Genomic DNA, 56,704 nt, shown 5'->3' on the forward strand with positions numbered 1-56,704 from the left:
GACCTGGCCTTGATCAACACCAACTACGCCCTGGAAGCCAAGCTGAACCCGGCCAAGGACGCACTGATCCTGGAAAGTTCCGACTCGCCTTACGTGAACTACCTTGTGGCTCGCCCGGACAACAAGGACAGCGATGCGATCCAGAAACTGTCCAAGGCCCTGACCAGCCCGGAAGTCAAAGCTTTCATCGAGAAGAAGTACAGCGGCGCGGTCGTGCCGGCGTTCTGATGTAAGTAAAAACCCCCTTCAAGGTTTCAACGCCGATGGCTTGTAGAGCGTCGGCGTTTTTTTATGCCTGAAACCTGGAGTGCAATTCAAATGTGGGAGGGGGCTTGCCCCCGATTGCAGTGTGTCAGCCAGCATATTTATCCCTGACCCACCGCCATCGGGGGCAAGCCCCCTCCCACAGTTGATCCAACTGCCCAACCCGCGAATCCGGCGGTTAGGTTTTTGCGTGATATCAATATGCTATTTTGGTATTTAAACTTTGCTTTTTATGCCTTTAAAGTTCGCGCTAGCCGACGTTACCCACGTCGGAATGGACGGCGCTCGCGGCATTACCCATGCGGCGATATGGACTCACGATGACCTTCGATTTCGCATTTATCCTCAGCACCTTGCCGGCGTTTTTGAAAGCCGTGTGGGTGACGCTGCAAGTCGGCCTGATCGCCATTGCCACCTCGCTGCTGGTGGCACTGATCAACGCCGCGCTGCTGGTGTTTCGCACGCCCTACCTGTCGCGCCTGGTGGCGCTGTACGTGGAGCTGGCGCGTAACACGCCGCTGCTGATCCAACTGTTTTTTGTTTACTTCGCGCTGCCGGCCCTGGGCTTCAATATCTCCGGGTTCTGGGCGGCGATCATCACCATGACGTTCCTGGGCGGCGCCTACCTCACCGAGGTGCTGCGTGCCGGTGTGGAAGCGGTGCCACGGGCGCAGATCGAGTCGGGCAAGTCCATCGGCCTGTCCGACTGGCAGTTGCTGCGCCATGTGATCCTGCCCCAGGCCGGCATCCTCAGCCTGCCGGCGCTGTTCGCCAATTTCATCTTCCTGCTCAAGGAGACCACCGTGGTCTCCGCCGTGGCGGTGCCGGAGATTCTCTACACCACCAAGAGCTACATCGCCCTTTACTACAAGACCTACGAAATGCTCGCCGTGCTGACGCTGATTTGCGTGCTGTTGTTTTTGCCGCTGTCGCTGTTGCTCAGCCGCCTGGAAAGGAGGCTCCAGCATGGCCAGTTCGGGTCTTGAGTTGTTGTGGGTGTCGTTGCCGCAATTGGGCAAGGGCGCTGCACAAACCCTGTCGATCTCGTTTTTGAGCATTGCCTTCAGCACCATCGGCGGCGTGTTGTATGGCGTGCTGCGCACGTTGAATAACAAGCTGATCAACGCAGTGCTGCGGGTGTACCTGGAGTTGTTCCGGGCGATCCCGGTGCTGGTATGGCTGTACTTGCTGTTTTTTGGCCTGCCGATTTTCTTCGGCTTGAGCATCCCGAGCTTCTGGTGCGCGGTGCTGGTGCTGTCGCTGTGGGGCGCCAGCGAGGTGGGCGAGGTGGTGCGCGGCGCCTTGCATTCGCTGCCCCGTGGCCAGCGAGAAGCGGGCTTGTCGATTGGCCTGTCGGACCCGCAGCTGTACGGCTACGTGCTGCTGCCCCAGGCCCTCAAGCGCATGACCCCGCCGACCATCAACGTCTACACGCGCATCATCAAGACCAGCTCCCTGGCGGTACTGATCGGTGTGGTGGACGTGATCAAAGTCGGCCAGCAAATCATCGAACGCACCTACGAGTCGGTCCTGATCTACGGCGTGCTGTTCCTGTTTTTCTTCTTTATCTGCTACCCGTTGTCGGCCGCCTCCAAGGTGCTGGAACGGCGCTGGGCCCAAGCATGAGCGCATTGATCGAGTTTCAGGGTTTCAACAAATTTTTCGGCGAGACGCAGGTGCTCAAGGGCATCGACCTGAGTGTGCAAAGCGGCGAAGTGGTGGTGATCCTCGGCCCCAGCGGCTGCGGCAAAAGCACCTTGCTGCGTTGCCTCAATGGGCTGGAAGTGGCCCACAGCGGCAGTCTGCGGTTTGCAGGTCGCGAGCTGCTGGGCAAAAACACCGACTGGCGCCAGGTGCGCCAGGACATCGGCATGGTGTTCCAGAGCTACCACTTGTTCCCGCACATGAGCGTGCTCGACAACATCCTGCTCGGCCCGCTCAAAGTGCAAAAACGCGACCCCCGCGAAGCCCGCGAGCAGGCCGAAAAGCTGTTGGAACGTGTCGGTCTGGCCGACAAACGCGATGCTTTCCCGCGCCAGCTCTCCGGTGGCCAGCAGCAACGTATCGCCATCGTCCGTTCGCTGTGCATGAACCCGCAGGTCATGCTGTTTGACGAAGTCACCGCCGCCCTTGACCCGGAAATGGTCAAGGAAGTGCTGGAAGTGATCCAGGGGCTGGCCCGCGATGGCATGACCCTGCTGATCGTCACCCATGAAATGGCCTTCGCCCGCGCCGTCGCCGACCGCGTGGTGTTTATGGAGGCCGGTCGCATCCTCGAACACAACACCCCCGAGGCATTCTTTACGAACCCGCAAACCGCACGCGCGCAGCAGTTCCTGGAGAAGTTCTCCTTTGTTTCAACACTGCCCAAGAAAACCAAGGAACTGGAACTGATATGAAAAAACTACTGTTGCCACTGTTGGCCGTCGCCTTGCTGGCCGGCTGCGATAAAAAGGCCGAAGAGCCGGTAAAACCTGCGGCCGTCAGCTACATCGACAAAATCAAGGCGCGGGACAAGCTGATCGTTGGGGTCTTTACCGACAAACCACCGTTTGGCTTTGTGAACGAAGCGGGCCGTTACGTTGGCTTCGATACCGACATCGGCCGTCAATTCGCCAAGGACCTGCTGGGCGATGAGAACAAAGTCGAATTCGTTGCCGTGGAACCGGCCAGCCGCATTCCGTTCCTGCAAAGTGACAAGGTTGATTTGATCCTCGCCAACATGACCGTGACGCCGGAACGCAAGGAAGCAGTGGACTTCACCAACCCCAACCTGAAAGTCGCGGTACAGGCCCTGGTGCCTAACGACAGCGCGGTCAAAAGCCTGGATGACCTGGCCACCCGCACCACCATCGTCACCACTGGCACCACCGCCGATATCTGGCTGACCAAAAACCACCCGGACTGGAAACTGCTCAAGTTCGAGAAAAACTCCGAGTCGCTGCAAGCACTGTCGGCTGGCCGTGGCGATGCCTACGCCCAAGACAACCTGGTGCTGTTCAGCTGGGCCAAGCAGAACCCTGGCTATCGTGTGCTGGAAGAGAAGTTAGGTGATGAAGCGCCGATTGCGCCGGCGGTGAAGAAGGGCAATGTCGAACTGCGCGACTGGGTGAACGCCGAGTTGGCCAAGCTGGGTGAAGAGAAGTTTTTGCTCAAGCTGTATGACCAATATGTGCGTAAAGAACTGAGCGATGAGACCAAGCCGGAGAGCGTGATTGTTGAAGGCGGGAAGTGGCAGGGCTGATTCTTCATTGATGCTACTGGCCGCATCGGGGGCAAGCCCCCTCCCACATTTGACTGTATTCACACATCAGAATCTGTGAAACCAACCCATTTTGGGAGGGGCGATGCGACGATTCGACTTGCCCCCGATGAGGCCAGTGAAATCACCTCAAAACGTGCTGGCCCATGCAGATAAGGAACCCTGAACTAAGCTCACAGTCGCATACACACTGGCACATCGCATCGCGCACAAGGAGTCTGCATGGGCGGTCGTATTTCCACTTGTATTGTCGGCCTGGGTTTAGTGGTGTTGCTGAGCGCTTGCGGCCAGGAAAAGGCCGAACCCAAGCAGCATTCCCGGGTCTTTGTGCAAACCGTGCAGTCGGCGGATTTTGCCGCGGCGGTCACACTGACCGGAGATATCCAGGCCCGTGTGCAGACCGACCTGTCCTTTCGCGTCGGCGGCAAGATCATCCAGCGCATGGTGGATGTGGGTGACCGCGTGACCGCCCGGCAAGTGCTGGCCAAGCTCGATCCCAAGGATTTGCAGACCAACGTCGATTCCGCCCAGGCCCAGGTCGTGGCGGAGCAGGCGCGGGTCAAGCAGACGGCGGCGGCCTTTGTGCGCCAGGAAAAACTGCTGCCAAAGGGCTACACCAGCCGCAGCGAATACGATGCCGCCCAGGCCGCGCTGCGCAGCAGCCAAAGCGCCCTGGCCGCTGCCCAGGCTCAACTGGCCAATGCCCGCGAGCAACTGGGCTACACCTCGCTGATCGCTGAAACGCCCGGTGTGATCACCGCTCGCCAAGCGGAAGTCGGCCAGGTGGTGCAGGCCACTGTGCCAATTTTCAGCCTGGCCAGCGACGGCGAGCGTGATGCGGTGTTCAACGTTTACGAATCCCTGCTGGTGGAGCCGCCGCCTGATGCGCCGATCACCGTCAGCCTGTTGGATAACCCGAGTATCAAGGCCCAGGGCAAAGTCCGTGAAGTCACGCCTGCCGTGGCGGCCAACACCGGCACGGTGCAGGTGAAGATTGCGCTGCAATCGCTGCCCAAAGGCATGCAGCTCGGTTCGGTGGTCAGCGCCACCGCCAATGGGCAGGCCAAGCGGAGCGTAGAGCTGCCGTGGTCGGCATTGACCAAAGACTTGAGCGAACCCGCGGTGTGGCTGATCGATGGCGACGGCAAGGCGCAATTGCACAAGGTCACGGTGGCCCGTTACCTCACCGGCAAGGTCATCATCGGCGATGGCCTGACAGGCGGTGAAAAAGTCGTGGTAGCCGGTGGGCAATTGCTGCACCCCGGCATGCTGGTCGAGATTGCCCAGCAGGGAGCCCAGCCATGAAGCGCCTGACGCTAGCCCTCGCCGCCAGCCTGCTGCTGGCGGCCTGCTCCAAGGAAGAGGCGCCGCCCGAGCCCGTGCGCCCGGTGCTGTCCATGGAAGTGAAGGCCGAAGACCAGGAAACCCTCGGTCGCTTCGCAGGCACCATCCAGGCGCGCTATGAAAGCAATCTGGGCTTTCGCGTGCCGGGACGTATTGCCCGCCGCGCCGTGGATGTGGGGGCTGAAGTGGAGAAGGGCGCCTTGCTCGCTGTGCTCGACCCCACGGATCAGCAAAACCAATTGCGCGCCGCCCAAGGCGACCTCGCTCGCGTCCAGGCGCAATTCATCAACGCCCAGGCCAACGCTCGTCGCCAGCAGGAATTGTTCAACCGTGGCGTCGGCGCCCAGGCGCAACTGGATATCGCCCAGACCGACCTGAAAACCACCCAGGCCTCACTCGACCAAGCCAAGGCTTCGGTCAACCAGGCCAAGGATCAGCTCAACTACGCCGAGTTGCGCACCGACCACGCGGGCATCGTCACCGCCTGGAACGCCGAGGCTGGCCAGGTGGTCAGCGCCGGCCAGCAAGTGGTGACCCTGGCGCGCCCGGACATCAAGGAAGCGGTCATCGACCTGCCCGCCGGCCTCGCCGAGCGCCTGCCACCTGACGTGGTGTTCCTGGTCGCCAGCCAGTTGGATCCCAGCGTCAACACCACCGCCATCGTGCGTGAGATCGAACCCCAGGCCCAAAGCGCCACCCGTACCCGTCGCGCCCGGCTGACCCTGAGCGATACGCCTGCCGCATTCCGCCTGGGCACCGCCATCAGCGTGACCTTGAGCACGGCCATCGCGCCGCGCCTGGAATTGCCCCTCAGCGCCCTGCAAGACGTCGACGGCAAGACCCGCCTCTGGATCCTCGACACCCACAGCCAGACCGTGCAACCGCGTGATGTCAGTGTCGTAAGCCGTGACAGCCACAGCGCGGTGCTCAACGGCGGCGTCAAACCCGGCGAACGTGTCGTCACCGCTGGCGTGAACAGCCTGAAGCCCGGGCAAAAAGTCAAAATCGACGAGGACAGCCCGCGATGAAAGGGAGCTTCAACTTATCCGACTGGGCCCTCAAGCATCAGTCCTTCGTGTGGTACCTGATGTTCGTCGCGCTGTTGATGGGCGTGTTCTCCTACATGAACCTGGGGCGTGAGGAAGACCCGTCTTTCACCATCAAGACCATGGTGATCCAGACCCGCTGGCCAGGCGCGACCCAGGAAGAAACCCTCAAGCAGGTCACCGACCGCATCGAGAAAAAACTCGAAGAACTCGACTCCCTCGACTACGTGAAAAGCTACACGCGGCCGGGCGAGTCCACAGTGTTTGTATTTCTCAAGGACACCACCAGCGCCAAGGCCATTCCGGAAATCTGGTACCAGGTGCGCAAGAAGATCGACGACATTCGCGGCACCTTCCCCCAGGGTTTGCAGGGGCCGTCATTCAACGACGAGTTTGGCGATGTATTCGGCTCGGTCTACGCCTTTACCGGCGACGGCCTGTCCATGCGTCAGTTACGCGACTATGTGGAGCAGGTGCGCGCCGAGATCCGTTCGGTGCCGGGGCTGGGCAAGGTCGAGATGATCGGCCAGCAGGACGAAGTGATTTACCTGAATTTCTCCACGCGCAAACTGGCCGCCCTGGGCGTTGACCAGCGCCAGGTGGTGCAGAGCCTGCAATCGCAGAACGCCGTGACCCCGGCGGGCGTGATCGAGGCCGGGCCGGAGCGGATTTCGGTGCGCACGTCGGGGCAGTTCGCCTCGGAAAAGGACCTGGCCAACGTCAACCTGCGGCTCAATGACCGTTTCTATCGCCTGGCGGACATCGCCGAGATCAGCCGCGGCTACGTCGACCCGGCGCGGCCGATGTTCCGGTTCAACGGCAAACCGGCGATTGGCCTGGCCATCGCCATGCAGAAGGGCGGCAATATCCAGTCGTTCGGCAAGGCCCTGCACACCCGCATGGACGAACTGACCGCCGACCTGCCGGTGGGCGTCGGGGTGCACAAAGTCTCCGACCAGGCCGAAGTGGTGGAAGAGGCCGTCGGCGGCTTTACCAGCGCGTTGTTTGAAGCCGTGATTATTGTGCTGGTGGTGAGCTTTATCAGCCTCGGCATGCGCGCCGGGTTGGTGGTGGCGTGTTCGATTCCGCTGGTCTTGGCGCTGGTGTTCGTGTTCATGGAATACAGCGGCATCACCATGCAGCGGGTGTCGCTGGGCGCGTTGATCATCGCCCTCGGCCTGTTGGTGGACGATGCGATGATCACCGTGGAGATGATGATCACGCGCCTGGAAAAGGGCGAAACCAAGGAACAGGCCGCGACCTACGCCTATACCTCGACGGCGTTCCCGATGCTCACCGGTACCTTGGTGACCGTCGCCGGTTTCGTGCCGATTGGCCTCAACGCCAGTTCGGCTGGCGAGTACACCTTCACCCTGTTTGCGGTGATTGCCGTGGCGATGCTGGTGTCGTGGGTGGTGGCGGTGCTGTTTGCGCCGGTGATCGGCGTGCATATCCTCAGCGCCAAGGTCAAACCCCACGACGCCGAGCCTGGGCGCATCGGGCGCGCCTTCAACGGCGGCATGCTCTGGGCCATGCGCAACCGCTGGTGGGCCATCGGCATTACCGTGGGCTTGTTCGTCGCTTCGGTGTTCTCGATGCAGTTCGTACAGAACCAGTTTTTCCCGTCGTCGGACCGTCCGGAAATCCTCGTCGACCTCAACCTGCCGCAAAACGCCTCGATCAACGAGACGCGCAAGGCCGTTGACCGCCTGGAAGCGATCATCAAGGACGACCCCGACATCGCACGCTGGAGCACCTATATCGGCCAGGGCGCGATTCGGTTCTATCTGCCCCTCGACCAGCAGTTGGAAAACCCGTACTACGCGCAGTTGGTGATCGTCAGCAAAGGCCTGGAAGAACGCGGCGAGCTGATTGCGCGCCTGCAAAAACGCCTGCGTGATGACTTTGTCGGCATCGGCAGCTTCGTGCAGCCCCTGGAAATGGGCCCGCCGGTGGGGCGTCCAATCCAGTATCGCGTATCCGGCAAAGACACCGACCAGGTGCGCAAGCACGCCATCGAACTGGCGACGCTGCTGGATAAAAACGCCCATTTGGGCGAGATCATCTACGACTGGAACGAGCCCGGCAAAGTGCTGCGCATCGACATCGCCCAGGACAAGGCAAGGCAACTGGGGCTGTCGTCGGAAGACGTGGCCCAACTGATGAACAGCGTGGTCAGCGGCGCGTCGGTGACCCAGGTGCACGACGATATCTACCTGATCAACGTGGTCGGCCGTGCTGAAGACGCCGAACGCGGCACCCCGGAAACCTTGCAGAACCTGCAGATCGTCACGCCCAACGGCACCTCGATCCCGCTGCTGGCGTTCGCCACCGTGCGTTACGAACTGGAGCAGCCGCTGGTGTGGCGTCGCGACCGCAAGCCGACCATCACCATCAAGGCCTCGGTGCGTGACGAGATGCAGCCGACGGATCTGGTCAAGCAGCTCAAGCCCGAGATCGATAAATTCAGCGCCGGTTTGCCGGTGGGTTACAAGGTCGCCACGGGCGGTACCGTGGAAGAAAGCGGCAAGGCCCAAGGCCCGATCGCCAGCGTGGTGCCGTTGATGCTGTTCCTGATGGCGACCTTCCTGATGATCCAGCTGCACAGCGTGCAGAAGATGTTCCTGGTGGCCAGCGTGGCGCCGTTGGGCCTGATCGGCGTGGTGCTGGCGTTGATCCCCACGGGTACGCCCATGGGCTTTGTGGCGATCCTGGGCATCTTGGCGCTGATCGGCATCATCATTCGCAACTCGGTGATCCTGGTGACGCAGATCCACGAATACGAGGTGGCCGGCTACACGCCGTGGGATGCGGTGGTGGAAGCCACCGAGCACCGGCGTCGCCCGATTTTGCTCACGGCCGCAGCGGCCAGCCTGGGCATGATCCCGATTGCGCGTGAGGTGTTCTGGGGGCCGATGGCGTACGCGATGATTGGCGGGATTATCATCGCCACCTTGCTGACGCTGCTGTTTTTGCCGGCGCTGTATGTGGCCTGGTACAAGATCCGCGAGCCCAAGCAGGAGCAACGCGTTTAACGGGCGGAGTGCGGTCAAAATGTGGGAGGGGGCAAGCCCCCTCCCACATTTGGAAATGTGTTGCTTCTACGGTTTTTGCCACACGCTGGCCAGCCACGGCTGCTGTTCGCGCGGTAATCCGGCGGGCCGATAGTAATGCTCCAACTCCACAAACCCCGCCGTCGTCAGCAACTCTTGCCACGCCGCCAAGTCGTGATACGACCCATACCGCGGCCCGTTCCAGCCTTCCTGGTTCTCACCCCGTGGATTGGAGCTGAACAGCACGCCCCCAGGCTTCAATGCGCTATACAACTGCTTGAGCACACGCGGCAGTTCCTGCTTGGGGATATGAAACAGCACTGCATTGGCAAAGATCCCGTCGAAGCGCTCATTGGGTAAATCCAGCTTGAGAAAATCTTGCTGCAACACCTCGCAGCCGCTGTCTTCACGCGCCATCTGCGCAAACCGCTCCGAGCCGTCCAGCCCGACGGCGATGTGGCCCATGCGGGTAAAGGTCTGCAAATCCCGCCCCGGCCCGCAGCCGAAATCCAGCACGGTGAACGGCGCCGCGCCTTGGATATGCCGCAGCAGCGCGTCGATGTTCTGGCTGACATCGTGGTCGCGGGTGCCTTCACGGAAATCCTCGGCCACTTTGTTGTAGTGGCCGAGGGTAGTTGAGGTGATCTGGTTGAGGTCGTCGGGCTTGAGGGTCATGACGGGGAATACCGGGCGCTGAGATGGCCCGACTATACCTCACCTCTTGTTCAGCACCCGCGCCAGGCGATCGCCGCCCAGTTGAATCACCGCCACCAGCACCACCAGCAGCACAATCACGGTGAGCATGATCTGCGTGTCAAAACGCTGATAGCCGTAGCGGTAGGCAATGTCGCCCAAGCCGCCTGCACCAATCGCGCCGGCCATGGCGGACGAGTTGATCATGGTCACCAGCGTAATTGTAAAGCCGCCGACAATCCCCGGCAGCGCTTCCGGCAACAGCACGTGCCAGATGATGTGCCAGCGACGGCAGCCCATGGCTTGTGCGGCTTCGATCAGACCGTGGTCGACCTCGCGCAGGCTCACCTCGGCGATCCGCGCAAAGAACGGCGTGGCAGCGATGGTCAGCGGCACAACGGCGGCCCATACGCCGTAGGTAGTACCGACGATCAGCCGGGTGAACGGGATCAAGGCCACCATCAGAATCAAAAACGGAATCGAGCGGAACAGATTGACGAAGGCCCCGAGCACGCGGTTCAGCGCCGGCGCCTGGTAGATGCCGCCCTTGTCGCTGGTCACCAGAAACACCGCCAGTGGAATCCCCACCAGCAACGCGATCAGCGACGACACGCCGACCATCAACAAGGTGTCGATGGCGCCCTGCAATAAACGATCAAACCACATAGCCCAGCACCTCCACCTGTTGTGCCCAATTCGCGGCGCGGTTGCGCAGTTCTTCGGCGCTGTGGGGGGCGCCATTCACCGCCAGCAGCAATTGCCCCAAGGCATGGCCCTGGATGCGTTCCACGCCGCCTTGCAACAAGCGCACGCGCCCGCCGAGGGCGCTGAACAGCGCCGCCAGGTCCGGTTCATCGCTGGCACTGCCGGTGAACTGCAAGCGCAGCACCACGGCGGCGTCCGTGGACGAAGGCGTGCTCTGCAAACGGCTTTGCAGTTCTTCCGGCAGCCCGTGTTGCAACGGCGCCAGCAGGGTTTTGCTGACCTCATGCCGAGGGTTGCCAAACACTTCCCACACCGGGCCTTGCTCGACGATACGCCCGTGTTCCAGCACCACCACGCGGTCGCAGATGTCGCGGATCACCGCCATTTCGTGGGTGATCAATACGATGGTCAGGCCCAGGCGCTGGTTGATTTCGCGCAGCAGGCCGAGGATCGATTGCGTGGTCTCCGGGTCCAGCGCCGAGGTGGCTTCGTCGCATAGCAGAATTTGCGGGTCGTGCACCAGTGAGCGGGCGATGCCCACGCGCTGTTTCTGCCCGCCGGACAGCTGCGCCGGGTAGGCCTTGTGCTTGTCCTGCAAACCCACCAGCTCCAGCAGTTCGCGCACCTTCTGCTCACGCTGGGGCTTGGGCACGCCGGCGACTTTGAGCGGCAGCTCGACGTTCTGCCACACGGTCTTGGCCGACATCAGGTTGAAGTGCTGGAAGATCATGCCGATACGCCGACGCAGCGCCACCAGGCGGTCTTCGTCGAAGTCGCCGATGTCCACCTGATCGATCAGTACGCGCCCGCTGCTCGGTTGTTCCAGGCGGTTGATGGTGCGGATCAACGAGGATTTACCGGCGCCGCTGCGGCCGATGATGCCGAACACTTCACCGCGCTGGATCGCCAGGTCGATGCCTTGCAAGGCATGCACCGCGCCGTCGTAGGTCTTGCCCAGGTTGATAAAACGCACATGGGCGCGGTTCAGGTCCGGATGCAGTTCAGTCTGCTCGGCGTCCCTGGGCGGTGTGCTCAGGTCGCGCAGTTGGGTGTTGGCGGCGGTCATTTTTTAGCTTCCCAGCCCACTTGGTAGAGCTTGCCCAGGGATTTATCCAGGGCCGCGCGCACCACCGGCGAGTGCTGGTAGATGTCGACGAACTTGATCACGCGCGGGTCGGTTTTGCTCTTCGGTTGGATCACGAACTGGATCACGTATTCCGGGTGGTCGAGGCCGTCAAACAGCAGCGCCGATTCAGCATCGAAGGTCTTGGACAGGCGGATATAGGCCGGATAGCCCTGCACCAGGTCGGCGTCATCATAGGCGCGCACCAGTTGCACGGCCTCGACTTGCAGGATTTTGATTTTCTTTGGATTGGCGACGATGTCTTCTTCGGTGGCCTTGTAGCCTACGCCCGGCTTGAGCGTGATCAGCCCGGCCTTGGCCAGCAGTTGCAGGCCGCGACCGCTGTTGATCGGGTCATTGGCGATGGCCACGCTGGCGCCTTCGGGCAGTTCGTTGAAGTTTTTGTACTTCTTCGAATACAGCCCGACGTTGTTGATGATGCCCGGCGCGTAGGGCACCAGGTCAAACCCGGCGGCGGCCTTGGCGTTTTCCAGGAAGGGGATGTGCTGGAAGTAGTTCACGTCGATATCGCCGGCGGCCAGGCTGACGTTGGGCGCGATCCAGTCGGTGAATTCCACCAGCTCGACCTTGAGGCCCTGCTTGCCGGCTTCGGCGACGGCGGCTTCCAGGGGAATCGCGAAGGCGGCAGTGGTGCCGACTTTGAGCGGCGCATCGGCGGCGAACACCGCCGAGCTGAACAACCCGAGGGCCAGGGCCAGTGCTTTGACTGGGTGGGAGAGCAGTATTTTTTTCATGGTTTATTTCCAGTCATAAGGTATTAGTGCAAACAGTGCAGATCCAATGTGGGAGGCGGCTTGCCCTCTCTCACATTTTTTTGTTCAGTGGCGGTATGTGGAACCGGTGTGTTGTTCGGGTAGGCGAGCACTGGCGTGGAAGACTTTTTCGCGCAGCGTTCCGGTCTCATAAGCGGTCTTGTACGAGCCCCTTCGCTGCAACTCCGGCACCACCAGATCGATAAAGTCCACATAGCTCTCCGGCGTCACAATCCGCGTCAGGTTGAACCCATCCAACCCGGTTTCGCCGATCCAGGATTCCAGCTCATCCGCCACCTGCTCCGGCGAACCCACCAAGGTGATGTAGCGCCCGCCCAAGGCGTGCTGCTCCAGCAATTTGCGCCGGGTCCAGTCGTTGTTCTGCAGGTTTTTGGTGGCTGACTGGATGGCATTGCTCTTCACGTACTGGATCGGTTCGTCCAGTTCGTACTCGGCAAAATCAATCGCGGTGGACGCCGAGAAGTGCGCCACGCCGGCCTCTGCGCTGGCGTAGCTCAGGTATTCGGCGTGCTTGGCCCAGGCCTGCTCTTCGGTAGCGCCAACGATCACGTTGAGGCCCATGAATACCTTGATGTCATCCGGATTGCGTCCGGCCCCGACTGCGCTGGCGCGCACCTTGTCGACCTGGGCTTTGGTCGACGCTTTGTTCTGCCCGCTGATAAACACGCACTCGGCATGGCGACCGGCGAACAGCAAGCCACGGTCCGAACTGCCAGCCTGGAACAACACCGGCGTGCGCTGTGGCGACGGTTCGCACAGGTGATAACCCTCAACCTGATAGAACTCGCCGTGGTGCTCGACCTTGTGCACCTTGCCCGGCTGCGCGTAGATCCGTTGCGCCGGGTCGTTGATCACCGCGTCGTCTTCCCAGCTGCCTTCCCAGAGTTTGTACAGCACCTCCAGGTACTCATCGGCCTGGTCGTAGCGGCGGTCATGCTCGACCTGCTCGGTAAGGCCCATGGCCTTGGCGGCGCTGTCGAGGTAGCCGGTGACAATGTTCCAGCCCACCCGGCCACGGCTCAGGTGATCGAGTGTGGACATGCGTCGGGCAAACAGATACGGCGGCTCATACGTCAGGTTGGCGGTGAGGCCGAAGCCCAGGTTTCTGGTGACGGCCGCCATCGCCGAGACCAGCAGCAACGGGTCGTTGACCGGCAGTTGGATCGACTCCTTGAGCGGTACGTCTATGGAGTGTTGGTAGACGTCGTACACGCCGACGATATCGGCGATAAACAAACCGTCGAACAGCCCACGCTCCAGGGTTTGCGCCAACTCAGTCCAGTACTCGATGGTCTTGTACTGGGTGGACGTATCCCGTGGATGGGTCCACAGACCGTGGTTGATGTGCCCGATGCAGTTCATGTTGAAGGCATTGAGCAGGATTTTTTTCTTTGCCATCAAATGGTCCCCCGCAGTGGCGGGTTTTCATCGTTGAGGTAGTAATTGCCCACCGCGTGATACTTCCAGCGCACCGGGTCGTGCAGGGTGTGCACCCGTGCGTTGCGCCAGTGGCGGTCGAGGCCGTGTTCGGCCAGGGTCGCCTGGCTGCCGGCGAGTTCGAACAGTGTGCTGCCGGCGGCGAGGGAAATTTCGGTGCTCAAGGCGCGCACTTCGGCCACCGCAATCGAGGCGGCGGCGACGGTATCGGCAGTGGTGTCGGCCTGGGCGCGGTCGAGGTATTCGCCCGAGCGTTCCAGCAGTGCTTCGGCGGCATGGAGGCGGACGCTCAAGTGGCCGAAGCTCTTGAGCGTTAACGGGTCTTCAGTCGCTTTGTCGTTGCCGGAATCGATCCACGGGCGGGTCTTGGTGCGCACAAAGTGCAGCGCGTCCTCAAAGGCGGCGCGGGCGATGCCGGTGTCGATGGCGGCGTGAAGGATCTGCGCCAGCGGGCCGACCGTTGTCGGGCGTTCGAAGGCGCTCTGGAACGGGATTACGTCCTGGGCGGCGACCCACACGTTGTCGAACACCACCGAGCCGCTGCCGGTGGTGCGCTGGCCAAAGCCGCTCCAGTCGTCGATCACACTCAGGCCTTCGCTGTCGCGCGGGACAAACGCCAGTTGCTGCACGCCGTGCTCATCCACCACCGACGTCGGGATGCGTTGCGCGTAAATCGCACCGGTTGAGTAGAACTTACGGCCAGTGATGCGAAAACCGTCGCCGTCGCGGGTGATGCTTGTGACGCGGTCGTGAGCGGTCTTGGTGCCCAGTTCGGCCAGTGCGTTGCCGAAGCGCTGGCCGGCAAGGACTTCGGCGTACAGGCGCTGTTGCTGCGCCGGGCTGCCGTTCACACGCAGCACTTCCAGGGCGTAGAAGTGGTTCTGCGGGATCTGGCCCAGGGAGGCGTCGGCCTGGGCGATCAGCGCGATGACCTTGGCCAGAGTGACGTTGGATACACCGGCGCCGCCGTACGCCTTGGGCACGCTGATGCCCCACAGGCCGGAGCGCGAGAACACGTCCAGTTCGGGCAAGGGCAGGCGGCGCTCACGGTCGCGCAGGATGCTGTCACGGCGAAAGTCTTCGGCCAGGTCGCTGGCGACAATAAGGGCTTGTTCATCGCTGGTGATCACCGCGACGTGATGAGAAAGGGTCATGCGTATTTCTCCAGAGGTCTGGTCGGTTAAATCCAGGAGTGACGAGCGGGTAACGTGCCGTTCAGGCGATAGGCGCCGATGGCGTGATACTTCCAGCGCACCGGGTCGTGCAGCGTGTGCACGCGCGCGTTGCGCCAGTGCCGGTCGAGGTTGAACTCGGCGAGGGTGGCGCGGCTGCCGGCCAGTTCGAAGAGCTTCTCGCTGACCAGCAGCGACACTTCGGTGGTCAACACTTTGGCCTCGGCCACGGCGATTGAGGCGCGTGCGGCGGACTGCGCGGTGATCGGCGCGGCGCTGACCTGGTCCAGCACCTGGCCGGCCTTGCGCAGCAGCGCTTCGGCGGCGTGCAGTTCGATCTTCAGCCTGCCAATGTCGGCGATCACATACAGGTCATCGCTGGCGCGTTCGACCTTGGCGTCGATCCAGGGGCGCGAGCGTTCGCGAACGAAAGCGATGGTGTCATCAAGGGCGCCACGGGCGATGCCGGCGTCGATGGCCGCCTGGATCAATTGCGACACGGCGCCCTGGATGTTCGGGCTGTCGCCGATGCGCCAGTTTTCGACCACGAGGTCGGCATCGACCGGCACCTGGTCCAGCACTACGGTGCCGCTGGCGGTGGTGCGTTGGCCGAAGCCGGACCAATCATCGACGATGCGCAGCCCTTCGGTGCCCCGGCGCACGAATGCCATGACTTGCTTGCCGTCGTCATTCAGCGCCTTGATCGCTACCCAGTGCGCAAACAACGCACCGGTGGAGTAAAACTTCTGGCCGCTGATCACGTAACCGTCGCCCTTGGCGGTGATGCGTGCCTTGAGTTCCAGGGTGTTCCTGGTGCCCCGCTCCGGGCCGCCGTTACCGATGCGCCAGCCGTCGAGCACGCTCTGGAACAGCTGCTTTTTCTGGCGCTCGGTGGCCGCGCCCTGCAACAGGTGCAGGATGCCGAAATGGTTTTGCGGGATCTGTCCCAGGGCCGGGTCTGCCGCGCTGATGATCGCGAACACGTCGGCCAGGGTCACGAAGGACACTTGCGGGCCGCCGTACTCGCGGGGAATGGAAATACTGCCCAGCCCGCTGCGGGTGAACTGTTCGAGCTGCGCCCATGGCAGCTTGCGTTGCTGGTCGCGCGTGGCGGCTTGCAGGCGCGCGGCCTGGGCCAGCTCGTGGGCGGCGTTCAGCGCTTGGGCGTCGTTGCGCAGCACGGCGGCCGGCAACAGCAGCGGGGCCACGTCCAGATCGCGTTGGGGGGGTGTTAGAGCCAAGTTAGACATCAGCGCCGCTCCTTGGCTGCACGTAATGCCCTGGCGTTGCGCACCGGGGTAATTCTGACCATACCGACCTCGCATTCAATGAAATGAAAACAGAAAAATCAAAGAGGTCCGGTGGTCCGGTGCATATACCCTAAGCGTGTTAAATATTTAAATAAACTAACTTTTGGGAATATGCATAGAAGGGCAGTCACCCAGGTTCGCAGGGTGAGCCGAGCGGGCGGGGTTGATAGACCGGCGCGGCGCCGGCCGGGCGGGTTGGCGCGCAGGCGGCAATGCGTAACGTGCGGGCTGGCGCCCAGCGCGAATTATTGCCGACACGGTCCAGAATGCAGTAGGTCACTTCCAGGCGGCTGTCGTCACCGGCCTCGACAATCAACGTCGACGGCACCCACACCTGTACCGCGTGTCCGACGGCCTTGGGCTGGATCTTCGGCAGGTCCAGGCGCACGTCGCCCCAGCGCAGGGTGATGGCGTCGCCTGTGGTCATGTTCAGATAAGGCTCGATGGTCAGCGGGATCCCCCGCCGTACCTGGCTGGCGTTGACACCATAGCGGCGAATGGTTTCTGGCAGGCCGACCGGGGCCAGGTTCTGGTTTTCATCGCTGTAAAGTGCGCAGGGCAGGCCTCCCGGAGGCGTAGTTTTCACGCGCAGGTGCGCCATGGCCGAGCGTGCCGGGGCGCGGCCGATCTGCATGACCTGGTAATGAACCTGGGCGACACCCTCCTGCACAAAACTTTCCGGAACCCGCAGGCGAGTGGGCATGCCGACCTTGCACGCGGTCACCCGCCGTGAGGCCGCAAAGCAGTTGTTCCAGAACAGTTCGATCAGGTCGCCTTCATCCATGCCGGGGTAGGGCGCGATATCCACCAGCAGCTGTGTGGCTGCCAAGGCATTGATGCCGTGTCGAAGGGCCTGGGGCAGCGTCGGGGCGATGAGCCGTGCCGGGGTTGCGATGCGCGTCATAAGTAATCTCCTTGATGCAGCCAGCAGCAATCGTTCCAGCCCTTTGGCGCGGGTGCGCAGGGGGGGCTGAAAGGAACGATTCAGTGAGTAGCCGGGATAGGATCCAATCCTCTGGGCCTTAGATAAGAGGGTTGGCCAGGGAGCGTCAATGGCGGCAAAAGGCTAAACGGCGGGTTTGGGGATATTCAGATGGGTCTGACTGGGCGGGGTGTTTTAAGGGGCGAGAGCGGGGGTGTTTTACCGGTGTGCGCGCGGACTTCCTGTAGGAATTCAAATGATGGAGAGGAAGCGATCTGCCTCTCCATATTCAGGCGCGCGTCAGTGAGCCAAAAACTTGCTCAGGAACTGTCGGGTGCGTTCTTCCCTGGGGTTGGCAAACAACGCCTTGGCTTCGCCTTGCTCCACGATCACGCCCTTGTCGAAAAAGATCACACGGTTGGCCACGTCTCGGGCAAAGCTCATTTCGTGGGTGACGATGACCATGGTGCGATTCTCTTCAGCCAGGCTGCGGATGGTCGCCAGCACTTCACCCACCAGCTCCGGGTCGAGGGCCGAGGTTGGCTCGTCGAACAGAATCACTTCCGGCTCCATGGCCAACGCACGGGCAATCGCCACGCGCTGTTGCTGGCCACCGGACAGGCGCCGTGGGTAGGCGTCTTCCTTGCCCGCCAGGCCAACCCTGGTCAGCAGCTTGCGCCCGAGGGCAACAGCATCTTCGCGCGGCATCTTCTTGACCACGCAGGGCCCTTCGATGACGTTTTCCAGCGCTGTGCGATGGGGGAACAGGTTGAAGTTCTGGAACACAAAACCCACGTGTTGACGCAGGCGCCGCACCAGGCCTTGCTGCTGGTTGAGCGGTTTGCTGCCGTCGATCTGGATGTCGCCCACCTTGATACGGCCGCTGGTGGGTTCCTCAAGGAAATTCAGGCAGCGCAGGAAGGTGGTCTTGCCGGAACCGCTGGGGCCGATGATGGCGACGACTTCGCCTTCCTTGACCTCAAGGTCGATACCGTTGAGCACCACCTGACCGTTGAATTGTTTGGTCAGTTTTTCAACCACGATCATGCTTCAAGACTCCAGGTCATGCCGGTTGACCCGGTCTTCCAGACGGTTTTGGAAATGCGCCAGGATGCTCGCCAGTACCCAGTAGATCAGGGCGGCGGACAGATACATGGTGAAAATTTCAAAGGTACGCGCCGACACCAGTTGCGCCTGGCGAAACAGCTCCGGCACCTGGATGGTGGCGGCCAGCGCCGTGTCCTTGACCAGCGAAATAAAACTGTTGCCCAGCGGCGGCAACGCAGTGCGCATCGCTTGCGGCAGGATGGCCCGGCGCAGGGTCTGCGCGCGGGTCATGCCGATACTGGCCGCGGCTTCCCACTGGCCACGCTCGATAGACGCGATGGCGGCCCGCAGGATTTCACAGGCGTAGGCGGCCATGTTCAGCGAAAAGCCGATCATGGCGGCCGGGATCGGATCCAGCTCGATACCCACTTGCGGCAAGCCGTAGTAGATCAAGAACAGCTGTACCAGCAAGGGCGTGCCGCGAAAGAACGACACGTAGACCCGGGCAGTCCAGCTCAGCAGCTTGAAGCGCGACAGGCGCATCAACGCCAGGCCGAAGCCCAGCAGCAAGCCGAAAAACATGCCGCCGAGGCTGAGGATCACCGTGTAATACGCGCCCTTGAGCAGAAAGGGCGCGGAGTCCAGCGCGAGTTGGAGACTTGCCTCCATTATTGAGTGACGTCAGCGTTGAAGTACTTCTCGGACAGCTTCTTCAAGGTGCCGTCGGCGCGCAGCTTGTCGAGGGCCTTGTTCACCGCTTCCAGCAATTCAGGCTCGCCTTTGCGCAGGGCGATACCGGATTCCTGGCGGGAGAAGGCATCGCCGGCAGCGGCGGTTTTCGGGGCTTTCTTGGCGTATTCCAGGGCGGCCAGGCGGTCGATCAGGATGGCGTCGATACGGCCGACGTTCAGGTCCTGGAATTTGGTTGGGTCATCGTTATAGGTCTTGATGATGGCTTTGGGTTGATTGTCCTTGAGCCATTGTTCGTAGTTGGTGCCCAGGCCGACACCGACTTTTTTGCCGGCCAGGTCGTCGGCGGTCTTGATGCTGTCGACGTTCTTCTTGAGCACCAGCGCCTGGATACCGGAGACGGTGTAAGGCGTGGAGAAATCGTACTTCTTCTTGCGCTCTTCAGAGATGGTCACCTGGTTGACCACAGCGTCCAGGCGCTTGGATTCCAGGGCAGCGAGGATGCCGTCCCATGGCGTGGCCTGCAGCTTGACCTTGACGCCCAGCTCCTTGGCCAGAGCTTCGGACAGCTCGACTTCGAAACCGCTGAGCTTGCCGCTTTCATCGACGAAGCTGAACGGTGGGTAGGTGCCTTCCAGGCCGATCTTGATCTCGCCGGCCTTTTTGATGTTGCCCAGTTGCTCGCCGGCAACCGCTTGGCCCAGCAGCCCGGCGCCGAGCGCCAGACCCAAAGTGCCGACCAGCAAGGTGCGACGGAATACGGAAATAGTCATGAAGAGCCCCTGTGTTTTTTATGGTGAGCGAAGCAGATGACGCAGTAGTCGTATCCTGCCTTAAAGCGCGAAGCGCGTCTTCGCCTTCGGCGCGATGATAAAGGCAGGTTTTAAGACTTGAAAATAATATAAATCTTAATTCATATTCCATTTTTGAATATAAGTTGGATCCAGTGTGGGAGGGGGCTTGCCCCCGATGCCGTCGGGTCAGCCAGCATATTTGTTACTGATCGACCGCAATCGGGGGGCATGCCCCCTCCCACCTATAGCCCGCGTTTATTCAGTTGAAAACCGAGTCATAAGCAAACAACGCCGGCGCCCCACCGGTGTGCAGGAAGATGATTGGCCCATCTTCAAAGCGTTGACGCCCGATGCCGTCCAGCAGACCGGCCATGGCCTTGCCCGTATAGACCGGGTCCAACAGCAGGCCTTCCTGGCTGGCCAACAGTTTGATCGCGGCCAAGGTGCCGGCGTTCGGTTCGCCATAGCGCGGGCCGAAGTATTCGTCCCACAGGATTACCTTGAACGCTTCGGGGATATCCACACCCAGCAACTCGGCCGTGCGCTCGGCCAGCCCCTGCACTTTCGGGCGCTGGGCTTCGTCGGTGCGCGACACGGTGATGCCCACCACCGGCAGATTCGGCAGCGCTTCGCTCAACGCCAGTGCCAGGCCGCTGTGGGTACCTGCACTGCCGGAAGCCAACACCACGGCGGCGAATTCGATGCCGCTGTCTTCGATCTGCGCGGCCAGTTCCAGGCCGGCGCGCACATAACCCAGGGCGCCGAGGGCATTGGAGCCGCCGATGGGCACCAGGTACGGCTTCTTGCCGCTGCTGCGCAGGCGATCGGCGAGGGCGTTGAGTTGGTCGTCGACGTTATCGAGGTTTTCCACCAATTCAACTTTAGCGTCGAACAGTTCCAGCAGCAGGCGGTTGCCGTTGCCGAGGTAGTTGGGGTCGTCGGTGCCGGTGGGGTTTTCCAGCAGCGCGACGCAGCCCAGGCCGAGTTTGGCGGCGAGGGCGGCGGTCTGGCGTACGTGGTTGGACTGGATAGCGCCAGCCGTCACCAGCGTGTCGGCGCCCTGTGCTATAGCATCGGCCGCGAGGTATTCGAGTTTGCGCAGCTTGTTGCCGCCCATGGCCAGTGGCGTGGTGTCGTCGCGCTTGACGTAGATGTCACGTCCCAACCAGGTCGACAGCCGTTCGAGTTTTTCCAGGGCGGTGGCGCCGCCGAGCAGGTCCAGGCGGTTAAAACGGTCGAGCTGTTGCTTGATCATGGCTACGCACGGTGGCTAAGGGATAAAGCGACTATAGGCAGGCACTTTTCATCGGGCAACCGTCAATCGCTTATGCCCGATGGTTCTTAGCATCACACCATTGGTTCTTAAGGCCCGCCGAGGTGCATACCGTAAAGTGATTGCCATTACGTCAGGAGTGAATACCGTGAGTGAGCGTTCCAGCCATTGGCAATTACAGACCATCGTCAGCCAGTTGCGCGGTGCCCGAGACGCGTGGCGAACGCGCAATGGGCGCTTGAGCGGCGAGCATGGCGGCCGCGAGTTGCCGTCCCGAGAAGCCGTTGCGCAGATCCTCGAAGCTTTGTGCGGCGCACTGTTCCCGATGCGCCTGGGGCCGGCGGATCTGCGTGAAGAAAGTGAAGACTTCTACGTCGGCCATACCCTCGACGTCGCGCTGAATGCGTTGCTTGCCCAGGCACGCCTGGAGCTGCGTTATGCCGCGCGGCAGGGCGGCCAGGACGACAGCCAGATTGATGCCCACGCCATCCGCCTGATCCAGGATTTCGCCCTGGCCTTGCCGTCCCTGCGCAACCTGCTGGACACCGACGTACTCGCCGCCTACCACGGCGACCCGGCCGCGCGCAGTGTGGATGAGGTGTTGCTGTGCTACCCGGGGATTTTGGCGGTGATTCACCATCGCCTGGCCCACCACCTGTACCGCGCCGGTTTGCCGCTGCTGGCGCGGATCAGCGCGGAAATCGCTCACTCGGCCACCGGCATCGACATTCACCCCGGCGCACAGATCGGCCCGAGTTTCTTTATCGACCATGGGACGGGTGTGGTGATTGGCGAAACCGCGATCATCGGCGAGCGGGTGCGTATCTACCAGGCCGTCACGTTGGGCGCCAAGCGCTTCCCGGCGGATGAAGACGGGCAGTTGCAGAAGGGCCATCCGCGTCACCCGATCGTCGAGGACGATGTGGTGATCTACGCCGGGGCGACGATCCTGGGGCGAATCACCATTGGCAAGGGTTCGACCATTGGCGGGAATGTGTGGCTGACGCGCAGTGTGCCGGCTGAGGCGAACATCACCCAGGCGAATCTGCAGCATGATGATGGGGCGCAAAAGTAGAGAACCTGCACCGGTCACCTGTGGGAGGGAGCAAGCCCCCTCCCACATTTTGACGGCATTCCACACGGAGACCGTGTTTCAGTCAGCAGTCGCTGAACGATTTCCTTTGCTCACCCGTCATACCACTCAGCCCTGCGATTAGTCCCGGACCGCCTATTCATGTTTAACTTGAACGTTCGTTCAAGTTAAACCCGGTGGTTCGCTGCCCGCTCACAACAGGAGGCTTACCTTTGCTGAGTCCGTTATTTACAGCCACATCCTTCAACCTCGGGGTGCATCGTCCATGAGTGCATCGTCCACCCCTGCCAGCGGCCAAGTGCGCATGAATGCGCCGGTTTTCTATTTCGCCGCGACCTTCATCCTGCTGTTCGGCATCACTGTCATCGCTATCCCGCAACAGGCCGGTGCCTGGCTGCTGGCGGCGCAAAACTGGGCGGCCAATACGGTCGGCTGGTACTACATGCTGGCGATGACCCTGTATCTGGTCTTCGTGGTGGTCACCGCGCTATCGGGCTACGGCAAGATAAAACTCGGTGCCGACCACGACGAGCCCGAATTCAGTTACCTGTCCTGGGCCGGCATGCTGTTCGCGGCCGGCATCAGCATCACGCTGTTTTTCTTCTGCGTATCCGAACCCCTGACGCACCTGGTGCAGCCGCCACAAGGCGCGCCGATGAACGCCGATGCGGCGCGTCAGGCCATGCAGATTCTGTTTCTGCACTGGGGCCTGCACGGCTGGGGCGTGTTCGCGTTTGTCGGCATGGCGCTGGCGTATTTCGCCTACCGGCATAACCTGCCGCTGGCGTTGCGCTCGGCGCTGTACCCGCTGATCGGCAAGCGCATCAACGGCCCCATCGGCTATGCGGTGGATGGCTTCGGCATCATCGCTACGGTGTTCGGTCTTGGCGCCGACATGGGCTTTGGTGTGTTGCACCTCAACTCTGGCCTGGACTATCTGTTCGGCATTGCCCACACCCAGTGGATTCAGGTTGGCCTGATCACCCTGATGATGGGCGCGGCGATTCTGGTCGCAGTAGCCGGCGTCGATAAAGGCGTGCGGGTGATGTCCGACATCAACATGCTGCTGGCCTGCGCGCTGCTGCTGTTCGTGTTGTTTGCCGGGCCTACCCAGCATTTGCTCAATACCCTGATCCAGAACATCGGCGATTACCTCGGCGCGCTGCCGACCAAGAGTTTCGACGTCTACGCCTACGACAAACCGAGCGACTGGCTGGGCGGTTGGACGGTGTTCTACTGGGCCTGGTGGATCGCATGGTCGCCGTTCGTGGGCCTGTTTATCGCACGGATTTCCCGTGGCCGTACCATTCGCGAATTCGTGTTCGGCGTGCTGCTGATCCCGCTGGGCTTCACCCTGGCATGGATGTCGATTTTCGGTAACAGCGCCATCGACCAAGTGCTCAACCACGGCATGGCCGCGCTCGGTCAGTCGGCCATCGATGACCCGTCGATGAGCCTCTACCTGCTGCTGGAAACCTATCCGTGGAGCAAAACCGTAATCGCGGTCACGGTGTTCATCAGTTTCGTATTCTTCGTCACCTCGGCGGATTCGGGCACGGTGGTCTTGTCGACCCTGTCGTCCAAGGGTGGCAATGCCGATGAAGACGGGCCCAAATGGCTGCGGGTGTTCTGGGGCGCGATGACGGCGCTGGTCACCAGTGCCTTGCTGTTCGCCGGCAGTATCGACTCGCTGAAATCGGCGGTGGTGCTGACCTCGCTGCCGTTCTCGCTGATCCTGCTGCTGATGATGTGGGGGCTGCACAAGGCGTTCTACCTCGAATCGCAAAAGCAGATCGCACAGTTGCATTCGTTGGCGCCGATCTCGGCTTCACGCAAAGGTAAGGGCGGCTGGCGCCAGCGCTTGAGCCAGGCGGTGCATTTCCCATCGAGGGATGAGGTGTACCGCTTCCTTGAGTCGACGGTGCGCCCGGCGATTGAAGAAGTGACGGCAGTGTTTGTCGAGAAGGGCCTCTCGGTGGTGACCCAGCCGGATCCGTCCAACGACAGCGTCAGCCTGGAGATCGGCCATGGCGAGGAACATCCTTTCATCTACCAGGTGCAGATGCGCGGCTACTTCACGCCGTCGTTCGCCCGTGGCGGCATGGGCTCCAAAGAGATCAACAACCGCCGCTATTACCGGGCGGAAGTTCACTTGAGCGAGGGCAGCCAGGACTACGATCTGGTGGGCTATACCAAAGAGCAGATCATCAACGACATCCTCGACCAGTACGAGCGGCATTTGCAGTTCCTGCACCTGGTGCGTTGAGGTCATCTTGTCGTTCCATTCGGGCAGCCATTTGCTGTAAAACGAAAGGGCAGACTTAAGCGATTCAGCTGGTTAAAAGGCCTGGGAATAACCTTATTCCCAGGCCTTATTTGCCCTAAGCCCAGAGAGGATTCGATGACGTACATTGCTGCCGAAAACCGCTATGAATCTATCCCGTATCGCCGCGTAGGCCGCAGTGGACTGGTGCTGCCTGCACTGTCCCTGGGGCTGTGGCACAACTTTGGCGACTGCACCCCGATCGACACCCAGCGCGCCCTGTTGCGCACCGCGTTTGACCTGGGGATAAACCACTTCGACCTGGCTAACAACTACGGCCCGCCCTACGGCAGCGCCGAGATCAATTTCGGCCGTTTGCTGCGCGAAGACTTCAAGCATTACCGCGACGAATTGATCATCTCCAGCAAGGCCGGTTGGGACATGTGGCCCGGCCCTTACGGCCAGGGCGGCGGCTCGCGCAAATACGTGCTGGCCAGCCTTGACCAGAGCCTGCAACGCCTGGGCGTCGACTACGTGGACATTTTCTACTCCCACCGTTTTGACGCCGACACCCCGCTGGAAGAAACCGCCAGCGCCCTCGCCACGGCCGTGCAACAAGGCAAGGCGTTGTACATCGGTATCTCGTCGTATTCGGGGGTGAAAACCCGTGAAATCGCGGCGCTGCTCAAGGAGTGGAAAGTGCCGCTGCTGATCCACCAGCCGGCCTACAACCTGCTCAACCGCTGGGTAGAAAAAGACCTGCTGGATACCACCGAAGAACTCGGCGCCGGCGTGATCGCTTTCACGCCCCTGGCCCAGGGTTTGTTGACCGACAAATACCTCAATGGCGTGCCAGCGGATGCACGGGTCAATCGTCCAGGCGGTGGTTCGTTGCAGGCCAAGCACTTGTCCGAAGCCAACATCGCCCACGTACGTGCGTTGAACGAAATCGCCCAGCGTCGTGGCCAGAGCCTGGCGCAACTCGCACTGGCCTGGACGCTGCGTGATCCACGGGTCACCAGCGCGCTGATCGGCGCGAGCCGGCCGGAGCAGATTATCGAGAACGTTGGTGCGCTGAAGAACTTGAGTTTCAGCGCGGAAGAACTGGCGGAGATCGATCGGTTTGCGCAGGAAGGTGGGATTAACCTGTGGGAAAAGCCGTCCACCGCTGAATAGCATTGAAAGCAAGCCCTTCCTGTAGAGGGAGGGCTTGCAAGAAGAACGGGCTGCTGATTTTGTTACTTTTTGTTCGGGAAACCGAGTATTTCTGCCGTTTCGTTGAAAAAAGTTTCGCGTGTAGATCGCTTTCTCAACTGTATATCTACTACTTGCGACTTGTCCGGGAGGTTGAAATAACCTTCGTCCAAGCTACAAAGGTTTTCTAGAATGTGTAGTGGCAACCCGAGCACCTGCCTTAGCTGAGATCGCGAAAGCACGTTGTTTTCAACAAGCATTTTCACTCCTCGCGCGATCAGTTGGGGCTTTTCGAAGTCAAAATCGCTGTCCATAGGCTCTCCCTTTACCCATCCCCTGGCAGATCTGGCCTTCCATAGTCTGGTGGTTGTGGTGTCGTTGATTATTTCTAGATCTAAACAACGCCTCACCATTGCGGCTACTGAGACTTTCCAGCGTGGTTTCAGAGCTAGCAACGTATCCAGTGTCGGCCAACGGACTTCTCGCAGAAAGCTTTCTGGGGGCAGTAAAAAGGCGCTTGCAAATCGATGAGCTTGAGTTTCAAGAAGTGCGTAATTCGTGTCGTACTGCTCTTTGGATATGTACCTATGCAGAACGATATGTCCGAGCTCATGGGCCGCATCAAAGCGATTTCTGATCCCGTTTGCCTTATCCGCGACAAGTAAAACATATGGCCGTTGGTCCAACTCGTACCAATTCGAAACGCCATCCATTTTCAGGTGCCCGAGTGTGGTCCGAGCACAGACAATACCTGCACTCTCCAATACGTGAACGACATTGGAGATCGGAGCTATCCCTAGTCCCCAGGTTTGACGGCATTTACTGGCCATCTGTTCGATTTCTTCGTCAGAAATCAGTTCGCAATTATGCTCTTCTAAATGCGGCACATTGACTTCAATAAATTCAAGGCTTTCTTGCAGTTTGTAAGAGATTTCTTGAAGCCACTCCAAACGTACTTCCGCTATTTCCCGTGCGCTGGTCGTAGTGCTGACCTGCGATCGAAAGAAAAATGGAGTGTTCTCGCCAGTTGTGAACTGTTCCTCAAGTAACCAGTTTTCGCTGACCCCGAAAACTTCGCATAAGCGCCGGAAGGCGTCGGCCTCTGGGACCTGAAGCCCATTCTCCCATTTTGAAACGTTGCCAGAGGCGCGCCCCACCATCTCGGCGAGAGTGGTTTGCGTCATCCCAAACGCAAGGCGCAATTGCTTGAGGCGCTCTGACTGAAAGCCCGCGACTCCCGTTCTCATGGTCTACCTCTTGGCGTTTTGCTCATCATCAGCTTGGTCTTCGGTTTCTTCGGCGCGGCGCATCTTATCTCGCAATTTCACCAACTCAACTGGTTTCTGCTGAACCGCCTCAGTATCAGAATAGCTTTGAAGCAAATCCTCAAATGTGCAATTCATGTGGAAGCCCTTACCGTTGAAGTACGGTACGGCCATCATGATTGCGCGTGGCTCTGACTGATCCTCTGAGCGAGTAGGAGGTGCATGGACTACGACAAGCGCATGAATCAATTGTTCGGCTACGGTATGTTTGAGCCCATCGATCCAGTCCATTTGGGTGTCTGCAAGGGATTCATTTAACGTTTTGAGTTCGCTTCGGTGTTTTGCATCGCGGATTTCCTTCTGCCAAGGAAGCACCACCGCCGTGATTCTCAGTGAGCCGAGCTCAAGCAGCACATAATTGTGCCCCTTCGGATCTGTTGACTTGATTATCGGATTCCACCGCTTCATTCCAGCCAGGGACTCTTGGACTAGCGAATGCCGTAAGTGCCCTCGCAAATCTTCATGGGGAGTATAAATCAGCAGCTCTTGAGTTTCTTTCAAGGCTTTTTGGAAGGTTTGAGGAAGTAAAACTCCAAGCTCCTCGAAAAATTCTTTATTTACCTGTGCACGGATGAACCCTTGGATTTCTTGTTGTGTGACCACGTAATCACCACTCAATATTCGGTAAGCGGATTTTTACTCCATATTTCTTCGTTATGGAAGTAAGGGACTGGTTTTTTATCCAGCCACTGATCGTTTTTTTAGAGGATGTTAGAACGGCACATCCCCCAGAATCGTCGCCCGGTGCATCACCCGCCGTTGTGGCCGGTAGTCATCCACCGCGTAATGCTGGGTCACGCGGTTGTCCCAGAACGCCACGTCATTCTCCTGCCAGCGCCAGCGAATGGTGAATTCCGGGCGCGTCGCGTGGGCGAACAGCAGCTTGAGAATCGCTTCACTCTCGGCCGGTTCCAGTTCGTTTATTTTGGTCGTGAAACCATCACTGACAAACAGCGATTTGCGCCCGCTCACCGGATGCGTACGCACCACCGGGTGTGACAACGGCGGGTTCTTTTTGCGGGTTTCTTCCCAGCGCAACAGGTCTTCTGCGGTGTTGCCGAAGCGTTCCAGCGGGAAGGATTTGGTGAAGTCGTGAGTCGCGGTCAACCCATTGAGCAGCACCTTCAACGGCTCGGACAACGCTTCATACGCCGCAATCCCACTGGCCCACAACGTGTCGCCGCCAAACGCCGGCAACAGTTTGGCACTGAGCACCGCGCCGAGCGCCGGGGTGGGCAGGAAGGTCACGTCGGTGTGCCATACGGCGTTGTCGCGCACGTCGGTGACGGCGGTGTCGAGGATCAGCACTTCGGGCTGTTCCGGCACGTTGGGGTAGATCGGGTGAATGTGCAGGTCGCCGAAATTCGCCGCGAACCGCGCCTGTTGTTGCGGGGTGATGGCCTGGTCGCGGAAGAACAGCACCGAGTGAGTCAGCAGCGCCTGTTCGATGGCGTCGCGCTGTTCGAGGTTCAGAGGCCGGGTGATATCGACGCCACTGATCTGGGCGCCTAAGGCGGTGCTTAATGGCGTAACGGTCAGGCGGCTCATTTAATTCTCATCACTCAGTGTGCCTGGCCATGCCAAGGCACTAATTTACGCTGCAGGGCGCGCAGACCCATTTCCATGGCGAAAGCGATCAGGGCGATGACCAGAATCCCCAGCACCACCACATCGGTGACCAGGAACTGCGCCGCCGACTGCACCATAAAACCCAGGCCGCTGGTGGCCGCGATCAGCTCGGCAGCGACCAAGGTGGACCAGCCCACACCCAGGCCGATGCGCACGCCGGTGAGGATATCGGGCAGGGCGCTGGGCAGGATCACATGGCGGATCAGTTGGGCGCGGGTAGCGCCCAGCGACTGCGCAGCGCGCAGCTTGGCCGGGTCGACGGTGCGCACCCCCGTCGCGGTGGCGATGGCAATCGGTGCAAAGATCGCCAGGTAAATCAGCAGCACTTTGGACAGCTCGCCGATGCCGCACCAGATCACGATCAGCGGCAGGTAAGCCAAAGGCGGAATCGGCCGGTAGAACTCGATCAGCGGGTCGAGAATCCCACGGGCGATGCGGTTGGAGCCGATGGCGATGCCCACCGGCACGGCGGTCAGCACCGCAAAGCCCAGGCCCAGGCCGATGCGGCTGAGGCTCGCGCCCAGGTGCTGCCACAAGGTGGAGTCCATGTAGCCCGTGGTGGCCAGCAACCAGCCCTTTTGCAACACGGCGGATGGCGGCGGCAGGAACAGTGGTTCGATCAAGCCGGTGGCGGTCACGGCCCACCAAATTGCCAGTAACGCGATTAGCGTCAGCAGGCTGATCCAGCGCGTACTCAGACTGCGGCGCACCGGAATCAGCACCGGCTTGATGGCGGTGGCGGGGAGTTCGTAGCTGCTCATGCGGACACCTGCCGTTGCGAGAACACTTTGCCCAGCACGTGTTCGCGGGTCTCGATAAAGCGCGGGTCGGACTTGATCGCCCGCGCCGATTCGCCGGCCGCGTAGCGTTGGCCGAAGTCCAGGCGCAGGCGCTCGACGATCTGGCCGGGGTTGGGCGCCAGCAGGATCAGATCAGTGGCGAGGAACACGGCTTCTTCGATGTCATGGGTGATCAGGAACACCGGCTTGGCCGTGCGCCGCCAGACTTGCAGCAATAACTCCTGCATCTGTTCGCGGGTAAAGGCATCGAGGGCGCCGAAGGGTTCGTCCATCAACAACATCCGTGGGTCTGCCGCCAAGGCACGCGCCAGGCCGACACGTTGCTTCTGGCCGCCGGAGAGCTGCCAGATACGGCGGCCGTCGAAACCCGCCAGATCCACCAGCGCGAGCATTTCCCGGGCACGTACTTCGCGTTGCGCCTTGGGTACCCCGGCCAGTTCGAGGCCAAAGCCGACATTGGCCAGCACATCCTGCCAGGGCAGCAATGCATCGTCCTGGAACACCACGCCGCGCTCGGCGCTGGGGCCTTTGACCGTCACGCCATCAAGGGTGATGCGCCCTGCAGAAGGTTCGACAAAACCGGCAATCAGGTTCAACAGCGAGGTCTTGCCACTGCCGGACGGGCCGAGGGCCACCAGCAATTGCTGGGGGCCCAGGTCGAGTGAAATATCCGCCAGTACCGGCTCCGGGGCACCTGGGTACTGTGCGCTGATGCGCTCCAGTTGTAGCAAGGCCATCGCGATGAACTCCTTGAATCAGTTAGTGATGAACTTGGCGCTGACGTAAGGGGCGTAGTCCGGCAGCACGGCGTCGACCTTGCCTTGTTCCTTGAGGAACGCAGCGGTATCGGTTACGGCCTTGGTGGTCGGTGCGCCGAGCAGGGTCACCTGGTCCGCGGCCAGCGGGTAGACGTTGCCTTGCAGCAGCAGCGGAATATCGCTGGCTTTTGCGCCGGAAAGCTTCACCAGTTTGTCGACGTTGCCTTTGTCGGCGAGCCAGGCTTGTGGGTCTTTGCGGTAGGCGGAGTAGGCATCCAGAGTGACTTTGGCGAAGGCCGTGACGATTTCCGGGTGCTTCTCGGCAAAATCCTTACGCACGATCCACGCATCGAAGGTTGGCGCACCGAACTTGGCCAATTCGCCGGAGGTGATCAGCACTTTGCCGTTTTCCTTGGCCACGCCCAACGCCGGGTCCCAGACGTAGGTGGCGTCGATGTCACCGCGCTTCCAGGCGGCGATGATCGCCGGTGGCGCGAGGTTGAGGATGGTCACTTTGGCTGGGTCGATGTTCCAGTGCTTCAGCGCGGCCAGCAGGCTGTAGTGGCCGGTGGAGACGAAAGGCACGGCGATTTTCTTGCCGATCAGGTCCTGGGGGCTGTTGATCCCCGAACCATTGCGTGCCACCAAGGCTTCGGCGCCGCCGATCTGGGTGGCGACGAGGAAGGTTTGCACTGGAACTTTGCGTGTGATCGCTGCGGTCAGCGGGCTGGAACCGAGGTAGCCGATCTGCACGTCGCCGGAAGCGATGGCGGCAATGATATCGGCGCCGTTGTCGAATTTGCGCCAGTCGATCTTGGCGTTGGTGGCTTTTTCATACGCACCGTCGGCCTGGGCGACTTTGGCCGGGTCTACGGTGGTCTGATAAGCGATGGTCACATCCGCCGCCTGGGCAAACAGGCTGGCACCGGCCAGTGACAATGCGGCCAAGAGGCGCAGAGGGGTAAGCAGTTTCAAGGGGAAGCTCCTCAATCAGGCGGCCGAGGGTCGGCGTGTGAGGAGACTAAATGATCTAAGAATCCGAAAATAAATAACATTTTCGAATTAGCTTATGTGGAGAACAGCTGCAGCGGGTTTTCAGTCAAGTGAAGGCAAATGTGGGAGGGGGCTTGCCCCCGATAGCGGTGGAGCTGCCAGCTAATGTGTAGCTGACCCACTGCAATCGGGGGCAAGCCCCCTCCCACATGTCGAGCCAGATTCGGCTTCAGTCAGTTGCTGATGGCCAGGATACTCGCCTGGTACGCCCCGACAAACACATCAAAATCGCCCACTTCGTTCTGCTCCAGCTCCGCCTGCTGTGCCAGCGATTTACGCGCCAGTTCTTCAAACCGCGTCTGTTCCTCGGCAGCCAGTGGCTCCTGGCGGAAATACTCGGCATGCAGCTGGCTCTGGTGCAGGGAGAACTGCGCAAAAGTCTCTTTGCGCTCGGCCATCGCTGCCAGCACCTGGGCCGACGGCGTCAACGACGGGTCGTTGATTTTCGCCAGTTGGGCGTCCAGCGCCTGGCTGTGCTCGCTGATACCGTGGCTCTGATCGAGCAGGGCGGCCAGCGGTGCAATCTTCTCCAGCAGTTCGGTGGCCCATTCCTTCATGTCCACCGGCGCGCCGTCGCGCTGCAATTGCAGGCCTGGACGGCGACCTTCCTTGACCACGCTGAGGAAGTTGGCGGTGGCATTGCCGCACGCAGTGTTGGCGAACAACGGGCTGTCGTTCAGCGCGCAGTACAGCAGGAATGCGTCGAGGAAGCGCGACTCCGGCAGATCGATGCCCATCGGCAGGAACGGGTTGATGTCCAGGCAGCGCACTTCGATGTACTGGATGCCACGGGCCACCAGCGCCTGGATCGGCCGTTCGCCGGTGTAGGTCACGCGCTTGGGGCGGATGTTGGAGTAGTACTCGTTTTCGATCTGCAGGATGTTGGTGTTGAGCTGCACCCACTCACCGTCCTTGTGCGTGCCGATTTCGACGTATGGCGCGTAGGGCGTTGCCACCGCTTCACGCAGGCTGTCGGTGTAGCTCGCCAAGTCGTTGTAGCACGGCGTAAGCCCGGCTTGGGCGTTGCTCTGGTAACCCAGGTCGCTCATGCGCAGGCTGGTGGCGTAGGGCAGGTACAGGGTGTCGGCGTCGAGCACTTCCAACTGGTGCGAGCGACCGCGCAGGAAACCTGCGTCCAGGGCCGGCGAGGCACCGAACAGGTACATCAGCAGCCAGCTGTAACGGCGGAAATTGCGGATCAGCGCGATATAGGCCGTGGACTGGTAGTCGCGGTCGGTGCCGACGAATCCTTCAGTCTCCTTGAGCAACGGCCACAACTGTTCCGGCAGGGAAAAGTTGTAGTGGATGCCGGCGATGCACTGCATGGTCTTGCCGTACCTCAGGGCCAGGCCCTTGCGGTACACATACTTGAGCTGTCCGATATTGGAGGTGCCGTAGTAGGCAATCGGAATATCTTCCTCGGCCGGCAACGGGCACGGCATCGAAGGGCTCCACAGATATTCGCTGCCCAGCTTGGTGTAGGCAAATCGGTGGATCTTGTCCAGGCTGCTCAGGGTGTCGGCCGGGTTGGGCAGGGCTGGGGTGATGAACTCCAGCAGCGATTCCGAGTAGTCGGTGGTGATCAATTCATTGGTCAACGCGGCGCCCAGGGCTTCCGGGTGCGGCGTTTGCGCCAGGCGACCTTCACCGGTGACACGTAGGCATTCACGCTCGATGCCATGCAGGCACTGCTCTAGCAGGGAGAGGTGTTCGCGCTTGCCGAGCAGAGCCAGGCGGCGGTTGAGAAGTTCGCTCAAGTTGGATTCCTTCACGCGTCAGTCGCCCCAATATGGGGGTGGGCAGGACGGTCTACAAGGGTGAAGTTAAAACTGGCGTGATCGCCTGGTTTTGAGTCTATTTGACCCGCGGTAAATAAAGCCTACTTCACTCCATGAATTGGGCCATAGCGCAGCGGGAAAATTCCGACGCCGTTATCGCAGCGCCGAAATTAACTCAAATCGAGGGTGGGGAGCTATAGGACAGCGAAGGTGCCCTGTGCTTTTGCGACAAGTCTTTCGTCCTGATACACATCGGCTTCGACCACCAACGTGCGCCGGCCGGCGTGAATCACCCGGCCGGTGCACAGCACATCCCCGTCTTCCACGGCGCGGATGTAGTTGATCTTGCACTCGATGGTCGCGCTCTGCTGGTCAAAACCATGGCTGCTGGAACAGGCCAGGCCCATGGTGATGTCCACCAGGCTGAAAATCGCCCCGCCATGGAGCTTGCCCGCACGGTTGCGCAAGTGCGGCTCCAGGGTCAGGGCCACCTGTGCAACGCCTTCTTCAAGGTGTTGCAGGCGGCAGCCGATCAGTTCGCTGAACGCGCTCTGAGTCAAACCGGCCGGGATTTCCATCAGCGTTTCTTCAACTGCTTGGCGTTGGCGAACAGCGAGGCCATGGCGTTGTTGCTTGGCGCTGCAGTTGCGGTTTCCTTGCGCGGTTGACTGCTTTCGGAGCGGTTCTGCGACTGGCGCGGTGCCGAGCCTGGGCGTGCGCCACGGGCGCCGTCGATTTTCTCGCCGGGGGTGTCGCTCATGCGCATCGACAGGCCGACGCGTTTGCGTGGAATGTCGACTTCCATGACTTTGACCTTGACCACATCACCGGCTTTCACCGCTTCGCGTGGGTCCTTGATGAATTTCTCCGAAAGCGCGGAGATATGCACCAAACCGTCCTGATGCACGCCGATATCCACAAAAGCGCCGAAGTTGGTCACGTTGGTCACGACACCTTCGAGGATCATGCCCAGTTGCAGGTCCTTGAGGTCTTCCACGCCCTCCTGGAACTCCGCGGTCTTGAACTCCGGGCGGGGGTCGCGGCCGGGTTTTTCCAGTTCTTGCAGGATGTCGGTGATGGTCGGTACGCCGAAGGTTTCGTCAGTGTACTTCTTGGGGTCCAGGCGCTTGAGGAACGCGGCGTCGCCAATCAGCGAGCGGATGTCGCGGTCGGTTTCGGCGGCAATGCGTTGTACCAGTGGATACGCTTCCGGGTGAACGGCCGACGAATCCAGCGGATTGTCACCGTTCATTACGCGTAGGAAACCAGCGGCTTGTTCGAAGGTTTTCTCACCCAGGCGTGCGACCTTTTTCAGCGCGGCGCGGGTTTTGAACGCTCCGTTCTCGTCACGGTGAGTGACGATATTCTGCGCCAGGGTGGTGTTCAGGCCGGAAATACGTGCCAACAGCGCGACCGAGGCAGTGTTTACATCCACGCCGACCTTGTTTACGCAGTCTTCCACCACCGCATCCAGGCCACGCGCCAGTTTCAGCTGTGACACATCGTGCTGGTACTGGCCGACACCGATGGATTTAGGGTCGATTTTCACCAGCTCGGCCAGTGGATCCTGCAGGCGGCGGGCAATGGACACGGCGCCACGGATCGACACGTCGAGGTCCGGGAATTCCTTGGACGCCAGCTCCGACGCCGAGTACACCGAAGCCCCTGCCTCCGAGACCATGACCTTGGTCATCTTCATGGCTGGGTATTTTTTGATCAGCTCGGCGGCCAGCTTGTCGGTTTCACGGCTGGCGGTGCCGTTGCCGATGGCGATCAGGTCCACCGCGTGCTTGGCGCACAGGGCGGCGAGGATCGCGAGCGTCTGGTCCCACTTGTTATGCGGCACGTGCGGGTAAACCGTGGCGTGATCCAGCAGCTTGCCGGTGGCGTCGACCACCGCGACCTTGCAGCCGGTGCGCAGGCCAGGGTCAAGGCCCAGGGTGGCGCGCGGGCCGGCCGGGGCGGCCAGCAGCAGGTCGTGCAGGTTGTGGGCGAACACGTTGATGGCTTCGGTTTCGGCGCCATCACGCAATTCGCCCAGCAGGTCGGTTTCCAGGTGGGTGTAGAGCTTGACCTTCCAGGTCCAGCGCACCACTTCGCCGAGCCACTTATCCGCAGGACGATTCTGGTTCTGGATGCCGAATTGTTGACCGATCATGCCTTCGCACGGGTGCATGCTGCCCGGCAGCTCGTCGCCGACTTTGAGCGCGGAGCTGAGAATGCCCTCGTTGCGGCCACGGAAAATCGCCAGGGCACGGTGGGACGGCATGCTCTTGAGCGGCTCATCGTGTTCGAAGTAATCGCGGAACTTGGCGCCTTCTTCCTCTTTGCCGGCGATGACGCGAGCACTGAGGGTGGCTTCCTGCTTGAGGTACGTACGCAGTTTTTCCAGGAGGCTGGCGTTTTCGGCGAAGCGCTCCATGAGGATGTACTTGGCGCCTTCGAGGGCGGCCTTGACGTCGGCGACGCCTTTTTCGGCATCGATAAAGCGAGCAGCTTCGGTGTCCGGGGTCAGCGACGGGTCGTTGAACAAGCCGTCGGCCAGCTCGCCCAGGCCGGCTTCGAGGGCGATCTGGCCCTTGGTACGACGCTTTTGTTTGTAGGGCAGGTAGAGGTCTTCAAGGCGGGTCTTGGTGTCGGCGAGCTTGATGTCGCGCTCAAGCTGTGGGGTCAGCTTGCCCTGTTCCTCGATGCTGGCGAGGATACTGATACGCCGTTCGTCGAGTTCCCGCAGGTAGCGCAGGCGCTCTTCCAGGTGACGCAGTTGGATGTCGTCGAGGCTGCCGGTCACTTCTTTTCGGTAACGGGCGATGAAGGGCACCGTGGAGCCTTCGTCCAGTAGAGCGACGGCCGCTTCGACCTGTTGGGGGCGTACACCGAGTTCTTCGGCGATGCGGCTGTTGATGCTGTCCATAAATCCACCTGAAATTCTTAGAAGCAGCTCGCAGGCCCGGAAAACAAGGCCTTGCGCGGCTGGTTGAGCGGCCTGACGGGCGCCGCTGCCTGGGTCAAGAGGCTGCCTATTGACCCTCGAAATCGAAAAAATCACCGCAAGCGGGTAAAAAAAGCCCCGGCAGTAAACGGTAACGATCTGACATTGCCCTGCACGGAGGCGCCGCATTATAACCAGCGTTCTGTCCTTGAGGGCTACTGCGCCAGTGGTTGTACGGCGCGGGTTTGCTGGCAGTCGAGGAAAAATCTGCTAACAATGCACACGGTGCGTATAACGGCAGCTAGGCCATAATGCGCGCCGAGATAAGAGGAGCATCCAATGAGCAGCACTGCACAAACTGCTGAAGGCGAAAAAATTCTCATCGTTGATGACGATCCGGGGCTGAGCAGCCTGCTGGAGCGATTCTTCAATTCCAAGGGCTACCGTGCCCGCGCGGTGCCAAACACCGAGCAGATGGATCGCCTGCTGGGGCGCGAAGTCTTCAATCTGGTCGTACTCGATCTGATGCTGCCTGGCGAAGACGGTCTGACCGCTTGCAAGCGCCTGCGCGGCGTGAACAATCAGATTCCAATCATCATGCTCACTGCCAAGGGCGATGAGCTGAGCCGCATCAAGGGCCTCGAACTGGGCGCCGATGACTACCTGGCCAAACCCTTCAACCCGGATGAGTTGATGGCGCGGGTCAAGGCCGTATTGCGCCGTCAGGCACTGCCAGTACCGGGCGCGCCGGGCAGCGAAGATGAAAGCGTTACCTTTGGCGACTACGAATTGTCGCTGGCCACCCGCGAGCTCAAGCGTGGCGACGAAGTGCACATGCTCACCACTGGCGAATTCGCAGTGCTCAAGGCCCTGGTGATGAACGCGCGTCAGCCGCTGACCCGCGACAAGCTGATGAACCTGGCCCGTGGTCGGGAGTGGGACGCCCTGGAGCGCTCCATCGACGTGCAGATTTCCCGTCTGCGCCGGATGATCGAGCCGGACCCGTCCAAACCACGGTACATCCAGACGGTTTGGGGTGTGGGCTATGTGTTCGTGCCGGATGGCACCGCCACCAAGTGATCGATGATTTGCACGGCGGGCATTCTGGCGTTTGACTCCGTGAGGGTCGACGGGATGCCCGGCGTCTGCAATTCTGCGAGCGCCGTTCGTTCCTGCAAGGTGTCCAGCTGTCATCTATGAAAACCCCGCTGTGGTTCCCACAAAGTTTCTTTTCCCGCACCCTTTGGCTGGTGCTGATCGTCGTTCTGTTTTCCAAGGCACTTACGCTGGTTTATCTGTTGATGAACGAAGATGTGCTGGTGGATCGACAGTACAGCCACGGTGTCGCTCTGACGCTACGCGCCTACTGGGCCGCTGATCCCGAGAACCGCGAGAAGATCGCCAAGGCCGCCACCCTGGTGCGCGTGGCGGGCGCGGGTGTGCCCGAGGGCGAGCAGCATTGGCCCTATAGCGAGATTTACCAGCGCCAAATGCAGGCCGAACTGGGTGAAGACACCGAGGTCCGTCTGCGTATGCATGTGTCTCCGGCATTGTGGGTGCGTGCGCCGAGCCTGGGTGAGGACTGGCTGAAAGTGCCGCTGTACCCCCATCCGTTGCGGGGGCAGAAGATCTGGAACGTGCTGGGCTGGTTCCTGGCGATCGGGTTGCTTTCAACGGCATCCGCGTGGATTTTCGTTCGCCAGCTCAACCAGCCCCTTAAACGGCTGGTGTTTGCCGCCCGGCAATTGGGCCAGGGGCGTAGCGTTCGTCTGCCGGTAAGTGATACGCCCAGTGAAATGACCGAAGTGTACGGCGCGTTCAACCAGATGGCGGAGGACGTCGAACAGGCCGGACGCGAACGTGAGTTGATGCTGGCCGGCGTGTCTCACGACCTGCGCACGCCGCTGACGCGATTGCGATTGTCCCTGGAATTGATGGGCAACCATACCGACCTGACCGACGACATGGTCCGTGACATCGAGGACATGGATGCGATTCTCGACCAGTTCCTTGCGTTTATCCGCGATGGCCGCGACGAGGTGGTTGAGGAAGTCGATTTGACGGATCTGGTGCGCGAAGTGGTCGCACCCTACAACCAGAACGGCGAACAGGTGCGCATGCGCCTTGAGCCGATCCAGCCGTTTGCGTTGCGACGTGTGTCGATGAAGCGTCTGCTGAACAACTTGATCGGCAACGCCTTGCATCACGCGGGTTCGGACGTGGAAGTGGCTGCGTACGTATCGGGCGACAGTGCCGCGCCCTATGTGGTGCTGAGTGTGATGGACCGCGGAACAGGGATCGATCCGGCGGAGCTGGAAGGTATTTTCAACCCGTTTACCCGTGGGGACCGCGCCCGTGGAGGCAAGGGCACTGGGTTGGGGCTGGCGATAGTGCGGCGGATTGCCTCGATGCATGGCGGCAATGTTGAGTTGCGTAACCGCGAAGGCGGCGGCCTTGAGGCGCGGGTGCGTTTGCCGCTTGGTTTGATGCTACCCAGAGACGCGGTTTAGCAAACAACGCAGATCAAAATGTGGGAGGGTGCTTGCCCTAATGCCAGTCCGCTAACACTGTGCCTGTGGCGGGGGAGCGAGCTTCCTCGCCACAGTTTTTTTACCCTTACGGCTTCAAGCCCCTAGCCCTAGCCCTAGCCCTTGCCCTTAGTCCTGGTCATATTCGGCCCACCATTTTTCTCCAGGTGCTGAATGATGATTCCCGCCACATCCTTGCCGGTGGTGGTCTCGATCCCTTCCAGCCCCGGCGACGAATTCACCTCCATCACCAGCGGCCCATGGTTTGACCGCAGGATATCCACACCCGCCACGGCCAAGCCCATCACCTTGGCCGCCCGCAATGCGGTCATGCGCTCTTCTGGGGTGATCTTGATCAGGCTGGCACTGCCGCCACGGTGCAGGTTGGAGCGAAACTCTCCAGGCTTGGCCTGGCGCTTCATCGCCGCAATGACCTTGTCGCCCACCACGAAGCAGCGGATATCCGCACCACCGGCTTCCTTGATGTATTCCTGAACCATGATGTTCTGCTTGAGGCCCATGAACGCCTCGATCACCGATTCGGCTGCCGTTGCGGTTTCACACAACACCACGCCGATGCCCTGGGTGCCTTCCAGTACCTTGATCACCAACGGCGCGCCGTTGACCATCTCGATCAGGTCCGGGATGTCATCGGGGGAGTGGGCAAACCCGGTGACCGGCAGGCCGATGCCTCGGCGGGACAGTAGTTGCAGCGAACGCAGTTTGTCTCGCGAGCGAGCAATGGCCACGGATTCGTTCAAGGGGAACACCCCCATCATCTCGAACTGGCGCAACACCGCGCAGCCATAGAACGTCACCGAAGCACCGATACGCGGGATGACGGCATCAAAGCCTTCCAGCGGTTTGCCGCGGTAATGGATCTGCGGCTTGTGGCTGGCGATGTTCATGTAGGCACGCAACGTGTCGATCACCACCATTTCGTGGCCACGTTCGGTGCCGGCCTCGACCAGGCGGCGGGTGGAATACAGACGCGGGTTTCGCGACAGCACAGCAATCTTCATGCAGCACCTGGGGCAGAAATAGTAGAGACCGGGAACACCGGCTTGTCTTGAACGTACTTGATGCCTGGGTTGACGACCAATTGGCCGTCAATCAGCGCCTTGGATCCCAGCAGCAAGCGGTAACGCATGGCCTTGCGGCAGGCCAGGGTGAATTCCACCCTCCATACCCGATCACCCAACGCCAGGGTGGTGCTGATCACATAGCGCACCTGCGCGTGACCGTTGGAGCTCTTGATGGTTTTCATCGTCACCAGGGGCGCTTCACAGCGGCGGTGGCGCAGTTGCACAACAGTGCCCAGGTGCGCGGTAAAGCGCACCCACTGCTCACCGTCACGCTCAAAGGGCTCGATATCGGTGGCATGCAGGCTTGAGGTGCTGGCACCGGTGTCGATCTTTGCGCGCAGGCCTGCCACTCCCAAGTCGGGAAGTGCCACCCACTCACGCAGACCCACAACGGTCAAATGGTCAAATGTCTTCAAAATGAGTAACCGATCAATTCGCCCAGGCTTTCGGTGAAACCTCGGCCATTGCTTTGAATGCAGGCTTGGCGAACCAATAGCCTTGCATCAGAAATATTCCACAGTCAGACAGAAAGTCGCGTTCGCCGGCACTTTCGATGCCTTCGGCGATGACAGTAACGCTCAACTGCTCACAGATTGTGACAATCCCCTTGACGATCACCTGACGGACACGATCCTGGTCGACGTCGCGGATTAGCGCCATGTCGAGTTTGATAAAGTCAGGTTGGAAATCAGCCAGCAGATTCAGCCCCGAATAGCCCGCGCCGAAGTCGTCGATGGCGGTCTTGAAGCCGAACTCGCGGTATTCACGCAGAATATTCGTCAAATGGCGATAGTTATCTACATGCTCGCTTTCGAGCGTCTCGAAAATCAGTTGGTTCAGCGGGAAATTGTGCGCGCGAGCCGCCTCCAGGGTGCTGCGGATGCACAACTCCGGACGGTACACGGCGTTGGGCATGAAGTTGATGGATAGGTGGGTTTGCATCCCCAGGGCGGCAGCACCGGCAATCGCCTGGGTGCGGCAGCGCTGGTCGAAGCGGTAGCGGTTGCTTTCGTTGACTTGGTCCAGCACCGACAACGCCCCTTCGCCTTGTGGACCGCGCACCAAGGCTTCGTGGGCAAAAATCGAATGGTCCCGAAGGTCTACGATTGGCTGGTAGGCGAAAGCAAAATCGAAACCCAAAGGTTCGTTTTGCTGGCAGCCTACGCAACGCTGGTCAGGCGAGGTGAGTGAAGTGGGAAAGTCGGTCACGGCGTATCCTCGCGAAAACAGAATGCTATCTGGCGTATCTTAGGTGAGCCTTGGGGTTTATGCGTCGAAGGGTTTCAACGGTAGAGTTGCGACATTTTTCAGAGCGAGGAATTCAAGTGGCTCAAAAGCAGGAAGAGGAAGAAAAGGTCCGTCTGGACAAGTGGCTGTGGGCGGCGCGTTTCTATAAAACCCGTGCCCTGGCCAAGGCCGCCATCGAGAGCGGCAAGGTGCACCATCGCGGCGAGCGCTGCAAGCCGGGCAAGGAACCGCGTGTCGGCGATGAGTTCCAGATTCGTACCGGTTTTGATGAAAAAACCATCGTGGTCCAGGCACTTTCCATCGTGCGCCGTGGTGCGCCTGAGGCTCAGGCTCTTTACGCCGAGACTGAAGCCAGCATCGCCAAGCGCGAAAATGCTGCGGCGATGCGTAAGGCAGGGGCTTCAGGCCTGACCACCGATGGCAAGCCGAGCAAGAAGCAGCGTCGCGATTTGTTCAAGTTTCGCGGCAGTGGCAATGACGACTAACTGCGTCAATTACCAGTCAAAAGCAGATCCCGTGTGGGAGGTAGCGCGCTCCCACATGTAGCCTGTGGTGCTAATAGGGTGCGCGCAGGACACTCAAGCGCCCGATCAATGGCCATTTGGCCATCAGCCCAAACACCGGCGTCGTTGCCCGCCTCAGCATTCCCGACACTACCGCCGCAAACGGCGTGTAATAACCCCAGCCCGTCGCCGGAGCTTCCACTTGGCTTGGAACAAACCCGGATTGTTCATAAACTGTCCCTCTTCGCTCTATTCAAGCTCTCTGTTTCCAGGAGAAGGCCGCACCAAAACGGTGCTAAAGCGTTTAACGTTATAAACCTTGTAATCAATTCGTCATCAATTCAGATACCCAGACCTATGACTGATCTACCGGATACCGACTTCACCCAACGTTTCATCTTCGACGAGAGCGACGCCCGCGGCGAGATGGTTTCGTTGGAACTGAGCTATGCCGAAGTCCTCGCCAAGCACGCCTATCCGGAGCCAGTCGCGCAACTGCTCGGAGAGCTGATGGCCGCTGCGGCGTTGCTGGTGGGCACCATGAAGTTCGACGGTTTGCTGATCCTGCAAGCCCGCTCCGAAGGCCCGATCCCGCTGCTGATGATCGAGTGCTCCAGCGAGCGTGACATCCGTGGCCTGGCCCGTTACGAGGCCGACCAGATCGCTGCGGACGCGACCTTGGCTGACCTGATGCCGAACGGCGTTTTGGCGCTCACCATCGACCCGACTGTGGGCCAGCGCTACCAGGGCATCGTCGACCTCGACGGCAAAACCCTCTCGGAATGCTTCACCAACTATTTCGTGATGTCCCAGCAAGTCGGCACCAAGTTCTGGCTCAATGCCGACGGCAAGCGCGCCCGTGGCATGCTGCTGCAACAACTGCCGGCTGACCGCATCAAGGACGACGATGATCGCGCTGAAAGCTGGCGGCACACCATCGCCCTGGCCGACACCCTGAAAGCCGAAGAACTGCTGGGCCTGGACAACGAAACCATTCTGCACCGCCTGTACCACGAAGACCCTGTGCGCCTGTTTGAAGCACAAAGCCTGCGCTTCAATTGCAGTTGCTCCCGCGAGCGCTCCGGTAACGCCTTGGTCAGCCTCGGCCTGGAAGATGCGCAAAACCTGGTGGTAGAACACGGCGGCAATATTGAGATTGACTGCCAGTTCTGCAACCAGCGCTATCTGTTTGATGCTGCCGATGTCGCCCAATTATTTGCCGGCGCAGGCATCGACACCCCATCCGACACCCGCCACTAAAACGTTTAAGCACAGGTAAATCACCTGAGAAATGCCGAGATAGCGCTGTTCTGACGGGAGGGCCCTACTCTTTTTGGGCTTTTCTGGCATAATCCGGCCCACTTTTTTCGCGGTAGTAGTGCGCAACTTTCTACTACAAAACGTTTGGAGCACTCGGCCATAGGCCGACGGGGAACCTCATGACGCAAGCCAATAACGCCGTATACACCGATCTGAGTGTTGACGATCTGGTCAAAGAAGCCCTGCAGCGCGGTGAAGGCGTGCTTGCCGATACTGGCGCACTGGTCGTAGAAACCGGTCACCGCACCGGTCGTTCGCCGGTCGACCGTTTCATCGTTGAAGAGCCTTCCACCCAGGATGCTATCGCCTGGGGCCCAATCAACCGCAAGTTCCCGGCCGACAAGTTCGATGCCCTGTGGGCTCGCGTCGAGGCTTTCAACAACGCGCAGGAGCACTTCGTTTCCCACGTTCACGTAGGGGCTGCCGAAGACCACTACCTGGCCGTGAAGATGACCACCCAGACTGCCTGGCAGAACCTGTTCGGTCGTTGCCTGTTCATCAACCCGGCCCAGTACAACCCGGCCGGCCGTGACGAATGGCAAGTGCTCAACGTGGCCAACTTCGAGTGCGTGCCAGAGCGTGACGGCACCAACTCCGACGGCTGCGTGATCCTCAACTTCGCACAGAAAAAAGTGCTGATCGCCGGCATGCGTTACGCCGGTGAAATGAAGAAAGCCATGTTCTCGGTGCAGAACTTCCTGCTGCCGGCTTCCGACGTACTGCCGATGCACTGCGCCGCCAACATTGGCGAGGCGGGCGACGTCACCCTGTTCTTCGGCCTGTCCGGCACCGGTAAAACCACCCTGTCGGCCGACGAAAGCCGTTACCTGATCGGTGACGACGAACACGGTTGGGGCGAAGGTGTGGTTTTCAACATCGAAGGCGGTTGCTATGCCAAGTGCATCGACCTGTCCGAGAAGAACGAGCCGGTCATCTGGAAAGCCATCAAGCACGGTGCAGTATTGGAAAACGTCGTGATCGACGACGCCAAGCACGCCGACTACGCCGACGTGAGCCTGACCCAGAACAGCCGCGCCGCGTATCCGCTGGAGCACGTTGCCAAGCGTTCCGAGAAGAACCTGGGCGGCGAGCCAAACGCAGTGATCTTCCTGACCTGCGACCTGACCGGCGTGCTGCCACCGGTGTCGATCCTCAGCGAAGAACAAGCGGCCTATCACTTCCTGTCCGGCTACACCGCACTGGTGGGTTCGACTGAAATGGGTTCGGGCAGCGGCATCAAGTCGACCTTCTCCACCTGCTTCGGCGCGCCGTTCTTCCCACGCCCAGCCGGTGAATACGCAGAGCTGCTGATCAAGCGCATCCGCGGCTTCGGCTCCAAGGTCTACCTGGTCAACACCGGCTGGACCGGCGGCGGCTATGGCGTTGGCAAGCGCTTCAACATTCCGACCACTCGCGGCGTCATCGCAGCGATCCAGAGCGGCGCGTTGATCGGTGCGCAAACCGAACACCTCGACACCATCAACCTCGACGTGCCATTGGCCGTACCGGGCGTTGAAACTGGCCTGTTGAACCCACGCAACACCTGGGCTGACAAAGCCGCTTACGACGAAGCAGCGAAAGCACTGGCCGGTCTGTTCGTTGAGAACTTCAAGAAGTTTGAAGTGAGCGATGCGATCAAGGCTGCGGGTCCTAAGTTGTAAGACTCGTTTGTTGTGAAAAAGCCGCCTCTTGTGGGCGGCTTTTTTGTGCGCGAAAGGTCAGTTGGCGATATAGCCACAGCATGGTGATCGGCCCCAGGAGCCAGACGCTGAGCGCGGCTTGCCTGGTTAGCGCATATCCAATGTGGGAGGGGGCAAGCCCCCTCCCACATTGGATATGCGGTGTGCCTGAGGCCGATGTTCGCTCAGCTCAGGTTTTCCAGGGTCTGCGTGTCCCAGCTGTGGGTCTTGATGGCCAGGTAGAGCATGCCGATGGTCAGCGGGACCTTGTCGCCATGTCCCTTGCCCCGGCGCTTGAGGAATACATCAAAGACCGGCGGGTTGAAGTAACGATAAGTGTCGTAGTCGCCCAGGTCGAGGGCGAACTCCTGCTCCAGCGCTTCCATCAGTTGCTTGGCTTCACTGCCGTCACAGCCCAGGTCGAAGTTGAGTGAGGTTTGCAGGCGGATGGTCTTGTGTTTCGGCAGGCCAATTTCCTCGTGCAGCAGTTGCAAGAGTTGTTGCATGACGGGGTCTTCGGGGAAGTTGGGGGCGAGGTTCATGATGGGGGCACGCAGGAGTGGGTGAGGGGGCTGGTTGCGTTGGCGGCGGTATTTGTTTCGAGTGAAGAAGAGCGCTAAGCCTATCAAGAATACGAATGCAGGTAGGAGTGGCATTCTGAGGATCACCGCTACGTAGGGTAGTAGGAACGTCAAAAGAATGCCCGTTGTGAGACATGTGACTGCGAAGCGCTTTCTGAGCATTGGGTCTGTGATTTGGTAGTGCAGCACCAAATAGATAACGAAAAAAGAAGCGGATTGAAGGTAAAGGGCCATGTGACTAAGACTCGTCCGAGTAGACATGCATTGAGAGTGTTGACCGCTGAGGCCCTATGCCTCCTCTCACACTGGCATCCAGACCGATGGTGATGTCTCCTGCGTGATATCTGCGAAGCTTGCCGGAAATCGCATCGCCCACGAAGCCCGCGGTTACGTTTGAAATGGCAATCCTCGGTGCTTTAATCGCTCCGGAGATTATTTGTTTGATGAGCACGTTTTGGTCGTTTAACCGATCTGCCTGATTCCGTCTCAAAGGATGGGAAATCGCGACCGCCATTTCGCATGGCAACTCTCTGGCCAGCATTCTTTCGTACAACCTGCTTATCTGATCGCGCACTTGCCGCGCTGCCGTTTTTGCTTCACGCAGGCATAGATTGGCTAAAAAATGCCTATTGTCAGGCGCGACAGTGAAGCGAATAAGTGTGAAGGTGGCGCCATAGTGGCCTATGTATTGAGTCCTTTCGATGTTCATGGGTTTCTGCCAAGAAAGTTGAGACCGCGCTATTTTCATTCAGCTGCGGGTAACTTCTGTAGAGGGCTAAGCGGGTGTTTGGAGTAGTTTGGGAAGGGGATGTCGCTGTGTTTGGAGGTTTCCTACACCTGTTTCCGGTGTTTGTGGCTTGGCAGTGCTTTCATAGGCAAACCGGTTCGCTGGTTTGGCAGCGACCTTGCTTACCAGTTCGGTCTGGCTTGCGCCGACAAACCAGTTTGCCTCTGCCATCTGCCGGATGATCTTCGCGGCTTCAGGCGGGATGCGTTCCGGAGTGCAGAACAGCGTGTCGCCAGGCGCAGGCTGGCCAGGTAATTGGAACGGCGGATTTTGTGGTAATGATCCTGCTTTTGCTCAAACGTCGGTTCGCTCATCGCAGCGTACTCCTGGGTAGCAATGCTTGATCCTAGCGCAATGCTTCGGCGGGTAGGCGGGATAAAAACCACGTCACATTTTGTATAAAAACTCCGCCAGTCGGCTGAATTCAGCGTATGTTTCACCGCAAAATCTTGTAGGGCGATTCCGCCCGCTACTTAAAGGGAGTTAAGCATGGGTTTGCTTCGTGTCGCTTCGGCGATGTCATTGTGTGCGGTGGCTTTTGCTGTCCAGGCCGAGCAGTTGCCGATTGAAGTACTCAGCGCCGTGGTCAAGGACCAGAAAATCGCCGACGCCGAAGTGCTGCTGCAACGTAACGGCGCGCAGAATGTGGTGGGACGCACCAACGGCCAGGGCCAAGTCACCCTGACCAGCGAAGCCGCCGACGATGCCAGCAACCTGCTGATCATCAAGAAGCCCGGCTATTCCAACCTGGTGGTGAAGTGCCCGTGCAAGGGCATGACCTACGCCATCAGCCCGGTGATGGACAACCTCGACGGCCTGCGCGTCGTGTTGACCTGGGGCCAGACACCGGCAGATCTCGATTCCCACATGATCTTCCCCGGCAACAACATCTACTTTGATAACCAGAAAGGCACCGACGCCGAGCTGGACGTGGATGACACCGACAGCTACGGCCCGGAAACCATCACCCTGCAGAAAAAACACTACGGCGAAAGCTATGTTTACGCCGTGCATGACTACAGCAACGGTAGTAATCCGGGTTCGCGCCAGCTGTCCAGCAGCGAAGCCAAAGTGTTTGTGTACATGGGCCAGTCGTTGGTGCGTACTTATTACGTGCCTAAAAACCGCAGCGGCAACTTGTGGACCGTATTCCGCATGACCGGCAGCGGCGACTTCCAGGACATCAACACCTTCAGCGGCGTCACCGTGAATGCGGCGAATGTACTCAATGAGGTCAAACCGCTGCTCGATGACAGCGTTGCAGTGACCGCGGTTACCGTCAGCTCTTCCGTACAAACTGATGCGAAGCGTCTGAACCTGCAAGGCGAAGCCGCCTACCAAGCGGGTAATCTCGACCAGGCCATTGACCTGTTCCGCCAGGCCATCGAGTTGGACAATGGCTTCGGCAAGGCCTACGGCAACCTCGGCCTGGCCTATCAGAAAGCCGGTAACACGGCCGAGTCGATCTGGGCCAACCGCAAGGCTATCGCCCTGGCAACCGGTGCAAATGCTGCGACGGTACGCGCCGGCGCCTACTACAACATTGCGCGGATCTACGAAGCGGCGGGGCAGTTCCCGGATGCGTTGCGTCACTACCAGTTGGCCAAGGAGCAAAAGGCTAATCCGGTGTATGACACGGCGATTGAGCGGGTGCGCAATCGCTGATTCAGCTGTAGCGCAGTTCTGAAAATGTGGGAGGGGGCTTGCCCCCGATAGCGGTGGGTCAGCCAACTTATTTGTCGCTGACCCACTGCCATCGGGGGCAAGCCCCCTCCCACATTTGGTTTGTAGTGTTCCTACAGCCACAGTCGAACTTGTCGAATTTGGCCCAAGGCCATTGCTGCACCCTGTGTATCATCCTGTCTCTCTTTTCCAAGCGACCTTTCTCGATTCGCTGAGCTTACTGGGCTACGTTTTTAAGCCACCTTCAGCGGTCAATGGAGTGACAGCCTATGCACGACACCCTCCAGCAGGTCTTTGGTTACCCCCAGTTTCGTTTGGGCCAGGAAGAAACGGTCAGTGCCGTTCTGGCCGGTCGTTCGGCGGCCGCAATTTTCCCTACCGGGTCGGGTAAATCCCTGTGTTATCAGCTGTCGGCGGTGTTGTTGCCGCACCTGACGCTGGTGGTCTCGCCGCTGTTGGCGTTGATGCAGGACCAGTTGGGCTTTTTAAAGCGCCATGGCATTTCGGCAGGCAGCATCGATTCAGCCCAGAGCCGCGAAGACGCCAATGACGTCATGGCCCGCGCCCGTTCCGGTGAACTGAAAATCCTGATGATTTCCGTAGAGCGCTTGAAGAACGAGCGTTTTCGCAACTTTCTGCAAAGTGTGCAGATCTCGCTGCTGGTGGTGGACGAGGCGCACTGCATTTCCGAATGGGGCCACAACTTCCGTCCGGACTACCTGAAGCTGCCGGACTACCAGCGCCAGTTCAAGATCCCACAAGCTCTGCTGCTGACGGCTACAGCCACGCCCAAGGTGATTGCCGATATGCAGGCGAAGTTCGCCATTGCGCCGGGTGATGTGGTGACCACGGGGTTCTACAGGCCGAACCTGAACCTGTTGGTCGAACCGGTCAGCGGTGCGGATAAGCGCCGGCGCCTGGTGCAATGGATGAACGAGCGCGCCAACCAGCCGAGCATCGTCTACGTCACCCTGCAGAAAACCGCTGAGCAGATCGCCGAGCATCTGAATCGCAATGGCATCCAGGCCGAGGCGTATCACGCCGGTTTGCCCCACGATAAACGTGAGGGCATCCAGCAGCGCTTCATGGGCGGGCGTTCCAATTGCATCGTTGCCACCATCGCGTTCGGCATGGGCATCGACAAGAGTGACATCCGCAATGTGGTGCACTTCGACCTGCCCAAATCCATCGAGAACTACAGCCAGGAAATCGGGCGTGCCGGGCGTGATGGGCAGCCCTCGGACTGTCTGGTGTTGGCCAACCGTGACAGCCTGAATGTGCTGGAAAACTTTGTGTACGGTGACACGCCTGAGCAGGAGGGTATCCGCCGGGTGCTGGAGGACTTGCAGGCGGCGCGCAGTGAAGGGCAATGGGAGTTCTTGCTGAGGTCGCTGTCGGACCACAGCAATATCCGCGAGCTGCCACTCAAGACGCTGTTGGTGCAGTTGGAACTCAAGGGCGTGATCGCACCGCGCTACGCGTTTTATGCCGAGTACCGGTTCAAGTACTTGATCGAACCTGAAGCGTTGCTGGCGCGGTTTTCTGGTGAGCGGCAGCAGTTTGTCGCGGCGATTATCCAGGTGTGCAAGCGTGCGAGAACATGGGCGACGGTGGATTTCGATGCGCTGTATCAACAGCACAATGCCGAGCGCAATCGCGTGGTGAAGGCGCTGGATTACTTCCAGGAACAGGGCCTGATCGAGCTGGAAAGCAAGCAGATGACGGAGGTCTACAGCCTGCTGAACACCGACTTTGATCCACAGGTGCTGAGCGCCGAGTTATACACAGGCTTCAAGCAGCACGAGGTGACGGAAGTGGCGCGGATTCACGCGATGCTTGATCTGTTCGCCACCGAGCAGTGCCTGGGTCAGCGCCTGGCCCAGTATTTTGGTGATGAAAAAGCCCCTCAACGCTGCGGACATTGCTCGGTCTGCCACGGCCATGTGGCGCACTTGCCGTCACCGCCAGGTCTACCGCCGCTTGTGGATAAAAATTTCATGGGGCTGTGCGGTGATTTTATCCACAGGCATCATGAGCACACGGGCGAGCTGCCGGGTGCGGAGCGGCTGACGCGCTTTCTCGGTGGCATCAGCGTGCCGCTGTTTACCAAGCTGAAGGCGCGGGGCATTCCCGGTTTTGCAGCGCTGGAGGACTACCCCTATGCCGACGTCCGCAGCTGGACCGAAGTCCATTTGAATGACCTGTAAACCCACATTCACCCGAGGTGCCCATGCCTGATTCAGTGCCACAGCGTGCCGATTACCCTCACTTCCAACCGATCATCACGCGTTGGCACGACAATGACGTGTATGGCCACGTGAATAACGTCACCTACTACAGCTTTTTCGATACGGCGGTGAACACCTACCTGATCGAGCAGGGTGGGTTGGATATTCATGGCGGCGACGTGGTGGGGTTTGTGGTGAGTTCGGCGTGCGATTACTTTGCGTCGATCGCCTTCCCCGAGCGTATCGACATTGGCCTGCGTGTGAGCAAGTTGGGCAATAGCTCAGTGCAGTATGAGTTGGCCGTGTTCAAGGCAGGCGAAGAAGAAGCCTGCGCGGCGGGGCGTTTTGTACATGTGTTTGTGGATCGGGGGTCGAACCAGCCGGTGACCATTGCGGGGCTGTTGCGCGAAGCGTTGCAGCGGTTGGTCATCCAACCCTGATTTTTCAAGCTGCACTGAAGCAAATGTGGGAGCGGGCTTGCTCGCGAAAGCGGTGAGTCAATCAGCACATCTCTAGCTGAAAGACCGCCTTCGCCAGCAAGCCCGCTCCCCCATGGGTATGCAGTGTTCGTTAAACCGCGAGCTTACCGGTGACGGTAGTGATGCTTGTTCTTGCGATGCCCGTAGGCATGGCCGCGGCCTGGGTGATCATCACGGTCATAGCGACGGTAGTCGCGGCCACGATCACGACGATCATCGTCATCGCTCTTGTTGCCCATGTAGTTGCCCAGTGCACCGCCCGCGCCACCGCCGGCGGCAGAGCCGATCAGTGCACCGGTGCTGCCGCCGACACTGCGGCCTACGACGTTGCCGCCGGCTGCGCCCAGCGCGCCGCCAATAGCGGCTTCGCCACGGCTGCGCTTGTCGGCGCCGACCGCACTACCACCTGCGCCGCCCAGGGCCGCGCCGATGGTCGAACCGGTATTGCCGCCCAATTGCTGGCCGACGACAGAACCTAGAACCCCGCCCAATGCGCCGCCTACACCGGCTTCGGTGGTGCCACCGGCCATGGCTGCGCCACTGACCAGGCCAAGGGACAACAAGAGAATCGAGGAGAACTTCATTCGGGAAACCTCAAGAGGATGACGGCGCGATCCTGAGGCTGTATTGACATGGTGACAATAGAAATCCGACCAGTAACACGAGTTGTACACAATTCGCTAAGTTACTGTTTTAGATCGGGAACTTAAGTGATTTTTGCGGGTCATTAGCTACTTCGGAACGGCCGCTTTTATGCAAAAGCGGCCTTTTTTGTGTCCGAAATGATCAGTCAGGCCGTACGCGCCATTATCAGGCCATTGTCACTCGCGGCCTCTAAACGGATCGCCACGAACTTTGACGTTGGCGTATGGCTGCCGTCCCCAGTGCTTTCCAGAGGCACCAGCGGGTTCACTTCCGGGTAATAAGCGGCGGCTTGGCCTGCCGGAATATCAAATGCCAGCAAGGTGAAGCCTTTCACACGACGCTCACGGCCATCTTCCCACAGCGACACGATGTCGGCCTTCTGCCCTGGCTTGAAGCCCAGGCGGATGATGTCGGCCTCGTTGACGAACAGCACATCACGCTGGCCTTTTACGCCGCGATAACGGTCGTCCAAGCCATAAATGGTGGTGTTGTACTGATCGTGGGAGCGCATCGATTGCATGATCAGGTCTGGTACCCGGCCCGTGGCGTGGGTGCGTTCGTGGATCAAGTCTTTGGGCAGGATGTTCGGGCGGAAGTTGGCCCGGCCCGACGGGGTGTTCCAGCGGCGTGCGCCGGCAGAGTTACCCAAGTAGAAGCCACCTGGGTTTTTGATTTTCTCGTTGAAGTCCTTGAAGCCCGGGATGGTGTCGGCAATCAGGTCGCGGATGCGGCTGTAGTCGGCCACCAGCCAGTTCCAATCCACCGGCTTGCTGCCCAGCGTCGCGGCGGCAATGCCGGCGAGGATTGCCGGCTCGGATTTCATCAGCTTCGACAGCGGTTGCAGTTGGCCGTTGGAGCCGTGAACCATGCTGAACGAGTCTTCCACCGTGACCGCTTGCGGGCCATCGGCCTGGATGTCGATGTCGGTACGGCCCAGGCACGGCAGGATCAGCGCGTCCTTGCCATGCATCAGGTGGCTGCGGTTGAGCTTGGTGCTGATCTGCACGGTCAGGTCGCAATTGCGCAGCGCTTCGAAGGTGCGCGGGCTGTCCGGGGTGGCTTGGGCGAAGTTGCCGCCCAGGCCGATAAACACTTTGGAGCGGCCTTCCAACATGGCGTGAATCGCTTCCACCACGTTGTGGCCATGGGTGCGCGGTACCTGGAACTTGAAGCGACGCTCCAGCGAGTCGAGGAACGCCACCGGTGGGCGCTCGTTGATGCCCATGGTGCGGTCGCCCTGCACGTTACTGTGGCCACGTACCGGGCACAGGCCGGCGCCTGGCCGACCGATGTTGCCGCGCAGCAGCATCAGGTTGGCGATTTCCTGGATAGTCGGCACCGAGTGGCGATGCTGGGTGATGCCCATCGCCCAGCACATGATCACATTCTTGCCTTTGGCATACATGCGCGCCGCTTGCTCGATCTCCACCAACGGCAGCCCGGACTGCGCGACGATTTCATCCCAGGAGGTGTCGTCGATCTGGCCCAGGTAATCAAGCACGTTGGTGGTGTGCTCGTTGAGGAAGTCGTGGTCGAACACGGCTTCCTTGCCTTCGGCTTGCGCCTGGCGCTCCCACAGCAGCAGGAACTTGGCCATGCCGCGCAGAATGGCCATGTCGCCACCCAATGCGGGGCGGAAGTAGGCGGTGTTGGTCGGCTTGTCACCGTTGGTGAGCATTTCCAGCGGGTGTTGCGGGTGCTGGAAGCGCTCCAGGCCGCGCTCTTTCAGCGGGTTGATACACACCACCTGGGCGCCGCGTTTGACCGCTTCACGCAACGGTTCGAGCATGCGCGGGTGGTTGGTACCAGGGTTCTGGCCCCAGACGAAAATCGCGTCGGCATGTTCGAAATCATCAAAGGTCACGGTGCCTTTGCCGACGCCCACGCTCTGCGCCAGGGCCACGCCGCTGGCCTCGTGGCACATGTTCGAGCAGTCCGGGAAGTTGTTGGTGCCGTAGGCGCGCACGAACAACTGATACAGGTATGCCGCTTCGTTACTGGCCCGGCCCGAGGTGTAGAACTCGGCCATGTCTGGGCTGGGCAGTGCGTTGAGATGTTTGCCGATCAGGTCGAAGGCCGCTTCCCAGCTGACCGGTGTGTAGCGGTCGCTTTCGGCGTCGTAGCGCATCGGCTCGGTCAGGCGGCCCTGGTATTCAAGCCAGTAATCGCTCTGTTCCAGCAGTGCAGTGACGCTGTGTTTGGCGAAGAAGGCCGCATCCACACGACGTTTGGTGGCTTCCCAATTGACCGCCTTGGCGCCGTTTTCGCAGAACTTGACCATGCCGCTTTCCGGCGAGTCGCCCCAGGCACAGCCCGGGCAGTCGAAACCGCCGTTCTGGTTGGTCTTGAGCATCATGCGCAGGTTCTTCAGTGCGTTGTCACTGGTCAGCCAGGCCTGCGCCACGCTGATCAGCGCGCCCCAGCCACCCGCCGCGCCTTTATACGGCTTATAGCGCGGGGTTGGGGTTTGGTCGGCTTGATGATGATTGCTCACGGCTGGTTCTCCATCGCAGGGCTGTAGACCCGCGGCGCACTTTTCTGCGGCAGGTGGATGAGATTGAGGTTATGCCGGCGTGCCCATTGCAGGGCCAGGCCGGTGGGCGACGACAGGCTGACCAGGGTCTGGATGCCTGCGCGCAACACTTTCTGGATCAATTCGAGGCTGCAACGGCTGGTGACAATCGCCAGTCCGCCGTCGGTCGGGATCTTTTGGCGGATCAGCGCACCGATCAACTTATCGAGGGCGTTATGGCGGCCGATGTCTTCGCGGCCCAGTAACAATTCGCCCTGGCTGTTCATGAACACCGCCGCATGTACCGCGCCGCTGTATTGGCCCAAAGGTTGGAAGGCGCTGATGCGCTGGCGCAGGCCATCAAGCCATTCCGCTGGGGGCAGCGGTGCGCCGGGCAAGACTTCAAGGTCCGGCAAGGCTTGTTCCACCGCCTCTACACCGCATAAACCACAACCGCTGGTACCCGCCAATTGACGACGTTGCTGCTTGAGGTTCCAGAACGCGCGGCTGGAAATCTGCACCTGGGCGTACTGTGTCGAGCCGGAGCCACTGAGTTTCAGATCATAAATGTCGCTAACGTCAGCGATAATGCCGCTGCCGACGCTGAAACCGACGATAAAGTCTTCCAGATCCGTCGGCGTGACCAGCATCACCGCCTGGCTGATGTCGTTATAGGCGATCGCCAACGCCACTTCTTCCGCCAACGCAGTGCTGGCGACCTCTGTGTGTTCGAGATTGCAGTATTGATAGCTCTGGCTGGCGGCGGGCGCGGGCGTTTCAGAGGCGGGCGCCGCGCAGACTGGGCGCTTGGCGTTCATGGGGCAGTACCACCGGCGGATTGATCAGTGTTTAGACTAGGCGCGACAAAGCGTCGCGTCTAATTGCCAGTACTGATCTACCGATAGATGGCGTCGATCAAGACTCGGTTTGCGATTTCTGAAACAGCGCGAAACACGCCTCGGCCAACGCAGAGCGCGGTGCACTGCGGCGCATGATCAGCCCAAGACGCGCGAGGGTGTGGGCATCCTCGATAGGTTGCAGGCGCAAGTGCTCGGTGAGCGCATCCAGGCCGCCGTCCAGCGGCATTACCGCGCAGCACAGTCCGCCGTGCACCGCTTGTAACAACTGATGGACGGCATCGGTCTGCAGCAGCGGTTGGGGGTTGAGCCCACGGCTGTGGAAGTTGTGGTCGATGGACTGGCGAAAGTGCATACCGCTGGTGAGCATGCCCAAAGGCAACTCGATCAGTGCTTCCCAGCTCAACGGCTTGTCACCAAAGCTGAAGAACCGCTGGTCGTAGAGCAAGCCCATGCGGGTTTCTCCCAGGGCCAGCGAGTCAAAGCGTTCATTATCCAAACGTTCCAGATAAGAGACGCCCAGGTCCAGGCGGTTGCTCGCCAGTTGTTCAAGGATTTGTTCGGAGCTCAGGGCCGAGAGCTCAAAGCGCAGGCTCGGGTGCGCTTTATGCAGTTGCTGCATCAACGCCAACGGATCAAAGCTCGACAGTGGCACCACGCCTAAACGCAATGTGCCCACCAGATTGCCGCGACAGGCAGCGGCTTCAGCCTGCAAACCGTCATACGCCGCCAGCACGGTGCGGGCCCACGCCAGCACCCGTTCGCCGGGCGCGGTGAAACCTTCGAAACGCTGGCCGCGATTGACCAACGGCAAGTCCAACTCTTCTTCGAGGCTGCGCAGGCGCATCGACAGGGTGGGCTGGGTGATGTGGCAACGTGCCGCTGCCTGGCCGAAGTGACGGGTTTCGTCGAGGGCGATGAGGAATTTCAGCTGTTTGATGTCCATCTTCGCTCCAGGGCTTATTCCAATGGCGGGGGGATTCTAGCGCGTTTGGGTCTTTGGCCGGGCTGGAACCCAAATCTGTAGGACTGGTCTAGTCTTGGGCATCTGGAATACAACTACCAAGGAGAGCGCACTAATGAGTATTTTCAGCTTTATCAAAGAAGCCGGCGAAAAGCTTGTCGACCTGTTGACGCCGGGTAATGCGAACGCGAGTGAGCAGTTGAAAGACCACGTGTCGAAGGTGGGTCTGGGGAATCCGAATGTGCAGGCCACGGTGGATGGCGACAAGGTGACTGTGACGGGGGAGGTCGCTACCCAGGAAGAGAAAGAGAAAATCCTGCTGGCGCTGGGCAACATCGCCGGTGTTGCCAGTGTGGATGACCAGATCACTGTTTCCGGGCCGGCGGTTGCCGCTGCCCGTTTCGTCGTAGTGAAAAAGGGCGACACCCTGAGTGCGATCTCGCTGGCGGTGTACGGCAACGCCAATCAGTACAACAAGATTTTCGAGGCCAACAAGCCGTTGTTGTCGCACCCGGACAAGATCTATCCAGGCCAGACACTGCGTATCCCTGAGTAAAAGTGTGGGAGGGGCTTGCCCCCTCCCACATTGGGTTCAGAGTCCCGCAATGAGGTCGCGGTAGTCCTCTACTGCTGCAAACTCCGCCGTGTCCTTGGGGCCTTTTTTACTGTCCGGCTCTTTTACCGCCAGCAGATGCCCTACACCAAAATCCCTGGCGCTACGCAGGATCGGCAAGGTGTCGTCGATAAACAGGCTGCGCGAAGGATCAAACTGGATGTCAGCGTGCAGGGCATCCCAGAATTGCGGGTTTTCCTTGGCAAAACCGTAATCATGGGAGCTGATCAATCGCTCGAAATACGGCGCCAGTTCAATGCGTTCCAGCTTCAATGACAGCGAATCACGATGGGCGTTGGTGATCAGGATCACACGCTTGCCGGCCTGTTTGATCGCGGCCAGAAAGGTGTCGGCATCCGCGCGCAAGGCGATCAAATGGGCGGTTTCCAGCTTGAGCTCGCGCACCGGGATCTTCAGTTCCGCGCTCCAGAAATCCAGGCAATACCATTGCAACTGTCCGGCGTTACGCTCGAACAGTGGCAGCAATTCCATCTCGGCCATGGCCCGGCTCACCCCATGCAACTCGGCGTAACGCTGGGGCAGGTGTTCCATCCAGAAGTGGTTGTCGTAATGCAGATCCAGCAAGGTGCCGTCCATGTCCAGCAGGACGGTGTCGATGGCGTGCCAGGGCAAAGAGGGCATGGGGCGTTCTCATGTAAGTAAAGATATCCGACACAGACAATCGGAAAAGCCACGGTATAGTAACCCGATCACGCCAAGGAGCCGCTTATGCGCCAGAAACCCACCGTCCTCGCCCGCGAAATAGTCGCCAGTAGCCGTTTGTTCCGCGTGGAGGAAGTGCAATTGCGCTTTTCCAATGGCGTTGAACGGACCTACGAGCGCCTGGTGGGGCGTGGTGCCGGCTACGGCGCGGTGATGATCGTGGCAATGATCGACGAAGATCATGCCTTGCTGGTGGAAGAGTACTGCGGCGGTACCGACGAATATGAGTTGTCCTTGCCCAAGGGCCTGATCGAACCGGGCGAAGACGTGCTGGCGGCGGCAGACCGTGAGCTCAAGGAAGAAGCCGGCTACGGCGCGCGACAGTTGGAACACATTACCGAGCTGTCGCTGTCGCCTGGTTATATGAGCCAGAAAATCCAGGTGGTGCTGGCCACCGATCTTTATGAAGAGCGCCTGCAAGGCGATGAGCCCGAGCCGATGCGCGTGGACCGGGTCAACCTGCGCGAGCTGTCGCAGTTGGCGCAAAACGAGCAATTCAGTGAAGGTCGCGCCTT

53 protein-coding genes and 1 pseudogene (2 of these 54 cut by a window edge) are annotated in these 56,704 nt (G+C 60.1%); 21 read left to right on the top strand and 33 right to left on the bottom strand.

All coding sequences use genetic code 11. The annotated features are described in order from the left end of the window. From EJD88_RS02300 to EJD88_RS02335, 8 genes are all read left to right on the top strand, one after another. A protein-coding gene (locus tag EJD88_RS02300) for a MetQ/NlpA family ABC transporter substrate-binding protein (RefSeq protein WP_099584375.1) crosses the window boundary here: on the top strand, positions 1-228 show its 3' portion. It extends 555 nt beyond the left edge of the window; only the last 228 of its 783 coding nucleotides appear in the window; its start codon lies beyond the left edge, outside the window; its stop codon occupies positions 226-228. A gap of 356 nt (positions 229-584) precedes the next feature. Then, entirely contained in the window at positions 585-1,250 is a 666-nt protein-coding gene (locus EJD88_RS02305; RefSeq protein ID WP_158876577.1) for an amino acid ABC transporter permease, read from the top strand. Further along, the gene (locus tag EJD88_RS02310) at positions 1,231-1,890 is read left to right on the top strand and encodes an amino acid ABC transporter permease (protein WP_112192932.1); all 660 of its coding nucleotides are present in this window, start codon (positions 1,231-1,233) and stop codon (positions 1,888-1,890) included. The genes EJD88_RS02305 and EJD88_RS02310 overlap by 20 nt, the downstream gene beginning before the upstream one ends. Continuing rightward, positions 1,887-2,663 carry an amino acid ABC transporter ATP-binding protein gene (locus tag EJD88_RS02315; protein WP_112192933.1) on the top strand — a complete coding sequence of 259 codons (777 nt, stop codon included), beginning with the start codon at positions 1,887-1,889 and terminating at the stop codon, positions 2,661-2,663. The genes EJD88_RS02310 and EJD88_RS02315 overlap by 4 nt, the downstream gene beginning before the upstream one ends. Then, on the top strand, positions 2,660-3,508 hold the full coding sequence (locus tag EJD88_RS02320) for a transporter substrate-binding domain-containing protein (RefSeq protein ID WP_158876580.1): 849 nt from the start codon (positions 2,660-2,662) through the stop codon (positions 3,506-3,508). The genes EJD88_RS02315 and EJD88_RS02320 overlap by 4 nt, the downstream gene beginning before the upstream one ends. A gap of 240 nt (positions 3,509-3,748) precedes the next feature. Next, positions 3,749-4,831: an efflux RND transporter periplasmic adaptor subunit gene (locus EJD88_RS02325; protein WP_112192935.1), complete on the top strand. Its 1,083-nt coding sequence runs from the start codon at positions 3,749-3,751 to the stop codon at positions 4,829-4,831. Further along, the gene (locus tag EJD88_RS02330; RefSeq protein WP_158876583.1) at positions 4,828-5,898 is read left to right on the top strand and encodes an efflux RND transporter periplasmic adaptor subunit; all 1,071 of its coding nucleotides are present in this window, start codon (positions 4,828-4,830) and stop codon (positions 5,896-5,898) included. The genes EJD88_RS02325 and EJD88_RS02330 overlap by 4 nt, the downstream gene beginning before the upstream one ends. Further along, positions 5,895-8,951 carry an efflux RND transporter permease subunit gene (locus EJD88_RS02335; RefSeq protein ID WP_158876586.1) on the top strand — a complete coding sequence of 1,019 codons (3,057 nt, stop codon included), beginning with the start codon at positions 5,895-5,897 and terminating at the stop codon, positions 8,949-8,951. The genes EJD88_RS02330 and EJD88_RS02335 overlap by 4 nt, the downstream gene beginning before the upstream one ends. Before the next feature lie 66 nt (positions 8,952-9,017). On the opposite strand, the gene EJD88_RS02340 is transcribed toward EJD88_RS02335, so the two are convergent. From EJD88_RS02340 to EJD88_RS02395, 12 genes are all read right to left on the bottom strand, one after another. Continuing rightward, entirely contained in the window at positions 9,018-9,644 is a 627-nt protein-coding gene (locus EJD88_RS02340) for a bifunctional 2-polyprenyl-6-hydroxyphenol methylase/3-demethylubiquinol 3-O-methyltransferase UbiG (RefSeq protein WP_158876588.1), read from the bottom strand. Between the two features lie 39 nt (positions 9,645-9,683). After that, positions 9,684-10,328, bottom strand: coding sequence for a methionine ABC transporter permease (locus EJD88_RS02345; RefSeq protein ID WP_056858169.1), 645 nt, complete (start codon positions 10,326-10,328; stop codon positions 9,684-9,686). Continuing rightward, entirely contained in the window at positions 10,318-11,433 is a 1,116-nt protein-coding gene (locus EJD88_RS02350; RefSeq protein WP_158876591.1) for a methionine ABC transporter ATP-binding protein, read from the bottom strand. Before EJD88_RS02350 ends, EJD88_RS02345 begins: the two co-directional genes overlap by 11 nt. Then, positions 11,430-12,245: a MetQ/NlpA family ABC transporter substrate-binding protein gene (locus EJD88_RS02355; RefSeq protein ID WP_158876593.1), complete on the bottom strand. Its 816-nt coding sequence runs from the start codon at positions 12,243-12,245 to the stop codon at positions 11,430-11,432. The genes EJD88_RS02350 and EJD88_RS02355 overlap by 4 nt, the downstream gene beginning before the upstream one ends. Before the next feature lie 84 nt (positions 12,246-12,329). Continuing rightward, positions 12,330-13,682 carry an LLM class flavin-dependent oxidoreductase gene (locus tag EJD88_RS02360; RefSeq protein ID WP_158876596.1) on the bottom strand — a complete coding sequence of 451 codons (1,353 nt, stop codon included), beginning with the start codon at positions 13,680-13,682 and terminating at the stop codon, positions 12,330-12,332. Next, the gene (locus tag EJD88_RS02365) at positions 13,682-14,875 is read right to left on the bottom strand and encodes an SfnB family sulfur acquisition oxidoreductase (protein ID WP_158876599.1); all 1,194 of its coding nucleotides are present in this window, start codon (positions 14,873-14,875) and stop codon (positions 13,682-13,684) included. Before EJD88_RS02365 ends, EJD88_RS02360 begins: the two co-directional genes overlap by 1 nt. Positions 14,876-14,901: 26 nt before the next feature. Beyond that, positions 14,902-16,143, bottom strand: a complete 1,242-nt coding sequence (locus EJD88_RS02370; RefSeq protein WP_158876601.1) for an SfnB family sulfur acquisition oxidoreductase — start codon at positions 16,141-16,143, stop codon at positions 14,902-14,904. 187 nt (positions 16,144-16,330) lie between these two features. Then, positions 16,331-17,107: a hypothetical protein gene (locus EJD88_RS02375; protein WP_112192941.1), complete on the bottom strand. Its 777-nt coding sequence runs from the start codon at positions 17,105-17,107 to the stop codon at positions 16,331-16,333. Positions 17,108-17,425: 318 nt separating this feature from the next. Further along, the gene (tcyN, locus tag EJD88_RS02380; protein WP_099584389.1) at positions 17,426-18,172 is read right to left on the bottom strand and encodes an L-cystine ABC transporter ATP-binding protein TcyN; all 747 of its coding nucleotides are present in this window, start codon (positions 18,170-18,172) and stop codon (positions 17,426-17,428) included. Between the two features lie 3 nt (positions 18,173-18,175). Beyond that, positions 18,176-18,841 carry a cystine ABC transporter permease gene (gene tcyL / locus EJD88_RS02385; RefSeq protein WP_099584390.1) on the bottom strand — a complete coding sequence of 222 codons (666 nt, stop codon included), beginning with the start codon at positions 18,839-18,841 and terminating at the stop codon, positions 18,176-18,178. After that, on the bottom strand, positions 18,841-19,635 hold the full coding sequence (gene tcyJ / locus EJD88_RS02390) for a cystine ABC transporter substrate-binding protein (protein WP_099584391.1): 795 nt from the start codon (positions 19,633-19,635) through the stop codon (positions 18,841-18,843). Before tcyJ ends, tcyL begins: the two co-directional genes overlap by 1 nt. Before the next feature lie 280 nt (positions 19,636-19,915). Next, positions 19,916-20,911 (bottom strand): D-cysteine desulfhydrase, encoded by a 996-nt coding sequence (locus EJD88_RS02395; RefSeq protein WP_158876604.1) that lies wholly within the window; start codon positions 20,909-20,911, stop codon positions 19,916-19,918. Between the two features lie 166 nt (positions 20,912-21,077). Here EJD88_RS02395 and epsC point away from each other — a divergent pair, with 166 nt between their 5' ends. The 3 genes from epsC (at position 21,078) to mgrA (ending at position 25,461) form a co-directional block, all read left to right on the top strand. Next, positions 21,078-22,004: a serine O-acetyltransferase EpsC gene (gene epsC / locus EJD88_RS02400; protein ID WP_158876607.1), complete on the top strand. Its 927-nt coding sequence runs from the start codon at positions 21,078-21,080 to the stop codon at positions 22,002-22,004. Between the two features lie 322 nt (positions 22,005-22,326). Further along, on the top strand, positions 22,327-24,288 hold the full coding sequence (betT, locus tag EJD88_RS02405; RefSeq protein WP_177411588.1) for a choline transporter BetT: 1,962 nt from the start codon (positions 22,327-22,329) through the stop codon (positions 24,286-24,288). A 135-nt stretch (positions 24,289-24,423) separates the two neighbouring features. Continuing rightward, positions 24,424-25,461: an L-glyceraldehyde 3-phosphate reductase gene (gene mgrA, locus EJD88_RS02410; protein WP_158876609.1), complete on the top strand. Its 1,038-nt coding sequence runs from the start codon at positions 24,424-24,426 to the stop codon at positions 25,459-25,461. A gap of 62 nt (positions 25,462-25,523) precedes the next feature. Here mgrA and EJD88_RS02415 read toward each other — a convergent pair whose 3' ends face one another. The 9 genes from EJD88_RS02415 to EJD88_RS02455 all read right to left on the bottom strand — a co-directional run bounded on the left by EJD88_RS02415 (position 25,524) and on the right by EJD88_RS02455 (position 35,736). Further along, a complete protein-coding gene (locus EJD88_RS02415; protein ID WP_158876612.1) occupies positions 25,524-26,726 on the bottom strand; it encodes an ImmA/IrrE family metallo-endopeptidase in 1,203 nt (400 codons plus the stop codon). Between the two features lie 3 nt (positions 26,727-26,729). Continuing rightward, the gene (locus EJD88_RS02420; protein ID WP_158876614.1) at positions 26,730-27,407 is read right to left on the bottom strand and encodes a hypothetical protein; all 678 of its coding nucleotides are present in this window, start codon (positions 27,405-27,407) and stop codon (positions 26,730-26,732) included. Positions 27,408-27,515: 108 nt separating this feature from the next. Beyond that, positions 27,516-28,352, bottom strand: coding sequence for a taurine dioxygenase (gene tauD, locus EJD88_RS02425; RefSeq protein WP_158876617.1), 837 nt, complete (start codon positions 28,350-28,352; stop codon positions 27,516-27,518). Positions 28,353-28,366: 14 nt separating this feature from the next. After that, positions 28,367-29,194: a taurine ABC transporter permease TauC gene (tauC, locus tag EJD88_RS02430; protein ID WP_158876620.1), complete on the bottom strand. Its 828-nt coding sequence runs from the start codon at positions 29,192-29,194 to the stop codon at positions 28,367-28,369. Continuing rightward, positions 29,191-29,970, bottom strand: coding sequence for a taurine ABC transporter ATP-binding subunit (gene tauB, locus EJD88_RS02435; RefSeq protein WP_158876622.1), 780 nt, complete (start codon positions 29,968-29,970; stop codon positions 29,191-29,193). The genes tauC and tauB overlap by 4 nt, the downstream gene beginning before the upstream one ends. Positions 29,971-29,988: 18 nt before the next feature. Continuing rightward, complete coding sequence (gene tauA, locus EJD88_RS02440; RefSeq protein ID WP_099584399.1) at positions 29,989-30,966, bottom strand: taurine ABC transporter substrate-binding protein; 978 nt, start codon at positions 30,964-30,966, stop codon at positions 29,989-29,991. Positions 30,967-31,217: 251 nt separating this feature from the next. After that, the gene (gshA, locus tag EJD88_RS02445; protein WP_158876625.1) at positions 31,218-32,801 is read right to left on the bottom strand and encodes a glutamate--cysteine ligase; all 1,584 of its coding nucleotides are present in this window, start codon (positions 32,799-32,801) and stop codon (positions 31,218-31,220) included. A gap of 215 nt (positions 32,802-33,016) precedes the next feature. After that, the gene (locus EJD88_RS02450; protein WP_099584401.1) at positions 33,017-33,400 is read right to left on the bottom strand and encodes a PaaI family thioesterase; all 384 of its coding nucleotides are present in this window, start codon (positions 33,398-33,400) and stop codon (positions 33,017-33,019) included. Continuing rightward, positions 33,400-35,736, bottom strand: coding sequence for a Tex family protein (locus EJD88_RS02455; RefSeq protein WP_099584402.1), 2,337 nt, complete (start codon positions 35,734-35,736; stop codon positions 33,400-33,402). Before EJD88_RS02455 ends, EJD88_RS02450 begins: the two co-directional genes overlap by 1 nt. A 357-nt stretch (positions 35,737-36,093) precedes the next feature. Between EJD88_RS02455 and ompR the strand changes: the two genes are divergently transcribed. Together ompR and EJD88_RS02465 are read left to right on the top strand one after the other, a co-directional pair. Next, positions 36,094-36,834, top strand: coding sequence for a two-component system response regulator OmpR (gene ompR / locus EJD88_RS02460; protein ID WP_099584403.1), 741 nt, complete (start codon positions 36,094-36,096; stop codon positions 36,832-36,834). A 116-nt stretch (positions 36,835-36,950) separates the two neighbouring features. Then, a complete protein-coding gene (locus EJD88_RS02465; RefSeq protein ID WP_099584404.1) occupies positions 36,951-38,264 on the top strand; it encodes an ATP-binding protein in 1,314 nt (437 codons plus the stop codon). Positions 38,265-38,398: 134 nt separating this feature from the next. On the opposite strand, the gene rimK is transcribed toward EJD88_RS02465, so the two are convergent. Genes rimK through EJD88_RS02480 form a run of 3 tightly spaced genes read right to left on the bottom strand, consistent with a single transcriptional unit; the run spans position 38,399 to position 40,576 of the window. Then, on the bottom strand, positions 38,399-39,304 hold the full coding sequence (rimK, locus tag EJD88_RS02470) for a 30S ribosomal protein S6--L-glutamate ligase (RefSeq protein WP_003171022.1): 906 nt from the start codon (positions 39,302-39,304) through the stop codon (positions 38,399-38,401). Next, a complete protein-coding gene (locus tag EJD88_RS02475) occupies positions 39,301-39,765 on the bottom strand; it encodes an ATP-dependent zinc protease (RefSeq protein WP_177411590.1) in 465 nt (154 codons plus the stop codon). Before EJD88_RS02475 ends, rimK begins: the two co-directional genes overlap by 4 nt. A 31-nt stretch (positions 39,766-39,796) precedes the next feature. Further along, positions 39,797-40,576: an EAL domain-containing protein gene (locus EJD88_RS02480; RefSeq protein WP_158876628.1), complete on the bottom strand. Its 780-nt coding sequence runs from the start codon at positions 40,574-40,576 to the stop codon at positions 39,797-39,799. 116 nt (positions 40,577-40,692) lie between these two features. On the opposite strand from EJD88_RS02480, the gene EJD88_RS02485 reads away from it, so the two are divergent. Next, a complete protein-coding gene (locus EJD88_RS02485; RefSeq protein ID WP_003236026.1) occupies positions 40,693-41,100 on the top strand; it encodes an RNA-binding S4 domain-containing protein in 408 nt (135 codons plus the stop codon). A 70-nt stretch (positions 41,101-41,170) separates the two neighbouring features. Here EJD88_RS02485 and EJD88_RS27120 read toward each other — a convergent pair. Then, positions 41,171-41,308: pseudogene (locus EJD88_RS27120) on the bottom strand (phosphoesterase); the annotation flags it as partial. Between the two features lie 167 nt (positions 41,309-41,475). Between EJD88_RS27120 and hslO the strand changes: the two are divergent. Both hslO and EJD88_RS02495 read left to right on the top strand, forming a co-directional pair. Then, on the top strand, positions 41,476-42,378 hold the full coding sequence (gene hslO, locus EJD88_RS02490; RefSeq protein WP_158876631.1) for an Hsp33 family molecular chaperone HslO: 903 nt from the start codon (positions 41,476-41,478) through the stop codon (positions 42,376-42,378). 179 nt (positions 42,379-42,557) lie between these two features. Continuing rightward, entirely contained in the window at positions 42,558-44,099 is a 1,542-nt protein-coding gene (locus EJD88_RS02495; protein WP_122308424.1) for a phosphoenolpyruvate carboxykinase, read from the top strand. A gap of 203 nt (positions 44,100-44,302) precedes the next feature. Here the strand turns inward: EJD88_RS02495 and EJD88_RS02500 are convergent, their stop codons facing one another. The 3 genes from EJD88_RS02500 to EJD88_RS27445 all read right to left on the bottom strand — a co-directional run bounded on the left by EJD88_RS02500 (position 44,303) and on the right by EJD88_RS27445 (position 45,799). Continuing rightward, positions 44,303-44,659 (bottom strand): DUF1493 family protein, encoded by a 357-nt coding sequence (locus EJD88_RS02500; RefSeq protein WP_027605145.1) that lies wholly within the window; start codon positions 44,657-44,659, stop codon positions 44,303-44,305. Positions 44,660-44,936: 277 nt separating this feature from the next. Then, positions 44,937-45,407 carry a hypothetical protein gene (locus tag EJD88_RS02505; RefSeq protein WP_158876633.1) on the bottom strand — a complete coding sequence of 157 codons (471 nt, stop codon included), beginning with the start codon at positions 45,405-45,407 and terminating at the stop codon, positions 44,937-44,939. A 200-nt stretch (positions 45,408-45,607) separates the two neighbouring features. After that, entirely contained in the window at positions 45,608-45,799 is a 192-nt protein-coding gene (locus EJD88_RS27445) for a YhfG family protein (protein WP_371926529.1), read from the bottom strand. A gap of 175 nt (positions 45,800-45,974) precedes the next feature. Between EJD88_RS27445 and EJD88_RS02515 the strand changes: the two genes are divergently transcribed. The 3 genes from EJD88_RS02515 (at position 45,975) to EJD88_RS02525 (ending at position 49,836) form a co-directional block, all read left to right on the top strand. Further along, the gene (locus EJD88_RS02515; RefSeq protein ID WP_158876636.1) at positions 45,975-47,150 is read left to right on the top strand and encodes a tetratricopeptide repeat protein; all 1,176 of its coding nucleotides are present in this window, start codon (positions 45,975-45,977) and stop codon (positions 47,148-47,150) included. 287 nt (positions 47,151-47,437) lie between these two features. Next, entirely contained in the window at positions 47,438-49,375 is a 1,938-nt protein-coding gene (locus EJD88_RS02520) for an ATP-dependent DNA helicase RecQ (RefSeq protein ID WP_158876639.1), read from the top strand. Positions 49,376-49,398: 23 nt separating this feature from the next. Further along, on the top strand, positions 49,399-49,836 hold the full coding sequence (locus EJD88_RS02525) for a thioesterase family protein (RefSeq protein WP_099584414.1): 438 nt from the start codon (positions 49,399-49,401) through the stop codon (positions 49,834-49,836). Positions 49,837-49,979: 143 nt separating this feature from the next. Here the strand turns inward: EJD88_RS02525 and EJD88_RS02530 are convergent, their stop codons facing one another. The 4 genes from EJD88_RS02530 to EJD88_RS02545 form a co-directional block, all read right to left on the bottom strand. Then, positions 49,980-50,459: a glycine zipper domain-containing protein gene (locus EJD88_RS02530; RefSeq protein ID WP_099584415.1), complete on the bottom strand. Its 480-nt coding sequence runs from the start codon at positions 50,457-50,459 to the stop codon at positions 49,980-49,982. A 206-nt stretch (positions 50,460-50,665) separates the two neighbouring features. Further along, entirely contained in the window at positions 50,666-53,014 is a 2,349-nt protein-coding gene (locus EJD88_RS02535) for an FdhF/YdeP family oxidoreductase (protein WP_099584416.1), read from the bottom strand. Beyond that, positions 53,011-53,850 (bottom strand): formate dehydrogenase accessory sulfurtransferase FdhD, encoded by an 840-nt coding sequence (fdhD, locus tag EJD88_RS02540; RefSeq protein WP_099584417.1) that lies wholly within the window; start codon positions 53,848-53,850, stop codon positions 53,011-53,013. The genes EJD88_RS02535 and fdhD overlap by 4 nt, the downstream gene beginning before the upstream one ends. Before the next feature lie 97 nt (positions 53,851-53,947). Continuing rightward, positions 53,948-54,835, bottom strand: a complete 888-nt coding sequence (locus EJD88_RS02545) for a LysR family transcriptional regulator (RefSeq protein WP_112192955.1) — start codon at positions 54,833-54,835, stop codon at positions 53,948-53,950. A gap of 133 nt (positions 54,836-54,968) precedes the next feature. Between EJD88_RS02545 and lysM the strand changes: the two genes are divergently transcribed. Then, complete coding sequence (gene lysM, locus EJD88_RS02550; protein WP_099584419.1) at positions 54,969-55,409, top strand: peptidoglycan-binding protein LysM; 441 nt, start codon at positions 54,969-54,971, stop codon at positions 55,407-55,409. Positions 55,410-55,445: 36 nt separating this feature from the next. Here the strand turns inward: lysM and yrfG are convergent, their stop codons facing one another. After that, positions 55,446-56,108, bottom strand: coding sequence for a GMP/IMP nucleotidase (gene yrfG, locus EJD88_RS02555; protein WP_099584420.1), 663 nt, complete (start codon positions 56,106-56,108; stop codon positions 55,446-55,448). Positions 56,109-56,195: 87 nt separating this feature from the next. Here yrfG and nudE point away from each other — a divergent pair, with 87 nt between their 5' ends. Further along, positions 56,196-56,704, top strand: the 5' portion of a protein-coding gene (nudE, locus tag EJD88_RS02560; RefSeq protein ID WP_158876642.1) for an ADP compounds hydrolase NudE. It continues 58 nt past the right edge of the window; 509 of the gene's 567 nt are visible here — the first part of the coding sequence; the start codon lies at positions 56,196-56,198; its stop codon lies off the right edge, out of view.

It is taken from the genome of Pseudomonas sp. PB105, from assembly GCF_009764655.1.
In the GTDB taxonomy this organism is placed as follows: Bacteria; Pseudomonadota; Gammaproteobacteria; order Pseudomonadales; family Pseudomonadaceae; genus Aquipseudomonas; species Aquipseudomonas cyclaminis.

Bases quoted from the DNA above. Each gene is read 5' to 3' on its own strand.
- EJD88_RS02305 (WP_158876577.1), top strand. From the start codon at position 585: ATGACCTTCGATTTCGCATTTATCCTCAGCACCTTGCCGGCGTTTTTG.
- EJD88_RS02310 (WP_112192932.1), top strand. From the start codon at position 1,231: ATGGCCAGTTCGGGTCTTGAGTTGTTGTGGGTGTCGTTGCCGCAATTG.
- EJD88_RS02315 (WP_112192933.1), top strand. From the start codon at position 1,887: ATGAGCGCATTGATCGAGTTTCAGGGTTTCAACAAATTTTTCGGCGAG.
- EJD88_RS02320 (WP_158876580.1), top strand. From the start codon at position 2,660: ATGAAAAAACTACTGTTGCCACTGTTGGCCGTCGCCTTGCTGGCCGGC.
- EJD88_RS02325 (WP_112192935.1), top strand. From the start codon at position 3,749: ATGGGCGGTCGTATTTCCACTTGTATTGTCGGCCTGGGTTTAGTGGTG.
- EJD88_RS02330 (WP_158876583.1), top strand. From the start codon at position 4,828: ATGAAGCGCCTGACGCTAGCCCTCGCCGCCAGCCTGCTGCTGGCGGCC.
- EJD88_RS02335 (WP_158876586.1), top strand. From the start codon at position 5,895: ATGAAAGGGAGCTTCAACTTATCCGACTGGGCCCTCAAGCATCAGTCC.
- EJD88_RS02340 (WP_158876588.1), bottom strand. From the start codon at position 9,644: ATGACCCTCAAGCCCGACGACCTCAACCAGATCACCTCAACTACCCTC.
- EJD88_RS02345 (WP_056858169.1), bottom strand. From the start codon at position 10,328: ATGTGGTTTGATCGTTTATTGCAGGGCGCCATCGACACCTTGTTGATG.
- EJD88_RS02350 (WP_158876591.1), bottom strand. From the start codon at position 11,433: ATGACCGCCGCCAACACCCAACTGCGCGACCTGAGCACACCGCCCAGG.
- EJD88_RS02355 (WP_158876593.1), bottom strand. From the start codon at position 12,245: ATGAAAAAAATACTGCTCTCCCACCCAGTCAAAGCACTGGCCCTGGCC.
- EJD88_RS02360 (WP_158876596.1), bottom strand. From the start codon at position 13,682: ATGGCAAAGAAAAAAATCCTGCTCAATGCCTTCAACATGAACTGCATC.
- EJD88_RS02365 (WP_158876599.1), bottom strand. From the start codon at position 14,875: ATGACCCTTTCTCATCACGTCGCGGTGATCACCAGCGATGAACAAGCC.
- EJD88_RS02370 (WP_158876601.1), bottom strand. From the start codon at position 16,143: ATGTCTAACTTGGCTCTAACACCCCCCCAACGCGATCTGGACGTGGCC.
- EJD88_RS02375 (WP_112192941.1), bottom strand. From the start codon at position 17,107: ATGACGCGCATCGCAACCCCGGCACGGCTCATCGCCCCGACGCTGCCC.
- tcyN (WP_099584389.1), bottom strand. From the start codon at position 18,172: ATGATCGTGGTTGAAAAACTGACCAAACAATTCAACGGTCAGGTGGTG.
- tcyL (WP_099584390.1), bottom strand. From the start codon at position 18,841: ATGGAGGCAAGTCTCCAACTCGCGCTGGACTCCGCGCCCTTTCTGCTC.
- tcyJ (WP_099584391.1), bottom strand. From the start codon at position 19,635: ATGACTATTTCCGTATTCCGTCGCACCTTGCTGGTCGGCACTTTGGGT.
- EJD88_RS02395 (WP_158876604.1), bottom strand. From the start codon at position 20,911: ATGATCAAGCAACAGCTCGACCGTTTTAACCGCCTGGACCTGCTCGGC.
- betT (WP_177411588.1), top strand. From the start codon at position 22,327: ATGAATGCGCCGGTTTTCTATTTCGCCGCGACCTTCATCCTGCTGTTC.
- mgrA (WP_158876609.1), top strand. From the start codon at position 24,424: ATGACGTACATTGCTGCCGAAAACCGCTATGAATCTATCCCGTATCGC.
- EJD88_RS02415 (WP_158876612.1), bottom strand. From the start codon at position 26,726: ATGAGAACGGGAGTCGCGGGCTTTCAGTCAGAGCGCCTCAAGCAATTG.
- tauD (WP_158876617.1), bottom strand. From the start codon at position 28,352: ATGAGCCGCCTGACCGTTACGCCATTAAGCACCGCCTTAGGCGCCCAG.
- tauC (WP_158876620.1), bottom strand. From the start codon at position 29,194: ATGAGCAGCTACGAACTCCCCGCCACCGCCATCAAGCCGGTGCTGATT.
- tauB (WP_158876622.1), bottom strand. From the start codon at position 29,970: ATGGCCTTGCTACAACTGGAGCGCATCAGCGCACAGTACCCAGGTGCC.
- EJD88_RS02450 (WP_099584401.1), bottom strand. From the start codon at position 33,400: ATGGAAATCCCGGCCGGTTTGACTCAGAGCGCGTTCAGCGAACTGATC.
- EJD88_RS02455 (WP_099584402.1), bottom strand. From the start codon at position 35,736: ATGGACAGCATCAACAGCCGCATCGCCGAAGAACTCGGTGTACGCCCC.
- ompR (WP_099584403.1), top strand. From the start codon at position 36,094: ATGAGCAGCACTGCACAAACTGCTGAAGGCGAAAAAATTCTCATCGTT.
- EJD88_RS02465 (WP_099584404.1), top strand. From the start codon at position 36,951: ATGAAAACCCCGCTGTGGTTCCCACAAAGTTTCTTTTCCCGCACCCTT.
- rimK (WP_003171022.1), bottom strand. From the start codon at position 39,304: ATGAAGATTGCTGTGCTGTCGCGAAACCCGCGTCTGTATTCCACCCGC.
- hslO (WP_158876631.1), top strand. From the start codon at position 41,476: ATGACTGATCTACCGGATACCGACTTCACCCAACGTTTCATCTTCGAC.
- EJD88_RS02495 (WP_122308424.1), top strand. From the start codon at position 42,558: ATGACGCAAGCCAATAACGCCGTATACACCGATCTGAGTGTTGACGAT.
- EJD88_RS02500 (WP_027605145.1), bottom strand. From the start codon at position 44,659: ATGAACCTCGCCCCCAACTTCCCCGAAGACCCCGTCATGCAACAACTC.
- EJD88_RS02505 (WP_158876633.1), bottom strand. From the start codon at position 45,407: ATGAACATCGAAAGGACTCAATACATAGGCCACTATGGCGCCACCTTC.
- EJD88_RS27445 (WP_371926529.1), bottom strand. From the start codon at position 45,799: ATGAGCGAACCGACGTTTGAGCAAAAGCAGGATCATTACCACAAAATC.
- EJD88_RS02515 (WP_158876636.1), top strand. From the start codon at position 45,975: ATGGGTTTGCTTCGTGTCGCTTCGGCGATGTCATTGTGTGCGGTGGCT.
- EJD88_RS02520 (WP_158876639.1), top strand. From the start codon at position 47,438: ATGCACGACACCCTCCAGCAGGTCTTTGGTTACCCCCAGTTTCGTTTG.
- EJD88_RS02525 (WP_099584414.1), top strand. From the start codon at position 49,399: ATGCCTGATTCAGTGCCACAGCGTGCCGATTACCCTCACTTCCAACCG.
- EJD88_RS02530 (WP_099584415.1), bottom strand. From the start codon at position 50,459: ATGAAGTTCTCCTCGATTCTCTTGTTGTCCCTTGGCCTGGTCAGTGGC.
- fdhD (WP_099584417.1), bottom strand. From the start codon at position 53,850: ATGAACGCCAAGCGCCCAGTCTGCGCGGCGCCCGCCTCTGAAACGCCC.
- EJD88_RS02545 (WP_112192955.1), bottom strand. From the start codon at position 54,835: ATGGACATCAAACAGCTGAAATTCCTCATCGCCCTCGACGAAACCCGT.
- lysM (WP_099584419.1), top strand. From the start codon at position 54,969: ATGAGTATTTTCAGCTTTATCAAAGAAGCCGGCGAAAAGCTTGTCGAC.
- yrfG (WP_099584420.1), bottom strand. From the start codon at position 56,108: ATGCCCTCTTTGCCCTGGCACGCCATCGACACCGTCCTGCTGGACATG.